The 56,682-nt window shown below is 61.3% G+C and carries 44 protein-coding genes; 22 read left to right on the top strand and 22 right to left on the bottom strand.

Translation table 11 applies throughout. The features are described 5' to 3' along the window. From L8U60_RS08825 to L8U60_RS08815, 3 genes are all read left to right on the top strand, one after another. A partial coding sequence (locus L8U60_RS08825; RefSeq protein ID WP_269966002.1) for a Rib/alpha-like domain-containing protein occupies positions 1 to 1,486 on the top strand: 1,486 nt, incomplete at its 5' end. Positions 1,487 to 1,982: 496 nt separating this feature from the next. Continuing rightward, positions 1,983 to 7,133: a YPDG domain-containing protein gene (locus tag L8U60_RS08820; RefSeq protein ID WP_269966001.1), complete on the top strand. Its 5,151-nt coding sequence runs from the start codon at positions 1,983 to 1,985 to the stop codon at positions 7,131 to 7,133. Positions 7,134 to 7,636: 503 nt separating this feature from the next. Further along, positions 7,637 to 12,280, top strand: a complete 4,644-nt coding sequence (locus L8U60_RS08815) for a YPDG domain-containing protein (RefSeq protein WP_269966000.1) — start codon at positions 7,637 to 7,639, stop codon at positions 12,278 to 12,280. Between the two features lie 380 nt (positions 12,281 to 12,660). Here the strand turns inward: L8U60_RS08815 and L8U60_RS08810 are convergent, their stop codons facing one another. Next, the gene (locus L8U60_RS08810) at positions 12,661 to 14,067 is read right to left on the bottom strand and encodes an FAD-dependent oxidoreductase (RefSeq protein WP_269965999.1); all 1,407 of its coding nucleotides are present in this window, start codon (positions 14,065 to 14,067) and stop codon (positions 12,661 to 12,663) included. A gap of 243 nt (positions 14,068 to 14,310) precedes the next feature. On the opposite strand from L8U60_RS08810, the gene pta reads away from it, so the two are divergent. After that, entirely contained in the window at positions 14,311 to 15,666 is a 1,356-nt protein-coding gene (gene pta / locus L8U60_RS08805) for a phosphate acetyltransferase (protein ID WP_269965998.1), read from the top strand. Between the two features lie 2 nt (positions 15,667 to 15,668). Next, entirely contained in the window at positions 15,669 to 16,862 is a 1,194-nt protein-coding gene (locus L8U60_RS08800) for an acetate kinase (protein WP_269965997.1), read from the top strand. A 47-nt stretch (positions 16,863 to 16,909) separates the two neighbouring features. On the opposite strand, the gene L8U60_RS08795 is transcribed toward L8U60_RS08800, so the two are convergent. The 3 genes from L8U60_RS08795 to L8U60_RS08785 are packed head-to-tail and all read right to left on the bottom strand — an operon-like array spanning position 16,910 to position 22,072. Beyond that, a complete protein-coding gene (locus tag L8U60_RS08795; RefSeq protein WP_269965996.1) occupies positions 16,910 to 19,495 on the bottom strand; it encodes a serine/threonine protein kinase in 2,586 nt (861 codons plus the stop codon). After that, positions 19,488 to 20,525, bottom strand: a complete 1,038-nt coding sequence (locus L8U60_RS08790; protein ID WP_269965995.1) for a glutamate ABC transporter substrate-binding protein — start codon at positions 20,523 to 20,525, stop codon at positions 19,488 to 19,490. Before L8U60_RS08790 ends, L8U60_RS08795 begins: the two co-directional genes overlap by 8 nt. 41 nt (positions 20,526 to 20,566) lie before the next feature. Then, a complete protein-coding gene (locus tag L8U60_RS08785) occupies positions 20,567 to 22,072 on the bottom strand; it encodes a hypothetical protein (protein ID WP_269965994.1) in 1,506 nt (501 codons plus the stop codon). A 66-nt stretch (positions 22,073 to 22,138) separates the two neighbouring features. Between L8U60_RS08785 and L8U60_RS08780 the strand changes: the two genes are divergently transcribed. The 4 genes from L8U60_RS08780 (at position 22,139) to L8U60_RS08765 (ending at position 25,460) form a co-directional block, all read left to right on the top strand. Beyond that, the gene (locus L8U60_RS08780) at positions 22,139 to 22,609 is read left to right on the top strand and encodes an NUDIX domain-containing protein (RefSeq protein WP_269965993.1); all 471 of its coding nucleotides are present in this window, start codon (positions 22,139 to 22,141) and stop codon (positions 22,607 to 22,609) included. Next, a complete protein-coding gene (locus L8U60_RS08775) occupies positions 22,596 to 23,543 on the top strand; it encodes an ABC transporter ATP-binding protein (RefSeq protein WP_269965992.1) in 948 nt (315 codons plus the stop codon). The genes L8U60_RS08780 and L8U60_RS08775 overlap by 14 nt, the downstream gene beginning before the upstream one ends. After that, entirely contained in the window at positions 23,536 to 24,291 is a 756-nt protein-coding gene (locus L8U60_RS08770; protein WP_269965991.1) for an ABC transporter permease, read from the top strand. Before L8U60_RS08775 ends, L8U60_RS08770 begins: the two co-directional genes overlap by 8 nt. 452 nt (positions 24,292 to 24,743) lie before the next feature. Beyond that, positions 24,744 to 25,460, top strand: coding sequence for a hypothetical protein (locus L8U60_RS08765; protein ID WP_269965990.1), 717 nt, complete (start codon positions 24,744 to 24,746; stop codon positions 25,458 to 25,460). 27 nt (positions 25,461 to 25,487) lie between these two features. Here the strand turns inward: L8U60_RS08765 and cls are convergent, their stop codons facing one another. The 4 genes from cls to L8U60_RS08745 are packed head-to-tail and all read right to left on the bottom strand — an operon-like array spanning position 25,488 to position 29,315. Next, positions 25,488 to 26,984, bottom strand: a complete 1,497-nt coding sequence (gene cls, locus L8U60_RS08760) for a cardiolipin synthase (protein ID WP_269965989.1) — start codon at positions 26,982 to 26,984, stop codon at positions 25,488 to 25,490. Further along, entirely contained in the window at positions 26,981 to 27,769 is a 789-nt protein-coding gene (locus L8U60_RS08755; RefSeq protein WP_269965988.1) for an exodeoxyribonuclease III, read from the bottom strand. The genes cls and L8U60_RS08755 overlap by 4 nt, the downstream gene beginning before the upstream one ends. Positions 27,770 to 27,774: 5 nt before the next feature. Beyond that, positions 27,775 to 28,734, bottom strand: a complete 960-nt coding sequence (locus tag L8U60_RS08750; RefSeq protein WP_269966005.1) for an N-acetylglutamate synthase, CG3035 family — start codon at positions 28,732 to 28,734, stop codon at positions 27,775 to 27,777. Between the two features lie 17 nt (positions 28,735 to 28,751). Beyond that, complete coding sequence (locus tag L8U60_RS08745) at positions 28,752 to 29,315, bottom strand: peptide deformylase (RefSeq protein ID WP_269965987.1); 564 nt, start codon at positions 29,313 to 29,315, stop codon at positions 28,752 to 28,754. A gap of 22 nt (positions 29,316 to 29,337) precedes the next feature. Here L8U60_RS08745 and L8U60_RS08740 point away from each other — a divergent pair, with 22 nt between their 5' ends. The 3 genes from L8U60_RS08740 to L8U60_RS08730 all read left to right on the top strand — a co-directional run bounded on the left by L8U60_RS08740 (position 29,338) and on the right by L8U60_RS08730 (position 31,909). Beyond that, a complete protein-coding gene (locus L8U60_RS08740; protein ID WP_269965986.1) occupies positions 29,338 to 29,553 on the top strand; it encodes a DUF3263 domain-containing protein in 216 nt (71 codons plus the stop codon). A gap of 188 nt (positions 29,554 to 29,741) precedes the next feature. Further along, complete coding sequence (locus tag L8U60_RS10855; protein ID WP_269965985.1) at positions 29,742 to 30,722, top strand: LytR C-terminal domain-containing protein; 981 nt, start codon at positions 29,742 to 29,744, stop codon at positions 30,720 to 30,722. A 23-nt stretch (positions 30,723 to 30,745) separates the two neighbouring features. Continuing rightward, positions 30,746 to 31,909, top strand: coding sequence for a glutamate--cysteine ligase (locus L8U60_RS08730; protein ID WP_269966004.1), 1,164 nt, complete (start codon positions 30,746 to 30,748; stop codon positions 31,907 to 31,909). On the opposite strand, the gene L8U60_RS08725 is transcribed toward L8U60_RS08730, so the two are convergent. The 9 genes from L8U60_RS08725 to L8U60_RS08685 form a co-directional block, all read right to left on the bottom strand. Then, on the bottom strand, positions 31,872 to 32,249 hold the full coding sequence (locus tag L8U60_RS08725; protein WP_420840186.1) for a monovalent cation/H(+) antiporter subunit G: 378 nt from the start codon (positions 32,247 to 32,249) through the stop codon (positions 31,872 to 31,874). The two genes, L8U60_RS08730 and L8U60_RS08725, sit on opposite strands and share 38 nt — an antisense overlap. 5 nt (positions 32,250 to 32,254) lie before the next feature. Next, complete coding sequence (locus L8U60_RS08720; RefSeq protein WP_269965983.1) at positions 32,255 to 32,533, bottom strand: monovalent cation/H+ antiporter complex subunit F; 279 nt, start codon at positions 32,531 to 32,533, stop codon at positions 32,255 to 32,257. Then, a complete protein-coding gene (locus L8U60_RS08715; RefSeq protein WP_269965982.1) occupies positions 32,526 to 33,086 on the bottom strand; it encodes a Na+/H+ antiporter subunit E in 561 nt (186 codons plus the stop codon). The genes L8U60_RS08720 and L8U60_RS08715 overlap by 8 nt, the downstream gene beginning before the upstream one ends. After that, positions 33,083 to 34,822, bottom strand: coding sequence for a Na+/H+ antiporter subunit D (locus L8U60_RS08710; protein WP_269966003.1), 1,740 nt, complete (start codon positions 34,820 to 34,822; stop codon positions 33,083 to 33,085). Before L8U60_RS08710 ends, L8U60_RS08715 begins: the two co-directional genes overlap by 4 nt. A gap of 55 nt (positions 34,823 to 34,877) precedes the next feature. After that, entirely contained in the window at positions 34,878 to 35,366 is a 489-nt protein-coding gene (locus L8U60_RS08705) for a Na(+)/H(+) antiporter subunit C (RefSeq protein WP_269965981.1), read from the bottom strand. Next, on the bottom strand, positions 35,366 to 38,290 hold the full coding sequence (locus tag L8U60_RS08700; RefSeq protein WP_269965980.1) for a Na+/H+ antiporter subunit A: 2,925 nt from the start codon (positions 38,288 to 38,290) through the stop codon (positions 35,366 to 35,368). Before L8U60_RS08700 ends, L8U60_RS08705 begins: the two co-directional genes overlap by 1 nt. Positions 38,291 to 38,504: 214 nt before the next feature. Then, positions 38,505 to 39,092, bottom strand: coding sequence for an acetyl-CoA acetyltransferase (locus tag L8U60_RS08695; RefSeq protein ID WP_269965979.1), 588 nt, complete (start codon positions 39,090 to 39,092; stop codon positions 38,505 to 38,507). A gap of 504 nt (positions 39,093 to 39,596) precedes the next feature. Continuing rightward, positions 39,597 to 40,538: an endonuclease domain-containing protein gene (locus L8U60_RS08690; protein WP_269965978.1), complete on the bottom strand. Its 942-nt coding sequence runs from the start codon at positions 40,536 to 40,538 to the stop codon at positions 39,597 to 39,599. A 277-nt stretch (positions 40,539 to 40,815) separates the two neighbouring features. Further along, positions 40,816 to 42,207, bottom strand: coding sequence for a M20/M25/M40 family metallo-hydrolase (locus L8U60_RS08685; protein ID WP_269965977.1), 1,392 nt, complete (start codon positions 42,205 to 42,207; stop codon positions 40,816 to 40,818). Between the two features lie 87 nt (positions 42,208 to 42,294). Between L8U60_RS08685 and L8U60_RS08680 the strand changes: the two genes are divergently transcribed. From L8U60_RS08680 to groL, 3 genes are all read left to right on the top strand, one after another. Next, positions 42,295 to 42,786 carry a hypothetical protein gene (locus L8U60_RS08680; protein WP_269965976.1) on the top strand — a complete coding sequence of 164 codons (492 nt, stop codon included), beginning with the start codon at positions 42,295 to 42,297 and terminating at the stop codon, positions 42,784 to 42,786. Between the two features lie 56 nt (positions 42,787 to 42,842). Then, positions 42,843 to 44,780: an OPT family oligopeptide transporter gene (locus tag L8U60_RS08675; RefSeq protein ID WP_269965975.1), complete on the top strand. Its 1,938-nt coding sequence runs from the start codon at positions 42,843 to 42,845 to the stop codon at positions 44,778 to 44,780. A 206-nt stretch (positions 44,781 to 44,986) separates the two neighbouring features. Further along, complete coding sequence (groL, locus tag L8U60_RS08670; protein WP_269965974.1) at positions 44,987 to 46,621, top strand: chaperonin GroEL; 1,635 nt, start codon at positions 44,987 to 44,989, stop codon at positions 46,619 to 46,621. Positions 46,622 to 46,801: 180 nt separating this feature from the next. Here groL and L8U60_RS08665 read toward each other — a convergent pair whose 3' ends face one another. Further along, on the bottom strand, positions 46,802 to 47,542 hold the full coding sequence (locus tag L8U60_RS08665) for a DUF3800 domain-containing protein (RefSeq protein WP_269965973.1): 741 nt from the start codon (positions 47,540 to 47,542) through the stop codon (positions 46,802 to 46,804). Between the two features lie 536 nt (positions 47,543 to 48,078). Here L8U60_RS08665 and L8U60_RS08660 point away from each other — a divergent pair. From L8U60_RS08660 to L8U60_RS08635, 6 genes are all read left to right on the top strand, one after another. Then, complete coding sequence (locus L8U60_RS08660) at positions 48,079 to 48,312, top strand: hypothetical protein (protein WP_269965972.1); 234 nt, start codon at positions 48,079 to 48,081, stop codon at positions 48,310 to 48,312. A gap of 38 nt (positions 48,313 to 48,350) precedes the next feature. After that, on the top strand, positions 48,351 to 48,503 hold the full coding sequence (locus L8U60_RS08655; RefSeq protein ID WP_269965971.1) for a hypothetical protein: 153 nt from the start codon (positions 48,351 to 48,353) through the stop codon (positions 48,501 to 48,503). A 165-nt stretch (positions 48,504 to 48,668) separates the two neighbouring features. After that, positions 48,669 to 49,562, top strand: coding sequence for a polyphosphate kinase 2 (gene ppk2 / locus L8U60_RS08650; RefSeq protein WP_034662138.1), 894 nt, complete (start codon positions 48,669 to 48,671; stop codon positions 49,560 to 49,562). Positions 49,563 to 49,754: 192 nt separating this feature from the next. After that, positions 49,755 to 51,758, top strand: coding sequence for an HtaA domain-containing protein (locus L8U60_RS08645; RefSeq protein WP_269965970.1), 2,004 nt, complete (start codon positions 49,755 to 49,757; stop codon positions 51,756 to 51,758). 39 nt (positions 51,759 to 51,797) lie between these two features. Next, entirely contained in the window at positions 51,798 to 52,433 is a 636-nt protein-coding gene (locus tag L8U60_RS08640; RefSeq protein WP_269965969.1) for an enoyl-CoA hydratase-related protein, read from the top strand. A 478-nt stretch (positions 52,434 to 52,911) separates the two neighbouring features. Beyond that, entirely contained in the window at positions 52,912 to 53,676 is a 765-nt protein-coding gene (locus L8U60_RS08635) for a hypothetical protein (RefSeq protein ID WP_269965968.1), read from the top strand. Positions 53,677 to 53,750: 74 nt separating this feature from the next. On the opposite strand, the gene L8U60_RS08630 is transcribed toward L8U60_RS08635, so the two are convergent. Next, positions 53,751 to 54,188, bottom strand: a complete 438-nt coding sequence (locus L8U60_RS08630) for a MarR family winged helix-turn-helix transcriptional regulator (protein WP_269965967.1) — start codon at positions 54,186 to 54,188, stop codon at positions 53,751 to 53,753. 57 nt (positions 54,189 to 54,245) lie between these two features. After that, the gene (locus L8U60_RS08625; protein WP_269965966.1) at positions 54,246 to 54,536 is read right to left on the bottom strand and encodes a rhodanese-like domain-containing protein; all 291 of its coding nucleotides are present in this window, start codon (positions 54,534 to 54,536) and stop codon (positions 54,246 to 54,248) included. 29 nt (positions 54,537 to 54,565) lie between these two features. On the opposite strand from L8U60_RS08625, the gene L8U60_RS08620 reads away from it, so the two are divergent. Then, positions 54,566 to 55,339 carry a sortase family protein gene (locus L8U60_RS08620; RefSeq protein WP_269965965.1) on the top strand — a complete coding sequence of 258 codons (774 nt, stop codon included), beginning with the start codon at positions 54,566 to 54,568 and terminating at the stop codon, positions 55,337 to 55,339. 7 nt (positions 55,340 to 55,346) lie between these two features. Here the strand turns inward: L8U60_RS08620 and L8U60_RS08615 are convergent, their stop codons facing one another. Further along, complete coding sequence (locus L8U60_RS08615; RefSeq protein ID WP_269965964.1) at positions 55,347 to 55,907, bottom strand: type II toxin-antitoxin system RelE family toxin; 561 nt, start codon at positions 55,905 to 55,907, stop codon at positions 55,347 to 55,349. A 5-nt stretch (positions 55,908 to 55,912) separates the two neighbouring features. Continuing rightward, positions 55,913 to 56,233, bottom strand: a complete 321-nt coding sequence (locus L8U60_RS08610) for a type II toxin-antitoxin system Phd/YefM family antitoxin (RefSeq protein ID WP_269965963.1) — start codon at positions 56,231 to 56,233, stop codon at positions 55,913 to 55,915. Positions 56,234 to 56,682 lie beyond the last annotated feature (449 nt).

Below are 56,682 nucleotides of genomic sequence, written 5' to 3'. Positions count from 1 at the left end.
CGTTAAGGTTCCTGAGGATGCAACGCCTGGTACCAAGATTGAGGTTCCGGTTGTTGTGACTTACCCGGATGGTTCTACCGATGAGGTGACTGTCACGGTCACTGCTATCGGTGACTACGCCGTGAAGTACGACCCGGCCACGGGCAAGGTTGGCGAGGATATTGTTGCGGAGCCGAAGAACGTCGGTAAGCATGAAGCTCCTGCGGACACCACGTACGCGGCGGGCAAGAAGGAGACCCACGATGGTCTCTGGACGATCAGCGACCCGGCTCAGGACGGCAAGATCACTGCCAAGGTTGACTCCAAGGCACTGAAGGACCGTTACATCTCCGAGCGCGACAAGGCCTTTGGCAAGAAGTGCGAGGACGGCGCTGTGATCACTGAGCAGGATGCGAAGGACTTCCTTAAGAAGTTCGCGCAGCTGTTCAACGCGAAGTCCGCGGTTGATGTCACCTTCACTCCGGAGGACAAGCAGCAGGTTGAGGCAACGTTCACGCTTGTCGACGCCGACGGTAAGCCGCTGGCCGAGAATGAGGACTGGGATGGCGACGGCGTATCCAACGTCGAAGAAATCCAGAACTGCTCCAACCCGTTCGACAAAACTGATGTTGAGAATGCGACTGAGCTGGAGCCGAGCTTCAAGTACCCGGCATGGGATAACGCGACGACGGTTCCGGGCGAGTCCGTGGACATCAACAAGACCCAGGACTCGGGTGACTTCACTCCGGGTACCACGGTCGATGTGACCTCGGGGCCGGGCAAGGCTGAGATCGACGAGAACGGCAAGATCACGGTCACACCGACGCCGGAGGCGAAGGTTGGAGACAAGATTGTCGTTGAGGTCAAGGACCCGAACGGCAAGGTCATCGACACCATTGAGGTGACCATCAACTCCCACGAGTTCTCCAGCCGTAAGGGCTGCACGGAGTCCCTCCTGGGCTTCGGTATCCCGCTGCTGGCTCTCATCCCGCTGGGCATTGCAATGCAGGCTGCTATCCCGGGTCTGCAGAGCTTCCAGGCTCAGGTGAACCAGCAGATTCAGGACATGAACACTGCGCTGCAGCGTCAGATGGGCATCCTGGATCCGAACATGGCACGTGCTGCTGCTGACTTCAATGCTCGTCTGCAGGGTGCTGGCGCTAACCTGGGTCAGGTTCTCGCTGGTCTCGCGGTACTGGCATACGGTGTCGCTGCAATCGTGACCATTGCTACCACCTGTGATCCGAAGAACCCGGAGAAGCGTGACTCCAAGCTCGACTTCTCCAGCGCATTCGGTAAGACCGGCGAAGGTTCCTCCAGTGAGCAGGAAGGCGAGAAGGGGTCCTCGGGTCAGACCGAGGGAAGCTCCCGCCAGACTGACGCTGAGGTTGTCCCGGAGCCGGAGCAGCCGGCACCAGGCGTTGAGGAAAACAACGATGCGCCGCAGGCTGCTGATGCTGATGCAGAGGTTGCTGATGCAGAGGTTGAGGAGAATCCCGCTAACTAATACACCAGTGATCGCTTCCTAGCCTCAGCTGAGAGAGGCTAGGACAACAGAAACCACAGCTGTTCTCTCCCAAAAAGGGGAGGGCAGCTGTGGTTTTTGCATTGTTGAGTAAAAGTGAAATAAACGACGATATAAGTGGAAATAAGGCTTAAGCCTAATAGTTTTCTGATAGTTTCTAAGGAAGTTTTAATTGTATAGATATGCCCCCCCAATATTAGGTGATAGGAGGAATATTCGTATTCTTCCGAGGCCTTTGACCTGCAATTACAATGCAGTGTTGTTGTCAAAATAGTTTTGTAAGTAAGCGCAAAACTAATTTAATTGGAAACAATTAATTGACACTGATACTTTCGTTAATTGTGAGAAAACTTATTGCGCCCGCAGTTCTGACTGAATGACGCCGGCGCATCTCATGTACGGGCTATGCCGTTCCGCTTAACGCCCCATGGTGTGGTCCGCAATTCCATACAACGTTCAATGTCTTTGGAAGGAAAACATGAACATCAAGAACAATGCTCGCCGCCGCGGTACATCCATTGCGGCAGCAGCTCTCTCCGTGGCGCTGGTCGCTCCGGTGGTGCAGCCGGTAATGAACCCGTCTGCTGTGCCTGCTGCGGTTGCTGGTACGCCGGATGAGGCTGGTCAGCCGAATGATGCTGGTAACGGTGTCAAGTACCCAGGCGAGAACGCCGAGGGCGCCTACCAGTCTGTGGTGGATGAGCAGCGTTACACCTTCACCCCGGGGGAGCCGAAGGGTAAGAACGTGATCCAGGCTGACGCGCCGAAGGGGACCAATCAGTCCATTGAGGGCTACGTCATTCACCAGCGCAATGGTGACGTGTCGGTTTACCCGGGTACCCGTGACCCATGGAAGCCAATCCCGATGGCTGGCGTTCGCGTTTACGCTCAGTGGACTGAGAAGGGTGGTGTTACCTCGCCGGTGTACACCGCTGTTACCCGTGAGGATGGTTACTACACCATCAAGATGAAGTCCTTCACTAATGCGAAGGGCGAGGTAGTCAAGTTCGATGCGGACCCGAATGGCCCGCAGTACGAGAAGATCCGTGTGTGGGTGGATAACCCGGATCCGGATAACTTCACCCAGCTGTACGGCTACAACTTCGGCCACATGGGCCCGAACGGCAACACCTACGACACCCCGGGCGGCATGGGCTGGTATGTCGGCTCGGACCGCGTGACCAACGTGCGCTTTGCCTTTGGTGAGAAGACTCACCATGACGTGATGCACCGTGATAAGGCTGATGAGAACCCAGCGGTTGGCAATGGTCCTGGCCAGATCCGCGGACAGCTGTTCTGGCACCTGTACCACACTCAGGGTGCGTTCACCCCGAACCTGCTGAACCTGAAGAACGGTGCTGATGTGCCGGCAACGGGCATGAAGGTTTACGGCTCCTACCTGTCTGACTACGCAGTTGAGCAGATCAACGAGAAGGCTGCGATTGATCTTGGGTTCGACGAGATCCGTGGTCGTGGTTGGACGAACCGTAACGAGACTGCGCTGCAGAACTGGATCAAGCGCAAGATGGCCGAAGAGGGCAAGGACAAGTGGATCGCTGAGACCGCTGAAGCCACCGTCGACAGCAAGGGCGACTACACCCTGCAGTTCAAGGGAACCTTTGGCCGCCGAATGACCAACGGTACCGTTAACCGTGGCTACGACGATAAAGCCCTGCGTTACACCGATCTGGCCCGTGACAACGGCGCTGAGGCTATCTTCCCTGATGGTTCCAAGCACAATGCTTACAGCCTGTACGGTCAGGTCGCGCCTTCAGCTGACTACGGCAGCTGGGTGAAGAATAAGACCGGTCGTGGTGGCAAGAATCTGCCGAAGCACGTGAACTGGGATTGGCTGTTCTTCTCCACGGAGGAGACCAAGGGCCTTGGTCAGTTCACGCCGTTCTACAACAACTCCTTCCTGCACCGCAGCAAGTACGTGTTCAACGGTGACGGCAAGTGGGCAGGTGGCCTTGTCTACGGCGCTGGCGAGCCTTACCTGCTGGCCAACCGTCACGTCATTTACTCCGACTACACCGTCTTTGACGTGCTCGAGTACGACACCCGCGAGAATCCGGCCAAGCCGGGCGCCAAGGTCGAGACTGAAACCGCTGGCCTGCCCACGGATTGGGTTGAAGGCCTGCAGTACCAGATCGAGTGGGTCAACGGTGAGACCGGTGAGGTTGCTAAGACCTGTGACCCTGTGTCCCCGGAGGCAAACGGTACTATCCCGTCCTGCCAGCTCGACACCACCGGTGTTGAGACTACGACTACGTTTACGGCATACCTCTACCCGGTCAACAAGGAAACCAAGGAGCGCGGCCAAGCGATCGCAGCCGACTCCTTCACGGTGCTGGTCGGTTGGCAGCCACATTACGAGGAGACCAAGGCTAAGCCTGGCGAGGAAGCGAAGTCCCAGGCTCCGACTTTCGATAACACGGAGACCGATGACGTTGAGAAGCTCAGCGCTGAAGAGCTGAAGAACCAGGACGCTACCAAGGAAGCGACTAAGTTCGAGCTGCCGAAGGGCTTTGAGGCTCCGGAGGGCTTCGCTAAGGATGCCATCAAGGTTGATCCGAAGACCGGTGAGGTTTCCGTAACCTTCCCTGCGGATGCAGCCAACAAGGACAGCGTTGAGGTGCCGGTGAAGGTCACCTACAAGGACGGCACGACCGCAACTGGTACTGCACGCTTCGTCGTTGAGTCGACCGACCGTCACTCTGACAAGCTTGTGCCGGAGTACACGCCTGGTTCTGGTCAGCCTGGGCAGGATGCCAAGGTTAAGAAGCCGGAGTTCAAGGAAGCCGACGAGAACGGTGAGCCGACGGATAACCCTGCTGAGGAGCCCGCAGGCACCAAGTACGAGCTCGATGGCAACAAGAAGCCGACGTACACCACTGAGGACGGCGAGCAGAAGGAACTGCGTAAGCGTGACGTAAAGGTCAACGAGGATGGCTCCATCACCGTTAAGGTTCCGAAGGATGCTCAGCCGCACACGGACATCACTGTTCCGGTCAAGGTGACCTACCCGGATGGCTCTGTGGACTACACGGATGCCACCGTCACTGTGGGGCTCCCGGACAATGAGAACTTCGAGCCGGAGTACAAGGACGGCACCGGTAAGCCGGGCGAGGACGTCAAGGTTGACAAGCCTGTCTTCAAGGACAGCAACGGCAATGACGTCGACGCACCTGAGGGCACCAAGTTCGAGAAGGGCAAGGATGCTCCTAAGGGTGTGGAGGTCAACGAGGACGGTTCCATCACCGTCCCGGTTCCTAAGGATGCGAAGCCGGGCGACAAGATCACCGTCCCGGTGAAGGTCACCTACCCGGATGGCAGCACCGATGAGGTAGAGGTCTCTGTTACGGTTACGCTTGATGAGCCGAAGGACAACGGCGAGTCTGGTGTTGCAGACGACGTTCAGCCGTCCTGGAAGAACTCCAAGACCCCGGCTGATACTCCGGTTGAGGTCCCGAACACGGGCGAGAAGCTCCCAGAGGGCTCCACGGTCACTGCTGTTTCCGATCAGGGTTGGAAGGTAGAAACCAAGGACGACGGCACGATCACTGTCACGCCGCCGGCTGACGCAAGCACCGGTGAGAAGTCCACGATCTGGGTTACCGTTGACTACCCGGATGGCTCCCAGGACATCGAGCGTTTCACTGTCACCGTCCAGAATGACGATGACAAGGATGGCGACCCGACCAACGATGGCAATGACGCCATCAAGACCACCCCGGATTGGCAGAACTCTGAGACCAAGCCGAACGCGCCGGTTGAGATCCCGAACGAGGGTGACAAGCTGCCGGAGGGCTCCAAGGTTGAGGTCCCGGACACTGTCAAGGACCAGTCGGGCAATGACTGGAAGGTTGAGGTCAAGGATGGTGACAAGGTTGTTGTCACCCCGCCGGAAGGCACGAAGCCGGGTGACAAGGTCACCGTTCCGGTGAAGGTCACCTACCCGGATGGTTCCACCGATGAGGAGACCGTGACGGTCACTGTTGTCGGCGACTACGGCGTCGTCTACGAGGGCGGCAAGGGCCAGGTCGATTCTGACATCAAGGCTGCGCCGAAGACCGAAGACGGCAAGACCGATGCCCCTGAAGGCACGAAGTACACCACCGCTAAGGGTGAGGACGGTAAGCCGAAGCAGGAGACTCACGACGGCCTGTGGACCATTGGTGATCCCGATGAGAAGACTGGTGAAGTGACCGCCAAGGTCACGAAGGACAAGCTGACAAAGCGTTTCGAAGAGGTTCGTAAGAACATCATCGGCGACGAGTGCAAGCCTGGCCAGGTTGACCCGGCACAGGTGGACAAGATCATCGAGACCCTCAAGGCTCAGTTTGAGGCATCCACCACGGTGGACGCTGAGTTCTACCCGGGTGGCAGCAAGCAGGAGAACATTCCTGTGAAGTTCCAGCTTGTCGACGCCGACGGTAAGCCGCTGGCTGAGAGCAACGACTGGGACGGCGACGGCATGGACAACAAGACCGAGATTGAGAACTGCCGCAACCCGTTCGATGGCGAGGACAACAAGCCGACGCCGTTGGATCCGGCAATTCAGCTCCCTGAGTGGGACGACGCCTCGGGCGCACCGGGCTACGAAGTGAACATCCCGAAGAAGGATGACTCTGGCGAGGTTCCGGAGGGCACCGAGGTGACCACTGAGGGTCCTGGTACCGCCACGATCAACGACGATGGCTCCATCACGGTCACCCCGAACGAGGATGCGAAGCCGGGCGACAAGATTGTCGTGAAGGTCACTGACTCCGAGGGCAAGATCGATGATGTCACGGTCACCGTTGTTGATCCGTGGAAGGATGCGTCGACCACTCCGGGGACGGAGACGACCATTAAGAAGGATCCGGACTTCAAGGTGACGGACGGTGCCGAGGCTGTGGTTGAAGGTGGCGACGACAACGGCACTGCCAAGATCAACGACGATGGCTCCATCACCTTCACGCCGGGTAAGGATGCGAAGCCGGGTGACACGATCAAGGTTGTTGTTAAGGACCCGAAGGGCAAGGTCATCGACACCATTGAGGTGACCATCAACTCCCACGAGTTCTCCAGCCGTAAGGGCTGCACCGAGTCCCTGCTGGGCTTCGGTCTGCCGCTGCTGGCTCTGATTCCGCTGGGTATTGCTACCCAGGCTGCTATCCCGGGCCTTCAGGCATTCCAGGCTCAGGTTGACCAGCAGATCCGTGACATGAACACGGCTCTGCAGCGTCAGCTGGGCATCCTGGATCCGAACATGGCTCGTGCTGCTGCTGAGTTTGATGCTCGCCTGAAGGGTGCGGGTGCAAACCTGGGTCAGGTTCTGGCTGGTCTGGCGCTCCTGGGCTACGGCATCGCTGCGATTGCAACGATTGCGTCCGCTTGTGATCCGAGCAACCCGAACAAGCGTGACTCCAAGCTGGACTTCTCCAGCTCCCTGAAGCCGGGTGAGAACGGGTCCTCCAACAAGAAGGAGGGCCAGGAAGGTAAGGAGGGCTCCTCGAAGGAGGGCAGCTCCAAGCCGACCGACGAGCCGACCACCCCGGTTGAGCCGACTGAGGTTACCGAGCCGACTGAAGGCGATGAGCCTTCCGTTCCGGCTGAGGTTGCCGACCCGACTGAAGAGAACTAAAGGTTCCTTCTAGGTTCCCTGCGGTGGGGCGGCGCAAGCCGCCTGGCCGTGTGATTTAGCCGCCGCCCACTTTGTCCCTGAGAAGGGGATGGGGTGGGTGGCGGTTTTTCTATGCCTCAAAATGCTTATCGACGCCTCCCTGTCAAACCCCTTCATCCCTCCTGAACTCGTCCCAGCTACCACCAAGGGGCTCATCGGTTGCGGGGGAAGCCACCAAAATAGGGGGTGTGGCAAAATTCATTCACTTCAATGTCTATACCTCTCATCTGCGGTTTGTTTCCGATGTGACTAATGGGGTGGGCGTCGAGAAGCATTTTGGAGCTTTGGGGGTGGAGACATTTTCTTGACGCTGATAGTTTCTATAGTAATGAGAAACATTGTGGTTAGCGAAATGGAACCTGTGTTTTGCTGACGCATCTCATGCATGGACCATGCCGTCCCGCTTAATGCTCGTGGTATGGCCCGGAATTTCATACAACGTTCACTGTCTCTGGAAGGAAAACATGAACATTAAGAACATCGCCCGCCGCCGCGGCACATCCATCGCGGCTGCGGCGCTTTCCGTGGCGCTGGTCGCGCCATTTGCGCAGCCGGTTGTGAACCCGGCGGCTGTGCCGGCAGCGGTTGCTGGTACGCCGGACCAGGCTGGCCAGCCGAATGACGCAGGTAATGGCGTCAAGTACCCGGGCAAGAATGCTGACGGTGTCTACCAGTCTGTGGTGGATGAGCAGCGCTACACCTTCACCCCTGGGCCACCAATGGAGGGTGCGATCGAGTCGGGCGCCCCGCAGGGCACCAACGAGTCGATCGAGGGTTACATCATTCACCAGCGCGATGGTGATTTCAATGTCCATCCGGGCACCCCTGATCCGTGGCAGCCGATTCCGATGGAAGGTGTCCGCGTCTACGCTCAGTGGACTGAGAAGGGTGGTGTGACCTCGCCGGTGTACACCGCTGTCACTCGCGCAGATGGCCGTTACACCATCAATATGAAGCCCTTCAATAACGCCAAGGGCGAGGTTGTGAAGTTCGATGCGGACCCGAATGGTCCGCAGTACGAGAAGATCCGTGTGTGGGCAGACAACCCGGATCCGGAGAACTTCACGCAGCTGTACGGCTACCGGTTTGGTGGCCTCGGCCCTGAAGAGGCGACTTATGACACGATTCACACCATGGGCTGGCTCGTTGGGCCCGACCGCGTGACTAATGTGCGTTTCGCGTTCGGTGAGAAGATCCGCCATGATGTGATGCACCGTGATGATGCTGCTCAGAACCCCGTGGTTGGCAATGGTCCTGGCCAGATCAGGGGTCACCTTTTCTGGCACTTGTGGTACTCCCAGGGTGCGTTCACTCCGAACCTGTTGAACAAGTTCGATGGCGCCGATGTGCCGGCAACGGGTATGAAGGTTTACGGCTCCTATCTGTCTGACTACGCGGTCAACCAGATCAAGGAAAAGGCTGCGAATGATCTTGGGTTTAAGGAGATCCGTGGCAGCGGTTGGACCAACCGTAACGAGGTTGCGCTGCAGAACTGGATCAAGCGCAAGATGGCCGAAGAGGGCAAGGATAAGTGGATTGCCGAGACCGCTGAAGCTACCGTCGGTAGCGATGGCTTCTACAACCTCCAGTTCAAGGGCACCTTTGGCCGCCGAGTGACCATCGGTGCAGAAGTTGACCGTGGTTATGATGACGGCGCGCTGATCTACACCGACCTTGCTCGTGACAACGGTGCTGAGGTGATCTTCCCAGACAAGTCGAAGCACAACGCTTACAGCTTGTTTGGTCAGGTTGCTCCTACTGCTGACTACGGTAGCTGGGAGAAGAACAGGACGGGCCGTGGCGGGGATAACCTGCCGAAGCACGTGAACTGGGATTGGCTGTTCTTCTCCACCGAGGAGACTGAGGGGTTTGGCCAGTTCACGCCGTTCTACAACAACTCCTTCCTGCCGCGTGACCAGTACACGTTCAACGGTGAGGGCAAGTGGGCTGGTGGCTTTGTTCTCGGTGCAGGTGAGCCGTACCTCCTGGAGAACCGTCACATTGTGTACTCGGACTACACCGTTTTTGATGTGCTCGAGTACGACACCCACAAGAACCCGGCCAAGCCGGGTGACAAGGCTGATACCAAGACGGGTGGCTTGCCGATCACGTGGGCTGAGGGTCTGCAGTACCAGATCGAGTGGGTAGACGGTAACACCGGCAAGGTTGTGAAGACCTGTGCTCCTGAGTCTCCAAAGGCACCCGGCACCATCGAGTCCTGCCAGTTGGATACTGGTGACAAGGAGATCTTCCCGGATGGCATCAAGTCCACGACGACGTTTACCGCGTACCTGTACCCGGTCAACAAGGAGACTGGGGCGCGAGGCAGCGCGATTGCCGCTGATGCATTCACGGTTTTGGTCGGCTGGCAGCCACTCTATGAAAAGACTGAGGCTAAAGAGATCGGTAAGCCCGCGAAGTCGAAGGCTCCGACTTTCGACAACACGGCGACCACTGACACCGAGAAGCTCACGGCTGATGAGTTGACGAAACAGGATCCGAAGAAGAAGCCGACGAAGTTCGAGCTCGCGGAGGGCTTTACGGCTCCCGAGGGTTACACCGTCGAGGTTGACGCGGCTACGGGTGAGGTCTCTGTTACCTTCCCGAAGGATGCTCCGACGAAGGCTAGCCTTGACGTGCCGGTGAAGGTCACCTACGAGGACAAGACGGTCGCTACGGCTACTGCTCCGTTCGTTCTGACCGCTAAGCGCGATGCTGACAAGGTTGAGCCGAAGTACGAGGACACTCTTGTTGATCCGAACAAGGAGAACACGTCCACGCCGACGTTCTTCGAGCAGGATGAGCACGGTGAACCGACTGATAAGAAGGTTGAGATTCCGCCGAACTCCAAGTTCTCCATTCCGGATGACTTCAAGGCTCCGGATGGCTACACCGTCAACATCGACAAGAACACCGGTGTGATCACCGTGACCGTCGATAAGGACAAGCTCAACAAGGACACTGTCGAAGACTTCGATGTTCCGGTCAACGTTGAGTACCCGGATGGTTCCGGTGATAAGACGAAGGCAAACTTCAAGCTGGACACCGATGGTGACGGCACGCCTGATGTCGAGGACCCGGATGATGACGGTGACGGCACGCCGGATACCGAGGAGATCGAGAAGGACACCAACCCGAAGGTTCCGAACCAGAACGGTCAGTTTGAGCCGAAGTACGAGGACAAGACCGTCCTCCCGGGTGGCAAGGCTGAGTCAACTCCGGACTTCTATGAGCAGGGCAAGGACGGCAAGCCGACTGACAAGAAGGTTGAGATTCCGGAGAAGTCCAAGTTCTCTATTCCGGGTGACTTCAAGGCTCCGGAAGGCTACACCGCCACCGTCGACCCGAACACCGGTGTTGTCACCGTGACTACCGATAAGGACAAGATCACGGATCAAACGCCTAAGACGATTGAAGTTCCGGTCGTTGTCAAGTACCCGGATAACTCTGAGGACAACACGACTGCGAAGTTCAACCTTGGCAAGCACCCTGAGTGGGAGGACGGTAAGACGACTCCGAATGCTCCTGTGACGATTCCGAAGACGGATGGTTCTGGTGATGTTCCGGAAGGCGCCACGGTTGAGGTTGAAGGTGGCGATGATAACGGCACCGCCAAGATCAACGAGGATGGCTCCATCACTGTCACCCCGGGTGAGAATGCGAAGCCTGGTGACAAGATCACGGTGATTGTCAAGGACAAGGACGGCAACGAGATCGACAGGATTGTTGTCGAGATCGTGGATGGTCCGCAGTGGGAAGACACGAAGACCACTCCGGATGCTCCTGTGACTATTCCGAAGACGGATGATTCTGGTGAGGTTCCGGAAGGCGCCACGGTTGAGGTTGAAGGTGGCGATGATAACGGCACCGCCAAGATTAACGAGGATGGCTCCATCACTGTGACTCCGGGTGAGAACGCTAAGCCTGGTGACAAGATCACGGTGATTGTCAAGGACAAGGACGGCAACGAACTTGACAAGGTTGTTGTCGAGATCGTGGATGTCCCGCAGTGGGAGGACGGTAAGACGACTCCGGATGCTCCTGTGACGATTCCGAAGACGGATGGTTCTGGTGAGGTTCCGGAGGGCGCCACGGTTGAGGTTGAAGGTCCTGGCACCGCCAAGATCAACGATGATGGTTCCATCACTGTCACCCCGGGTGAGAACGCCAAGCCTGGTGACAAGATCACGGTGACCGTCAAGGACAAGGACGGCAACGAACTTGACAAGGTTGTTGTCGAGATCGTTGATCCGTGGAAGGACAAGGAAACCTATCCGAAGGAGTCCGTCACGGTTCCTAAGGAAGATGGCTTCACGGTTCCGGAAGACTCCACGGTTGAGGTTGAAGGTCCGGGCACCGCTGAGCTTCTTCCGAACGGTGACATCAAGGTGACACCGAATGACGATGCCGAGGTCGGTAACGAGATCAAGGTGACCGTCAAGGACAAGGACGGCAATAAGGTCGATGACTTCACTGTGAAGATCGTCGAGAAGCCGATCAGCTCTTCGCAGCGCAAGGGCTGCACCGAGTCCCTGCTGGGCTTCGGTCTGCCGCTGCTGGCTCTGATCCCGCTGGGCATCGCTGCACAGGCCGCAATCCCGGGTCTGCAGGCATTCCAGGCACAGCTTGATCAGCAGGTCCGTGACATGAACACGGCGCTGCAGCGTCAGCTGGGCATCCTGGATCCGAACCTGGCTCGTGCTGCTGCTGAGTTCGACGCTCGCCTGAAGGGTGCGGGTGCAAACCTGGGTCAGGTGCTGGCTGGTCTCGCCGCCCTGGCGTACGGTATCGCTGCGATTGCAACGATTGCTACCAAGTGTGGCCCGTCGAACAAGGACCTCGTTGAGGGTGACAATGGTCTGTCCTCCTCCATCGGCAAGATCGGTGAGGGTTCTTCCGGCAAGCAGGAGGGCGAGAACGGATCCTCCATCAAGCCGGGTGAGAACGGTTCCTCCGATAAGAAGGAAGGCGAGGACGACAAGGGCGGATCCTCGAAGGAGGGTAGCTCCAAGCCGTCCGAAGAGGCACCTGCTCCGGAGCAGCCGGGTACCGGTTCTGAGGACCAGTCCGGTGATCAGGATGCTTCTTCTGAAGAGGGCAACAACTAAGGGTTCCTTCTAGGTTCCCTGCGGTGAGGTGGCGTAAGCCGCTTGGCCGTGTGATTTAGCCGCCGCTCATTCTGTCCCTGAAAAGGGGATGGGGTGGGCGGCGGTTTTTCTGTGCCTGCCTGGCGTCTGTTTGGGGGTGTCGCTGGGGGCGGGAGAAGTCACACTAGTAACACCTAAGTTTGCCAAATAGGCCTAAAAAGGCTGTTTTCGTCGCGAAAAACGGGAGTTTGGCAAACTTATGTGGTGTGGGTGGTGCAGCTGGTGTGAATGATGTGGGCAGTGCCGCGGCGGATTGAGCGCTACTGAAAGCAGAAACTCCCGGGTACCAGTTCAAACCGTGGCGGGCCCGGGAGCTCGTGGGGGAGTGGGGTTTTGGCGCTTTACTCCGGGTGGGAGGCGTTGACCATGTCGTCCCACTCGACGATCTTCTTGCGTTCGCGGCCTTCGGCCTCGCCAAGGGCGCGTTCGGCGGCGTCGAGGTTGTGCCAGCCGTCCCAGGTGGTCACCTTGATGCCCTTGTCGGCGAGCAGGTCGAGGATGGCCTGGTCGTTGCGGTGAGCGGTGGGGGTGAGGCGGCCGGAGGTGAAGTCCTCCAGCAGCATGGTGGTGGTGTCCTTCGCATCGGATTTGGTGTTGCCAATAAGTCCGATAGGTCCACGCTTAATCCAGCCGGTGGCGTACAGACCGGGGACGATGTCGCCGCCGAATTCGGTGAGCACGTGGCCTTCGTCGTTGGGGATGACGGCACGGAGGTCGTCGAAAGGCACACCCTTGACAGCGTCAGAGCGGTAGCCGACGGCGCGGTACACCGCCTGGACATCCCAGGTGGTGGTCTTGCCGGTCAGGGTCACGCCGCCCTTGCCGTCCAGTTCGGTGCGTTCGGTGACAAAGCCGGTGACCTTGCCGTTGTCGTCGCCGAGAATCTCCACCGGGGACTCGAAGAAGTGGATGAACAGCTTGTGCGGGGCGCCCTTCGGGTCGCGCATCGCGTAGCCTTCGAGGGTCTGGCAGACGAGGTCGACGCTTTTTGCTTCGCGACGAGCCTGCTCCGACGCCTCGTCATAATCAATATCCTCCGGATCCACGATGACCTCAATGGTGTCCGAGTGGTCCAGCTCCTTGAGCTCCAGCGGGGAGAACTTCGCCTGGGCGGGGCCACGGCGGCCGAAGACGTGGATCTCCTTGGCAGCGGATGCGTTCAGGTTGTCGTAGACGTTGTCGGGGATCTCCGTCACCTTGAGCTCATCCGCGGTCTTAGCCAGCACGCGGGCGATGTCCAGGGCGACGTTGCCCACGCCGACGATGGCGATCTTCTCCGCCGTGAGGTCCCAGTTGCGCTCAAAGTTCGGGTTGCCGTCGTAGAAGCCTACGAACTCGCCGGCACCAAAGTGGCCGTCTAGGTCCGCGCCCGGGACATTCAGGTCGCGGTCAGCCACAGCGCCGGTGGCAAAGACTACTGCGTCGTAGTACTCCTGCAGCTCCTCCACCGTGATGTCATTGCCCACATCCACGTTGCCCAGCAGGCGGATCTCCGGCTTATCCATCACGTTGTGCAGGGATTTAATAATGCCTTTGATGCGCGGGTGGTCCGGCGCCACGCCGTAGCGGATCAGGCCGAAGGGGGCCGGCATGCGCTCAAACAGGTCCACGCGGACCTCGGTGCCGTTCTTGGCCAGGTCGGATTTGACCAGAAGGTCAGAAGCGTAAATGCCGGCGGGGCCGGAGCCGACGACGGCAACGCGGAGGGAATCGGTCTGGGCGGAGGGTGCAGTGTTGTCTGTGGTCATCTTTTTCCTGTGCATCCTTGTTTTATCGGAGATAAGGATAGTTTCTTGTGCTATCGGACATCATAGCGCCTCAGGCAAATAAGTCTAGACTAAGCAGTCTATTAAATTCGCACCGAGTGGTCTTCAGGGGACGGGGGTCCCATATGGGTGGGGTGAGTGAAAAAGCACACAGTAAACCCCCAGCGTGGTCCCCCATACACAGTTAGACTGGGAGCACTGCCTTTGTGACATGAAAGGAAACGCATGGCTAACAAGTCCGTCCTGATCACCACAGTCGGCCGGACCTTCGATGGCATTGACATTGAGGGGCTCGCTGCGGAGACCAACCTGAACCTCGTCAAGCTCGCTGATCAGGAGGCGGACGTCGCCGCCATCGTGGCAGCTGAACTGCTCACCGGGGACACGCTGGTGCAGGGCTCCGGGGATTACAACTTTGACGCTGATGCGGCATCCGCCCTCGGTATCCCCCTCCTTATCGTCAGTGCTTGCCCCGTTGCGGCGGAGCGCGCCGAGGCGCGTATCGCGCAGCTGGGGGCGACGGTGGCGGGGGTTGCAGAGAGCGTCGATAAGCACACCCTTGCGCAGGCGCTGGAGACGGAGACTGAGCCCATCATGTCCGCCGCTGTTTTTGAACACTGGCTCCTCACCCGCGCGAAGGCGGACCGCAAACACATCGTCCTGCCGGAGGGTGAGGACGATCGCATTCTGCAGGCCGCGCACCAGCTGCTCGCGCAGGGCGTCGCTGACATCACCATCCTTGGCGTGGCGGAGGACATCCAGCGCCGCGCGGACAGCCTGGGCCTCAACCTGGCCGGCGTGAACATCATTGACCACCTGAACTCGGACCTGCTGGAGGAGTTCGCCGCGGACTTCGCAGAACTGCGCAAGTCCAAGGGTATCACCCTGGATGAGGCGAGGGAGACCATGAAGGACATCTCCTACTTCGCCACAATGATGGTGCACAAGGGTCTGGCAGACGGCATGGTCTCCGGAGCTGCGAACACGACGGCGCACACGATTAAGCCGTCCTTCCAGATCATCAAAACCGTGCCGGGCGCATCCGTGGTGTCCTCCATCTTCCTCATGGTCATGCGTGGCCGCCTGTGGGCCTTCGGTGACTGTGCGGTGAACCCGAACCCGACGGCGGAGCAGATCGGTGAGATCGCTGCCGTATCCGCCAAGACCGCAGCCCAGTTCGGCATTGACCCGAAGGTGGCCATCCTGTCCTACTCCACCGGCACCTCCGGCTCCGGCCCGGACGTGGACCGCGCGGTCGAGGCAACGGCGAAGGCGCGCGAGCTGGATTCGTCCCTCGCTGTGGATGGCCCGCTGCAATTTGACGCCGCGTGCGACCCGGGTGTGGGCAAGAAGAAGGCCCCCGATTCCCCGGTGGCTGGTGAGGCCAACGTCTTCATCTTCCCTGACCTTGAAGCAGGCAATGCCGGCTACAAGATCGCGCAGCGCACCGCCGACGCGTTGGCAGTGGGCCCGATCCTGCAGGGTCTGAACAAACCCGTCAACGACCTGTCGCGTGGTGCGACGGTCCCCGACATTGTTAACACGGTGGCTATCACGGCTATCCAGGCACAAGGAGAATAAACATGTCTTACGTCCTCGTTCTCAACTCCGGTTCCTCCTCGATCAAATTCCAGATCGTGGACCCCGAAGCCTCCGCCTCGGACACCCCGTTCGTGTCCGGCCTGGTGGAGCAGATCGGTGAGCCGAAGGGCAACATCCGCATCCAGATCGAAGGCCGCGAAGTGGGCTCCACCATGCCCATCCGTGACCACCGCGGCGGCCTGCAGCTGGCCATCGCCATGTTGGACGCCAACGGCGTTGGCCCGACGCAGATGCACATCATCGCCGTCGGTCACCGCGTCGTGCACGGTGGTCAGACATTCGGCGAGCCCGTGCTTATCGACGACTCCGTTGTCGACCAAATCCGCCAACTCATCCCCCTCGCCCCGTTGCACAACCCGGCGAACATCGACGGCATCGACGTTGCCCGCGCACTCCTGCCGGACATCCCACACGTCGCCGTGTTCGATACCGGCTTCTTCGGCGACCTGCCGGACGGTGCCGCCCACTACGCGATTGATGAAGACCTGGCGCGGGAGCACCAGATCCGCCGCTACGGCTTCCACGGCACCTCCCACGAGTTCGTGTCCTCCCAGGTGCCGGGCCTGATTGGCAAGGCGCCGGAGGAGACCAACCAGATCGTCCTCCACATCGGCAACGGTGCTTCCGTCTCCGCCGTGCGCGGCGGTAAGCCGGTGGACACCTCCATGGGCCTCACCCCGCTCGAAGGCCTGGTCATGGGCACCCGTTCCGGTGACATCGACCCGGGCGTGATCTTCCACCTCTACCGCACCGCCGGCATGAGCATCGACGACATCGATGACCTGCTCAACCGCCGCTCCGGCCTCAAGGGCCTGGCCGGTGCGAACGACTTCCGTGAGATCAACGCCCGCATCGCCGACGGCGACAAGAAGGCCAAGCTGGCCTACGACGTCTACGTCCACCGCCTCCGCCGCTACATCGGCGCCTACATGATCGGCCTGGGACGCGTCGACGCCATCACCTTCACCGCCGGTGTCGGCGAGAACGCCGCCCAGGTGCGTGCCGATGCCCTGGCCAACCTCGAAGGCTTTGGCATCAAGCTCGACCCGGCCAAGAACGAGGAAGGCTCCGGAGCCCGCATCATCTCCACGGACGACTCCGCCACCAAGGTGCTGGTCGTGCCGACGAATGAGGAGCTGGCCATCGCCCAGAAGTCCGCAGCCATCGCGGGCTAGGGGCCTTCTTCTCCTCTTCTATCCCTTTTAGGTCGCCGTAAGGCGGCCTAAAACCAGGTGGCCGGGCGGACTTTGTTCGCCGTGTCCACCAGGGCGTAGCGGTGCTTGGCGTACGGCGCTCGGCGGGCTTGCTGCCTGAGTGTGATGGCAAGCCCGCGGCGCAGGCCTTTCACCGTGAAGTCGAATTCGAAGAGCTGCGTCTTGGAGCTGGCTGACTCAAGGTCGTTGTCCATGAGGTAGGTCAGCCCCGCGCGCAGCACCGCGACCTTGATCTGCAGCAGGCGCGGCTCATTGGTGGGGATCTCCTCCAGCCGGCGCGCGGCGCGGCGGATGCGGGATTCCGTCAACGTATCCCCAACCAGGTACAAAATGCTGGTCAGCTTAGCCATGCGGTGGTGGCGGGACTGTTGCGGCACCTTATCCAACGCAGCCACCGCCATTTCCACCTCACGCTCAAACATCAGCTGACGCGCCAGGCCAAAAGCAGACGACACCGTCGTGGAATTCGCCGCCCACACCAGTGCGTACAGGCGCATGGCGTTGAGCCGTAGCGTCGGCGGATCCATCGTGACGTGGCTCCACGTCGGGCTGAGCACCCCGTCCTTTTCCAAGCGGCGGAAGTAGGAATTGGGGAGCTCGCCAAGATCGGTGCGGATGGAGGCGAGGTGGCGGGGGAGGGTGTCGTCAATAAGCTCTTGCTGCTGGTGCCCGCTTTCTTGCAACATGAGCTCATCCACCGCGGCGAGCGCGAGTTTCGGTGCGGCCTCGCCCGGCACGATGTTTAAGACCTGCGCGAAGTCCTTCTGCGCGGCCACGAAATCGCCGCGGACCAGCTCGGTGAGCGCGCGGTACCAATGGAAACGCCAGTTGTTGCGCAGGCGATCGTCGAACTGGCTGAGCCAGTGGCGCGCCTGCGTGGTCAGGCCGAGGTCCAGCATCGCGCGCACGACGCCGAAGGGGATCTCCGCGGAATGCTCGTACTCCGGGGTCTGCATCGCCTGGCGGAGGGACTCAAGGGCTTCCTGCGGCTCGGCGTACGACGTACCCGAGAGCAAACCCGCGCCCACATCCGACCGGTCAATCAGTGGTGTGGGCAGGGCTGATAGGACTTCCTGCGGCGTGATTTCAACTGTCCTATCAATTCCGTCAATGAGCTGGTCCGTGCGGAACACCAAGTGCTTTGTGCCAAACGTGGTACGTTGCGGCGAAAACAGCGAGTGCTGCGCCGGGTGCGCAATCCCATCGCGGATAGCAATGACCTCACGTAGCACGCCCAGCAGCTGAATCTCCAGCTCATCCACGGACTGGAAGCGCTTTGCCGGATCCGGGTCGCAGCACCGCGCGAGCAAGCGATACAGGGAGATGTAGCGGCGCAAAGTCTTCGACGTACTCGGCGTGGGCAGCTCATGCGTGAACACCCCATCCACCTTCGGCAGATCCAGGATCAGCGCGGCGAGCGTGCGGCCGACCGTGTAGATGTCACTAGCTATCGACGGCCCCTCCCGCGCCACCTCCGGCGCCTGATACCCCTTCGTGCCATAGATATAGCCGTACGCCCCGATGCCGCTGACCGCGCCCAGGTCAATGAGCTTCACCTGGTCTTCGGTGACAATGATGTTGTCCGGCTTCAGGTCGTTGTACACCACCCCGCGGCTGTGCAGGTACCCCAGCGCGGGCAGGACCTCCAGGATGTACGCGATAGCCAGGTCTATCGGGAGCAGGTGGTTGCGCTGTGCGTTACGACGCTCGCGCAACGACGGCCCGCCCACAAACTCCATCACAATAAAGCCCTCGTCCACCCGGGGATCATCGATGAAGTTGAAAATCTTCACGATGCCGGGGTGCGTAATATCCGCCAAAAACTCCCGCTCCGCGGCCGCAGCCGCCGTCTCATCGGCGCTCTTCTCCGCCTGCAGGCCCTTGAGCACCACCACGCGGCCGGCCACATGGTGGTCCTGCGCCAGGTAGATCCACCCCATGCCGCCGTGTGCGATGACACCTTTGATTTCGTACTGGCCAGCCACCACATCGCCCTGCTGCAGTTGCGGCGCCGGAATACCCTTCTTCACCACCGCCTCGGTGGGGTCCTTCAGCTCCTCTTTCGGCTCGGACGGCGCAATCCACGGCAGCTCCACCATGCCGTCCGCCACCGACCGCGCCTGGCGCTTCGCGCCGCGCAGCTTCTTGAACTTCTCCAGCGCCTCGCGCCGCGAGCGTTCCGACGTACTCGCCTGTAACTCCGCCATCTGCTCCGGCGTCAACCCCGCCAGCGTGCCGGCGGTGCTGTCTGTACCGCTTGAGCCTCCAGTGCTGTGCTCAGCCGCCTGAGTGAACTCAGCGAACTCAGTGAATTCCGGGGGAGTGGCCTGCGTCGCCTGGGTGGCTTGAGTTGTTTCTGGGGTGTCGCGCAGGGCGTCGAGGTCTTTGAGGAGGTCGGCGATGTCACCGGTGCCGTCGTAAAGCGTATCGGCGTCGAACTCTTCTTCTTCATCCGCGAAGGGGTCGAAGAGGACGGCTTCGGTTGCTTCGTGGCTCTCGGCCTCCTCGTTGCTGTGGAGGTGTTCCGTGACCTGGTCGATGTCCCGGTCCGGCACCCACGTGCCGTCGGTGGCGCCCGGATCAGCGTTAGTCATTGTTCTCCTCCCGGTAGATCGGCTGCGGCGCGGTACGCGGCGCGATGTGCGGGCCAAGCCAGCGCTTAAACATCGCGTCCCACGTGCCGTCCGTGCGCACGCGGTTGAGCGTGGAATTCACCTGACGAGTCAGCCCGTCATACCCCTTCGGAATCCCCACCGCGTAATGCTGCGTGGCAAACGGCTCGCCCGCCACCGTGGTCAGCGGATCCTGCGCGGCAAAGCCCGCCAGAATCGTCTCATCGCCCACGAGCAGCCCCGCCTGATATTGCTGCAGCGCCATCAGACAATCCGTCCACGTGCGCGTGCGCAGCAGCTCATGCTGCGGGAAATTCTCCCGCGCAATATTCACGGTGTTGGACCCGGTGGCGACACAAATGCGCTCATCAGACAGGTCCTGCGCCCCATCAAGGTGGGAGCTCGTGGGCACGAGCATGCGTACCGACGAATCCAGGTACGGCACCGAGAAATCCACCTCCGCCGCCCGCTCCTTGGTAATGGACATCGTCCTAATCACAATGTCCACCTGGCCTGACACGAGGGCTTCCGTGCGTTTGGAGGAGTCCACAAAGCGGAAATCAACCCTATCGGGAAACCTGAATATGTCCCGGGCGATCTCCCGGGCCAAGTCCACCTCAAAACCCTTGAGTTCACCCGTCGCGTTATCGCGGAAACTCAACAAATATTGGGACTGGTCCACGCCCACGATGATGCGGCCACGCTTATAAATATCCGGGACCCGCTTTTCCGGCGACTCCCTGTCCGGGCGTAGCGAGCCCGGCCAATCATAGGCCTCTACCTCGGCATCCGGTGTCTGTCCTGGTGCATCCACCACTGCACCCGCGGGCAGTGGGAGGTCCTGCAACGCCGGTGGTTCGGACTGATCTCCGATCCCCGGCTGCACCGGGGTGACAGAGCAGCCCGCCAGCGTTCCCGCCACGACCGCAAGCACCGCAGCGCCCTTTACCGCCGCTGCCCGCGGACTCACTTTCACCCCCGCTTTTACCCCCGCGAATTCAGGTTTCGTCATAGGCTTCCGCGCACAGTGCTCCGGTAGTTTCATCCGTTTCATCACAGGTACTCCTGAATCCTCGGGCGGACGCCGATCCACGCCATGAGGAAAGCCAGAATCGTCAGCACCATGACGCCGGGGGCGACGCTATCGGAGGCTTTCAAACTGTTCGTGATGTGCGAACGCAGATCTGTTCGTGACTGGGAGATGAGGTCCGCCAAGCCTTTGTCGAGGGTGTGGAAGGAGGTGGCGGCGGAGGGGGAGGCGTCGACAAGCTCTTGCGATGCGGCGATGTCCACCGCATGCTCGTAATCGCCTTGCTGCAGCGCCGTCATCATGCGGGAGTGGGAGACGCGCCAGTCGGTGAGCGCGCGGCGCGTCGTGGCCACGAGCTCTTCATCCGCGCTCGGCGGGAGGGTGTCCAGTGCGCGGGTGACCTCGTCGGCCGTATCGCCCATCTCGGTGGCGGAGCGGTCGCCCATGCGGCGGGTGAGCAGCGTCAACGTTTCCGTCGTGCGGGTTTCCTGCGCGGTGATGCGGGCGCTGGTCAGCTGCTCAAACTGGTGGCTCGCGGCCTCGAACCCGTGCGTGCCCGCAATCCACGCGGCCGAGTTCGCGCTGATGACCCACACTGTTGCCGCGAGCATGAGCGCCGTGGAGACGAGGAAGCCGCGGTTGAGGCGGCGGCGGAACATCCGCCACAGCACCCATTGCGTGAACACCAGCGCGGCGATGCCCGCCAACAGGCCGGACAACGGCACGAACTGGGGCAGGGTGAGGCGACGCATCTCATCATCCACCTGGTCGCGGGTGATGTTGAGCAGGCGTTCTGCCTTGGCCAGCATCGTCTCGCGCATGAGGGTGGAAGCCTGCGTCATGTAGGCCACACCCAGCGGATTGCCCACGCGTTGGTTTGCTTGTGCGCGCTCCATCAGGCCGGTGTACTGCGGCAACATGCGCTGGATGTCGCGGACGAGCTCCTGCACCTCCGCCGAATGCTCCGCGTGTGCCCCGGCCACCGCGCTGCCGCGCACAACTTCGTCGGCGGCGATGACGGCTTTATCAATGGTGGCCACGTACCGGCGGTGGGATTCCGCCGTCTGCAGCCCCGGCTGCACGAAGGAGGTGGTGGCCAGCGTGTCGGCCTGGCTCAAGCTCGTATATAAGGTGTGCGCCGAATTGCTGGTGGGCTCGGTGGCGCTCAGCAGGGTCTCTAGGGCGTTTTCGCGGGACTGGCCGGATTGGCTCATCGCATAGCCGCTGGCCAGCAGCATGACACTGAGCAAAACCATGAGTGCCAGCAGGCGTCCCACACTGGTGGTGAGGAAGCTCCACGCATTCCCCATCCACCGGCCGGTGCCACCGAGGGAGTCATAGAACTTGTCCCGCAACCCCCTCAGTCCGGTGCGCGGCGGCGCCTCCTCCAGGGAATCCAGCCACGCATCCTCATGCTCCTGGAGGTCCACCACCGGCTGGGACTTCCGCGGACTGAACCGCGGCAATTTCACACGAGAGCCACCTCCCGTGCGTCCCCTGGCCTCACCGGCCGCCTCCATGCGCGCCATTCCCTCAGACTACAGGGCACATGTGACAGGTGGGGCTAAACACCACTGCCGGGTAGGGTGGCGCTTATGGAAGGCGACGGTAACGGTTGGGTCGAAGGCCCACACGGCAAACAAGTCTGGGGCAAGCACGGTGCGGCCGGCCTCTTCCTCCGCGCCGGGAACACGGTGCTCCTGCAGCACCGCGCGCACTGGGTCGCCGATGGCGGCACGTGGGCTTTGCCCGGCGGTGCCCGCGACTCGCACGAGACAGTCGAGGAAGCAGCCCTGCGCGAAACGGTCGAGGAGTGCGGCATCGACACTTCGCTCGTGATTATCGACGACGCCGTCATCACCGCCGGCACACCCCCCGGCTGGACCTACACCACCGTGCTCGCCCGCACCACCACCGGCGAGCCGATCCCGCTGGAGCCCAATGCCGAATCTATGGAATTACGTTGGGTTCCGCTGGAAGAACTTAGGGGGTTTGAGTTGCATGGGGGGTTTGAGGCGTCGTTAAGCATGCTTCTGTGGCACGCTGAAAAGCATGATCGAAGTTAAGAACCTGACGAAGGTGTATGGCTCCGTCCGCGCGGTGGACGACCTCACCTTCACGGTCGAACCCGGCGTGGTCACCGGCTTCCTTGGGCCCAACGGCGCAGGTAAATCGACCACGATGCGCATGATTCTCGGCCTTGATGCGCCCACTTCAGGCACCGCGCTTATCGACGGCGCCCCCTACCGCTCCCTCCCCAACCCCCTGTCCAAGGTTGGTGCGCTGCTGGATGCGAAGGCGGTGCACCCGAATCGCAGCGCGCGCAACGCCCTGCTGTGGCAGGCGCAGGCCTCTGGGATTGAGGCGTCGCGTGTGGATGCGGTGCTGGACCTCGTCGGCCTGACGTCTGTGGCCGGCAAGAAAGTCGGTGGGTTTTCGCTGGGTATGGGCCAGCGCCTGGGCATTGCCGCTGCCATGCTGGGGGATCCGGAGTACCTGATTCTCGACGAGCCCGTCAACGGCCTCGACCCCGAAGGCATCCGCTGGGTCCGCGAACTGCTCCGCCGTTTCGCCGCGGAGGGGCGCACCGTGCTCGTGTCCTCCCACCTGCTGGCGGAGATGGCGCAGACCGCTGACCGGCTGGTGGTTATTGGGCAGGGGCGCCTTGTGGCGTCGGGTTCGGTCCATGACTTCATCAAGGAAAACTCTGCGCTGACCACTGTGGTGCGCACCCCCCACCTCGCCGAATTTAGCGCTGCCTTGACGGCGGAGGGCATTACTTTTGTGCCGTCGACGGACGCCGAAGGCCGCCCTGTCCTTGAGGTGCCGTCCCAGTCTTCCGACGACATCGGCGCCCTCGCCTTCTCCACCGGCGTCATGCTCAGCGAGCTCACCGAACGCCGCGCCTCCCTCGAAGACGCCTACATCCGCCGCACCGAAGGCGCCGTCCAGTACGCGTCCACCGGTTTCCCCGTTCCAGGAGGTCAGCCCAATGCTTAACGTGATTACCTCGGAGTGGACCAAACTCCGCACCACGGCCTCCTTCTGGTGGACCTCTGGCCTTGCCATCGTGCTCAGCGTCGGCTGGACCCTGTTCATGGCGGCCCTGGACAACCCTGAGCTGCCCAGCTACGGCGGTGCCATGGTCGTGGCTGGCTTCCTCAGCTTCGGCATGCTGTGCCTCATGATCCAGGCGATCATGGTGGTCACCACCGAATACCGGTATAAAGTCAGCGCCACCAACATGACGCTGACACCCCAGCGCTGGAAAGTCGCAGTGGGCAAGCTCATCGTCTACGGCGGCTACGCCGCAGCCTTGTCCTTCCTGATCTTGGCCGTGAGCTTCGTGCTTGGGGACCTCATCGCCTCCAACCCCATCAACTGGGCCTCCAACCCCTACTCCCGTCGCGCCCTGTGGGCCATCCCGTTGGCCACCTTTGTTTCTGTTCTGCTCGTGCAGGGGCTGGGCTGGATCGTGCGCCAAACCGCCGGTGCTCTGGTTGCCTACCTGGGTTGGCAGTTTGCCGTGGAACCGTTGATCGCGTTCCTCCCCAAAGTTGGCCAGAACATCCAGGCCTACGCGCCGTTCAAGAACCTGCAGCACTTCACCTCCAATATCCCCAACCCCGGGCCGCAGCCAGGGGTGGGTGCCCAGATTGAGCTGTGGCAGTCCCTCGTCCTCTTCGGCGTGTGGGCGGTGGTGCTGTATGGCATCGGGGTGCTGCTGCTGGAGAAGCGCGACGTGTAAAACACACAAGCCCCACCAGTGACACCTAAGTTTGCCAAACTCACGATTTTGGGCCTGAAATCGGCTGTTTTCGGGCAGTTTGGCAAACTTAGGTGAAACGCGTGGGGCAGAAGTGAAAACGCGCAAAGCCCAGCGGGCGACAGGGGTGGGGCAAGCCTGACAAGGGCGGCGGCGGAAGCCCGCCAAAGCTCAGCAAAGCCCCACAACAGCCGAACAGTCGAGGAATGTCCACCAGAGTGGACAATTTTCCCTTGAGAATCACCGCGCAGCCCCGCGACAATAAACGCATGCACCCAGAGTTGCCTTATTTGAATTCTTTGCTGGTGGTGGTGGGAAGGAGGGTGCCGAGGGGCGTCGAGAAGCAAATTGAGCGCGGCGAGCTGATTAAGGTGGCCAGCCGGCGCTTTGTGCGGCGGAAAGACATGATGGTGCTGCGGCGATATCAGCGGCAGATGCTGATGACGTTGGCGGCGGCGCAGTCGGTGAACAGCTCGTATCTGGTGGGGGGTTCGGCAGCACGGGTGCTCGGGATGTGGACGGTGGACGCAGCGCAGTGGATCACGCTGGCGACGCGGTCGGGTGGTGTTCCGCCGCGGACGAAGTGGCCGGCGGGCTGCGTGTATCGGAAGGAGCCGCCGCCGGAGAAGGTGGTGCAGATCTTGGGGGCTGCGGCGGTGGACCCGGTGAGCGCGTGGCTGCAGATCGCGTGCACGGAGGGTTTCCGGGCCGGGCTGGTGGCGGCGGATTGGTTGCTGGTGAACAAGCACAAGCGCTCGGAGCTGGAGACTCGCCTCGACGAGGTGGGCATGCGGAAGGGGATCGAGCACGCGCGGCGGAGCCTGCGCGAGGCGGTGGATTGTTCGGATGCTCCGGGGGAGAGCTACGCGCGGGCGCTGCTCATCGAGGAGGGCATCGGACCGCTGAGGCCGCAAGCGAAGGTGGTGCCGCCGTACGCGATCGATCTGCTCGTTCGCGGGTGCGTCGCGGTGGAGATCGACGGTGAGCTCAAATACGACGAGGATCCCGAGGAAGCGATTCGCCAGGAGCGTCGGCGCGAGAAGCTCATCCTGAACAGGGGTTTTCAGGTTGTGCGCTACTCCTCCACGCAGGTGTTCGCGCAGCCCAGGACGTTCATTGCGGATGTGCGTCGCGCGCTCGAGCGTGCTTAAAAAGCTTAAAAATGCTTATCGACGCCCCTACTGCACCGCCGACGTCAGCTTCATCACGTTATCGATGTACCGGCGCGTCCACGGGCGCTTCTTCCACTCCTCGAGGGTGAGTTGGTGGGAGACGGAGAGGTAGGAGGAGGCGAGATCGCAAAGCTCGGTGATGAGGGGACCCTCGAGGATGAATAGACTGTTCTCGTAGTTGAGGGAGAAGGACCGCATGTCCATGTTGGAGGAGCCCATGATGGCGATCTCGTTGCGTGCAGAGCCAGACGCAGCGCCAGGGCGCGTCCACACCGCTGGGTCCGCAATGGCGAACTTGGTGTGCAGCACATACGGGGCGGGGAACTGCCAGATGTGCACGCCGGCTTCGAGGAGTTGCTGGTAGTAGGCGGATTGCGCGTGGTGGACCATGAACTGGTCGGCCTTCTCACCAACGAGGAGGTCTACGCGCACACCCCGGTAGCAGGCGGTGGTGATGGCTTCCAGCATGGAGTCATCAGGCACGAAGTAGGGGGAGCACAGCACCAGGCGTTCGCGGGCGTGGTGGATGAGGGTGTTGAACATCCTCAGGTTCGGCTCTGTTGTGTAGCCGGGGCCAGAGGGGATGAGTTGGAGGACGTTTTGGTCGTGGTCGGTGGTGTCGTCGTCGAAAGGCGCGCGGATGTCCAGGATCTCCCCGGCCTCGGTGTACCAGTCCACGGCGAACATGGTTTCCAGGGAGGCGACGATCGGCCCGGTGAGTTCCACGAATGCGTCGACCCATTGGCGGGCTTTCCGCACGTGGTTGGGCATGAGGTAGGAGCGGTCGATGAGGTTGAAGGAGCCCATGAAAGCGACGCTGTCGTCGATGATGAGCAGCTTGCGGTGGTTACGCAGGTCGGGTCGACGGAAGGTACCGCGGAGGGGTTGAAGCGGCAGCATGAGGTGCCAGTCAATGCCGGCGGCGGTCATGCGCTTCTTAAATTTACGGAAGCCGGGGTATTTCTGGGACCCGATGTGGTCCAGCAGCACCCGCACCGGGACCCCGCGGGCGACGGCACGCTCCATCGCCTCCCACACCGGCGCGGTGGTGGAGTCCCAGGCCATGGCGTAGATCTCCACGTGAACGTGGTGCTGAGCATCGTCGATGGCAGCGGCCAGGCGCCGCATCGTGCCCTGATAGTCCGTCCACACGGCCTTGACGTGCCCGTCCAGCGCCGGAAAACCAGTGAGCGTCCGGTTCAGGTGCGCCATGGACGCCACCTCATCCGTCACGGACGCACCGGCGGGATAGTCGGGGAAGTCCTCGTGCACGTCATCGAGCAGCTCATTCGCCTCCCGCTGGATGCGGTGGCGGCGCCGCGACAGGAACGTGGACCCCAGGAAGAAGTACAGCGGCAACCCCAAAAACGGGATGAGCAGAATGACCAGCAGCCACGCGTTCGCGGACGACGGTTTCCGGTTCTCCGGAATCACACCGATCACGGCGAATTTGATGGTGTAGTCAATCACCATCAGGGCGAGTTGGAGGGCGGAGAGGCTCATCGGACTTCGTCGATAAGCAGGGCGCTGAGGTCGTAATCCGCGATGACCGGCGCGTGATCGGAGGCCTTCTCGCCGGCGCGCTCTTCGAGGTCGACCCACGCGCGGGCGGGCAGCTGCGGCGAGGCGAGCTGGAAATCGATGAGCATGCCCTCACCGCGCAGGAATCGCGCGCCCTTGTAATCGAAGTAGGAGTACGGTTCCTCGTGCCTGACCTGCGTCAACCCGAACTCCACGACCCGCTGAAACGCCGCGCGCTCGGGCTCCGTCACGTGCGTCTTGCCCTCAAAAAACGCGCGCTCCCACACATCTTTGTCCGTGGGCGCAATGTTGAAATCGCCGCACAAAACCTGCATTTTTTGCTTATCGACGACCTCCCCCAACCTCCACAAAAACTCCAACTTGTAGTCATAGTGGGGATCCGCAATCTCCCGGCCATTGGGAACGTAGAGGCTCCAGATCTCCACCCCGTTGCACGTGGCGCCAACGGCGCGGGCCTCGCGGTTCTGGGGTTTGGTGGGGTCCTTGTCAAAGCCGGGCTGGTTGGGGAAGTGGTCCTTGACATTCTCCAGGCCAACCCGGGAGATGAGTGCCACGCCGTTCCACTGGTGGTAACCCACGTGCGCGACATCGTAGCCCGCGGCCTCAAACGCCGAATACGGGAATTTGTCGTCTGAGCACTTCGTTTCCTGCATGGCCAGCACGTCAATGTCATTGCGCTCCAGGAATGCGACAGCGCGGTCGACGCGCGTGCGCACCGAGTTGATATTCCACGTGGCAATTCGCATGGGCACTAGCCTAGATCACAGCGCGCGTACCGGTGTCGGTGGTGCTCCACGAATCCGAGTTTGGTGTACAGCCCGATGCCGGCGTCGTTGCTGGCCAGCACTTGGAGGTAGGCGTCCGTGGCACCGTGGCTTTGGCCCCAGGCGAGCATCTCCGCGCCCAGCTGCGTGCCCAGTCCTCGACGCCGGAACTCCGGCGCGACCTCGACGGCGGAGTAGCCGAGCCACACCCGCCCATCGTCGGACCCCGTGATCGTGCCGCGGGTCACCGCCACGGTCTCGCCCTGGTGGGTGAGGCGGCCGAAACCGAGCGTGCCCTCAATCTCATCGGCAAGCTCCGCCAGCGCTTCGGGCGGCAGGGGTTGGCCGCGGAAGTGGTACATGGCCAGCCAATCTGCGTCGGGGCGGGGGTCGATGCGGAACTCAAACTCTGACGGCGCCGGAGCCGGCTCGGGCAGGTCTGACAGCGAGCGCGTCATCACCACAATCTCCGGACCCAACGACCACTCCGGCCTGCCCTCAATGGCCCGCAGCGCCGGCGCACCAATCCGCTCCGGGATCAGCAGCTGCGCCGGCAGACCCCGCTCCCGGTAAAACTCCACAATCTGGTCCAGCGGCACCGGACGCAAACCGCCCGAATGACCAATCGGGGTTGCGGAGTTGGAGCGTTCGGCGATGTCGGAGCCGGCGCGGGTGAGCCAGTCGTCGAAAAGCATGCGCGATTGGCCTGGAAACGCGCGCGCATAGGCGGTCTCAACAGCGCGAATATCTGAATTGCGGACGCGGCGCGGGCTCATGCGGCGCACGACAAGCGGGTCGTCGATGCGAATTGCCTCCGCCTCGGACGGCAACCCGCCCACCTTCTGCGGGCGCACCACCAGCGGATCGAGCGACACCACGTGCCCGATCACATCCGTCAAATGCGAACCCGCACGGCGACGCACCACCACCCGGTCGCCCGGCTTCATCGGTTCTTGGCGGAACACTAGTGACCAAACGGGTCCGGATCCGTACCCGGCAACCACGTATTCCCCGCGTGGTCCCAGCCATTGCGCTTCACCGCGCGCTTCGCCTCGCGCTTGTAGCGGCCGGTGAGCACGTCGAGGTACACAAACCCGTCCAGGTGGCCGACCTCATGCTGCAGGCAACGCGCGAAAAAGCCCGTGCCCTCCACCTCGACCTCGTTGCCGTTCTCATCCAGGCCCGTGACCTTGGCCCACTCCGCGCGGGCCGTGGGGAAAGACTCGCCCGGGACGGAGAGGCAGCCCTCCTCATCATCGTCGCTGGGCATCGTCTTTGGGATCTCACTGGTCTCCAGCACCGGGTTAATCACCGTGCCTCGACGCATCGTGTCCCCATCCGGGCAGTGGTACACAAACAGGCGTTTATTCACACCGATCTGGTTAGCCGCCAGACCCACGCCGTGCGCGGCATCCATGGTCTCGTGCATGTCCTCGATCAGCTGCTTGAGCTCCTCAATCGGCTCCGTTACCGGCTCCGTCGGGGTGTGCAGTACCGGGTCGCCGTAAATCACAATGGGTCGGATCATGGGGCCAGTATAAGGTGGGAGCGTGGAGCCAAACGACCTGACCATCCTCGACTTCGCCGCCCGCGCACCCCGCAGCCTCGGCGCGCGGGAGGAAGCCATCCGTGTTGAGCTCGGCATGTCGCCCTTCAGGTATTACCAAAAGCTCAATTCGCTTATCGACGACCCCTCCGCCCTCTCCGCCCGCCCCCAACTCGTCCGCCGCCTCCAGCGCATCCGTGACCAGCGGGCCTTGGGGTAGGGGGTTTGAGGGTCGGGGTCGATATTTCTCACGCCCCACGAGGTTGTGGGTCCGTATTCGCCCAGGTCGCGTTCGGGCCGGTGTGAGATTTCTCGGATGGGTACTTTGAGAGCTTGTGGGGCGGGGAAAGTGGGCCTTCCGGCGCGTCGCTCGGGACCTGTCGCCCGAGCCACATTAGGGTGACGGTTGTGACTAATGTGAACCCTGGTAATGGCAACCGTGTCAAGGGCGCTGACCGCGCCCGCGATCTGTACGAGGAGCCAACCGACGGCTCCTCCGACGAGGCCTTTGAGGAGTTCTACGACGAACCCGCAGCTGGCCGCCACCGCCGCGTGGAACGCGTGGAAGACGTGGAGTTCGAGGACGTCGACGGCTACGCCGACGAACCCTACGACTACGCCTCTGAGCTGGAAGAAGAGGACAGCCGTGGCGGAGTTCTCGCTGCCGGCGCCATGGGGGCGAGCATCGCGGAGAGTGACGGGGACGATGGTGATGGTGCCGGTGCCGGTGCCGTGTCCAGCAGCGCAGCGACCGGTAGTGGCGCAGCGCTGGCCGGCGGTGCAGCCGCGGTGAGTGGTGTGCCGAAGAGGGGGTTGGCGATGATCCTCATCGCCGTGGCCATCCTTCTTGGCCTCTGGGGCGTGTACGCCATGACGAAGTCCGGCGACGGCGAGGGCAGCGGCGACAAGGCTGCGCAGGAGCAACAGGCTCAGGAGCAGGACCAGAACCAGAACCAGAACCAGAACCAGCAGCCAGACGCGAACCGCGACCCGAACAGCGGCGCCCCGGCTGACCCGGCGGACCAGAACAACCCGGACGCAGCGGACCAGAACAACCCGGCGAGCAACAACGAGCCGATGACGGCGGAGAATGAGACAGTGAACGTCTTCAACAACTCCACGGTCCCGAACCTGGCAGCGGACGTGTCCGGCACGCTGAAGGACCAGGGCACGCGTATCGGTGAGGTGGGTAATATTACCGAGGAGCAGGCAATTCTGCAGGAGAACACGGTGTTCTTCGACCCGGCAACCCCGGGGGCGGAAGAGCGGGCGAGGGTGCTGGCGGAGAGAGTGGGGGGCGTCGCGAAGCCTAATGATGCAACCGTGCCTGAAAATGCGGCGAAGCCTGGCTCTTTGACCTTGGTTCTCACGGGCCCGGTCGGCCTGTAGGAGGAATGATAGTGAACCAACACATGGACCCGTTCCGTGATTTCAACCGTTCGGCGGGTCCGACGTTGGGCGTGGAGTGGGAGATCGCGCTCGTTGACCCGCTGAGCAGGGACTTGGTGCCGTTCGCGGCGGACGTGATCGACCAGGTGGAGAAGCGTTGGCCCGGCACGCACCTGGAGAAGGAGTTTCTGAAGAACACCATCGAGCTTGTCACCCCCGTGTGCCAGAACACGGGCGAGGCGATGGCGTATCTGGCGGAGACGAAGGACAAGATCCAGCAGGTCGCGGACGATATGGGCCTGCAGCTGTGGGCGGGCGGCGGCCACCCGTTCGCGGATTTCCGCACGCAGCCGGTGGGGGATAAGCCGACGTACAAGGAGATCATCAACCGCACGCAGTACTGGGGGCAGCAGATGCTCCTGTGGGGTACGCACGTGCACGTGGGCATCCGGCATGAGGATCGGGTGTGGCCGATCATCAACGCGATCATGACGAAGTACCCGCACCTGCTGGCCATCAGCGCATCCAGCCCGGCGTGGGAGGGCCTGGACACGGGGTACGCGTCGAATCGCACGATGCTCTACCAGCAGCTTCCCACCGCGGGTATGCCGTACCAGTTCGGCAGCTGGCAGGAGTGGGTCGATTTCATGCGCGACCAAACCATCTCCGGTGTCACGTCACACACGGGCTCCATGCATTTCGACGTCCGCCCCGCAGCCAAATGGGGCACCATCGAAGTGCGCATTTCCGACGCCGCCACGAACCTGCGCGAGCTCGCCGGTATCGTGGCCCTCACGCATTGCCTCGTCGTGCTTTTCGACGACATGCTCGACCAAGGCCTCCCCCTCCCCACCCTCCAGCCCTGGCATGTGGCGGAGAATAAGTGGCGGGGTGCCCGCTATGGGTTGGACGCGGAAATCATTACCAGCCGCGACACTGATGAGCGCCTAGTCACGGATGACCTGCGCGACCTGGTGGAGCAGTTGCAGCCGATCGCGGAGCGGTTGGGGTGCGTGGAGGAGTTGGGCATCGTCAACGAAATCATCGACGGTGGTGCCGCCTACCAGCGCCAACGCGCCGTGTTTGAGACCACGGGGGATTGGCGTGGTGCGGTGGATCAGGCGGTGGAGGAGTTGCGCGCCGGGAGGCCTACAGCTGCTTGTGAAGATCGCCCGGGTGTTCGTTGATCGCGATGTCCTCTTCGTCGCCGTAGAGCCCCTCGCGGCGGGAGATTCGGCCGAGGCGCTGCGCGGTGACCGGGTTGGTCATGAGGGCGAAGAGGACGAGCAGGAATAGCATGCCGACGTCGCCGCGTTGGCCGACGTCGAAATGCTCGTCCCCGATGAGGCGGAAGATCACGCCCACGATGACCATGATGAGGCCCACGGTCTGCGGCTTTGTCACCGCGTGAATGCGCGCGAGGGTGCTGCGGAAGCGGTTGATGCCCACGGAGGCGAAGAACACCTGGAGGGCACCGGCGACGATGAAGATGAGGGAGATAACGTCGGTGATAAATCCAAGATTCAGCATGGTTACAGTGCACCGTCCCTCTTGCGGAATCGGGCGACGGACAGCGAGCCGATGAAGCCCAGCATGGCCACCACGAACATGGCACTGACCACGGTGGTGTCGAGTGTCCAGCAGATGTAGGTGGCCAGGGCGCATTGGATGGAGGCGACGATGCCGTCCATCGCGATCACGCGGTCAAGCGAGTTCGGCCCGATGATCAGGCGCCACGTGGTGACAAAGAATCCGGCTACGAGCAGGATCGCAGCGAACGCGAGCACGGTGTTATAAATCGCGTTATCCATGTTTGGGGGCCTTTCGCTTCTCAAAAATCTCAATTAATGAGCGTTCCAGTTGCTGCACATCAGCTAATGCCTTTTCGACGTCCTTCTGCGTCCCCGCCGACAACACATGAATTGTCCACATGCGATTAGCCAGGTCAATATCCGTCACACACCCACCGGGCTGGAGGTTGTAGGCGCAGGTGGCAAAGTACAGTGCCAGCTCCGAATCCAGACGCATGGGCACCTTGAAGATGGCGCTGCGCGGTGGGTCCGCTGGCCGGATGGCCAGCCAGGACACGTGGATGGCGGCGACGATGAGCTGCCCCAGCCAGCGGAGGATAAAGATGAACAGCTTGGGCAGGTCCACCTTGATGCCGCTGGTGGGCAGCTTCGGCAGGGGCAGTAGCATCGTGATGATCAGGCCGAGAGCGAGCCCAGCGAAGACATTCGCCCAGGTGAGTTCACCCATGAGCAGGATCCACATGGCCGCCAGCCAGAAGATGAACCACGGGCGGAAGCGGTCAGCGAGGTTGCGGCCGAAGCGCCGCTTGGGAATGTATCGGGTGGGGCTCATCGGGTGGCCTCCTCACTGGTCGTCTCGCCGGCGGTCTTCTCCGCCGGCGGCGGGACGGGGACGGTGCTCACGCCGGTACTCGGTTGCTCGATGGGGGTGAGGCGGTTGGGGAGGGAATCGGAGTCGTCGTTAAGCGATCCTTGCTCGAGCGTCCGGGAGGGGTTCGACCAGTCTGTGCCCAGGACCGCGGTGCGGTAGAGGTTGGTGTCGAAGGAGGAGTCCGCAGCGCGGCCGGTGATCGCGGCGATGGGGCCGGCGAGGAACGTGATGGACACGGATGCCGCGACGAGCGTGGCCGTGGAGGCGAGCATTCCCGCAGGCACGCGGCCGGCGTCCTGGCTCTCTTCGAGGGAGACCGTGTCGGAGATGTCGCCGAGCGGGCTGACGCGGACCGCCACGACATCGCCTTCTGGTGCGTCCTTGCGGTCGCGGAGGAAGGCCTTGGACCACACGATCATCATGGCGTACAGCGTGAGCAGCGACGTGACCACGGCGCCGATGATGAGCACCCAGGACAGCCACGAGCCTTCCTCGGCGCCGGCCTGGATGAGCAGGACCTTGCCGATGAAGCCCGAGAACGGCGGGATACCACCCAGGTTGAGAGCCGGGATCATGTACAAAAGCGCGATCACCGGGGCGGTGTAGAGCAGCGAGCCGAGACGGCGCAGCTGGGAGGAACCCATCTGGCGCTCGATGAGACTGACCACGAGGAACAGAGACGTCTGCACCAGAATGTGGTGGACCGCGTAGAAGATCGCGCCGCTTAAACCTTGCGGGGTGCCCAGGGCGATGCCGAAAATCATGTAGCCGATGTGGCTGACCAGGGTGAAGGACAACAGACGTTTGATGTCGTTTTGGGCGAGCGCGCCCATGATGCCAATGACCATGGTGGCCAGCGCCACCCACATGAGGAGGGTGTTTAAGGAGCCATCCGGGAACACCGTCATCTTCACCCGGATGATGGAGTACACGCCCACCTTGGTCAACAGGCCCGCGAACACGGCGGTGACCAGTGACGCGGCGGTGGGGTAGGAGTCCGGCAGCCACGCATCCAGCGGGAACACCGCCGCCTTGATGCCAAAGGCCACGAGCAGGGTGGCAAAGATGGCGGTGCGGGTGCCGTCCGGGATCTCCTCAAACCGGATGCCCGCCTGAGCCATGTTCACCGTGCCCACGGAGGCGTACACCAGGCCGAGCGCGAACAGGAAGACCATGGACGAGGCCATGGACACCATCACGTAACTGATGCCCGCGCGCACACGCTGCGGAGACGCGCCCATGGTGAGCAGGATGTAGGAGGCCACCAGGAAGATCTCAAAGCCGACGTACAGGTTGAACAAGTCTCCCGCCAGGAAGGACAGGTTCACACCCATGGACAGCAGCATGTACACCGGCAGGAACACCTCAACCGGGTCATTCTCATTGCCGTCCCGGATACCCTGGCTGATGGCAAACCACATCACGCACAGCAGCACGATGGCGGAGACAAACAGCATGATGCCGGACAATCGGTCCGCCACAAACGTGATGCCAATGGGGGCATCCCAGCCACCCATCTGGAGCGTTTGGATGCCGGAGATGTCCGCCACCAAAATCATCGACGCCGCGACAACCGCCAGAACCAAGAAAGTAATAGAGGCGATGTTGCGCTGCAGCCCACGGCGGCCACCCGCCAACAAGATCAGCCCGGCCGCCAGCGCCGGAATGAGGACCGGCAGCGGGATGAGGTACGGCATGTAGGGGAGGAGGAAGTCCACGTACTGCTCAAAGAGCGTGGGAGCACTCGCCAGGTTATTCACCGTCGACCTCCTTTACGGGGCTCTCAAAGGAACGCGGGCCGAAGGTGTCACCGCTGCTGCGCATGCGGCCGGTTTCTGGGTCATCCGACGCATCCGCGTCCGGCGCCGCCGCAGCAATGGCTGGACGGGCCGCAATGGCCTGGTCCTCCGCGTCGTGCTCAATCACATCGTCCGTACGGTAGCGGTACTGCCTGTACAGAAGCGCCAGGATGAAGGACACCAGCGCCATTGAAATCACAATGGCGGTGAGGATCATGCCCTGGGCGAGCGCGTCCGCGGACTGCTCGGCCGCAACGGAATCACGGTTCAGAATCGGCGGGGCACCGGCCTCGCCGCCTGACTGCAGCAGCAGCAAGTTCGCGCCATTGCCGATGAGCATGACACCCAGCAGCATGCGCGTCATCGCGCGGTCTAACATCAGGTACACGCCGGTGGCAATCAGCACACCGGATGCGATGAGGAGGAATAGGTTCGCTTCCATTACTTAGCTGCCTCCCGTGCTTTTCTGCGCTCTTCGTTCTTCCGCTGCAGTGCCCGTGCACGGTCGCGTGCGCGCTGCTTGCGTTCCTCTTCCTCGCGGTCGATTTGGGCACCAAGGGAGGTCAGGATGTGCATGGTGGTGCCGACGACGATGGTGTACACGCCAGCGTCGAAAAGCAGGGCCGATGGAATGGTGACCGCGCCGATGAGCGGCAACACCGGCTCGATGTATCCGCTGGTCAGCGGCGGGTAACCGAGGAACATCGGGATCACCGCGGCCGCGGCGGAGAGCAGCAAGCCCACGCCGAGCAGTTTCGACGGATCCACCGGCAGCGCCTCCTCCAGCTCCTCGCGGCCGCCGGCGAGGTAGCGCAACGTCAGCGCAAGCCCCATGACCAGGCCGCCGGCGAAACCGCCGCCCGGTGCGTTGTGGCCGGAGAAGAAGAAGTAGGCGGACAGCAACACCATCGCCGGGAAGAGCAGGCGGGTGACCACATCCACCATGATGGAGCGGTTCTGCGCCTTCTCGCCCTCCACGCCGGCGGCGAGCCAGCGCGGGCGGTGCGTAGACAGCGTCGGGCGGCGCGAGTCACGCGTGAAGGATTCGGTGCGGTAAATCAGGCTGGCCACGCCCGTTGCGGCGATGACCAAAACGGAGATCTCGCCGAGAGTATCCGCCGCACGCAAGTCCACCAGCAGTACGTTCACAGTGTTCCGGCCGTGACCGATGTCGTAAGCCAGATCCGGCATGAACCGGGAGATCGGCTCGGCGATGCGTGCGGACATCGCCGCGATAGCCACCACCACGACGGACAGGCCCGTGCCCACCGACAGCCAGGCGCGCATACGGTTGTCCGCCTCCTTGACGTCTACCTCCGTGGGCATCTTGCGCAGCACCAGCATGAACACGACCATCACCAGCGTTTCCACCAGCACCTGCGTCAGCGCCAGATCCGGCGCGCCGTGCAGCGCGAAGATGACGGCGGAGCCATAGCCCGTCAGGCCAACCAGGATGACGATGGACAGACGGTTCCGAATCACCGTCGCCGCGATCGCACTACTGATAATCACCAGCACCGTCATGCCCTGCCAGGGGTTATCCCATAGCTTCATGTGAACATCCGCGGACTCGCCAAGCACCAGCGACGCCAGCGGCACCACCAGCAGCACACTGAAAATCACGGCCAGGTTGATGGTCAAAGAACCGCGCTGCGTCGAAGCCGTCAAGCGTAACGACGCTTTCCTCAACACCCGCAGCATCCCATCCCACAGGTCATCCGCATCCCCCAGCGCCGGACGGTCAAACTGGATCTTCTTCAGCAGCTCACGCTGCCAGAACACCAGCGCACCAGTAGCGATGATCACCGCACTCAGCACCAACGGAATAGTAATGCCGTGCCACAGCGCCAGATCCTGGTGCTCGCCTTGTGGGAAGCGCACGTGCAGGTACTGGTTGAAAATCGTCGACAGCGGCTTCGGTACCAGGCCAAACACAATGGTCAACAGCACCAGCAGGCCCGGTGGCGCCCACTGGAGGAAGCCGATGGGTTTCTTGTGGGAGACGGCGGGGGAGGTGCCGTCGAAAAGCTCGATGCATACGTCTTTGTCGTGCTTGCGTGCGAAGGCGCCCCACAGGAAGTACAGCGAGTACGCCATTGTGAGGATGGAGCCCGCGACGAAACCGACGAGCAGCATATTGCGCGGCATGCCCACGAGCAATTCCTCGTTCAGCGTGGTTTCGAGCACGGCTTCCTTGGCCACGAAACCCCACAGCGGCGGGATGCCCGCCATCGATGCCGCCGCGAGCGTGGCCAGCCCCGCGACCAGCGGTTCCTTGCGCCCGAGTCCCGATAGTTCGCGGATGTCGCGCGTGCCGGTGGTGTGGTCGATCGCGCCGACAATCATGAACAGCGCCGCTTTGAACAGCGAATGCGCGAACACGAGCGCAAGCCCCGCGAGCATCGCCTCGCGCGAACCAATGCCCACCACCGCAGTCATAAACCCAAGCTGCGACACCGTGCCATACGCCAGAATCAGCTTCAGATCGCGCTGCTTCAGCGCCATCCAGCCACCCAGCAGCATCGTGAACACGCCCGCCGGAAGCACAACAACATGCCACATGCTTATCGACGAAAAGTCCGGCGCCAACCTCCCCACCACATACACACCGGCCTTCACCATGGCAGCGGAGTGCAGGTAGGCCGAGACGGGGGTGGGGGCCGCCATCGCACCGGGCAGCCAGAAGTGGAACGGTGCCTGCGCCGACTTCGTCAGCGCGCCGAGCAGGATGAGGAGCACCGCGGCGGTGATCCCCGGGATGTCTGCCAAGTTGGTCAGACCCGGGATCTCTGAGAACTTCCACACATTCGTCTGCGTGCCAAACAGGATGATGCCCACCAGCATGGCCAACCCACCAAACGTGGTGACCAGCAGCGCTTGCGTCGCTGCCCTTCTCGAAGACGCCCGCTCCCCGTAATACGACACCAGCAGGAAAGACAGCACCGAGGTGATCTCCCAGAAGATGTACATCATCAAGATGTTGTCCGAGATCACCAGCCCGTACATCACCGTGGCAAACATGGTGAGCTCCGCCGCGAAGATACTCAAACGCCGCGGATTCGAGTCAAAATAGCCCCAGCAATACAGCAACACCAGGGCACCAATGCCTAGGATGATCAGCCCAAACAGCCCCGCAAAGGCGTCGAGCCGGAACTCAATATTCAGGTGCATCCCCGGCATCCACACATACGTGGCCAGGATCTCGCCCCCGCTATGGAACGTCCCCGCCACGAAGTGGTACATCAACCAGAAAAACCCCGCCGCCGGCACCACAGCCAACAAACCAAAAGCGGGCCTGCCCAGCGTACGAACTAGGACTGGCGCCGCCGCCGTTGCGGCAATGAGCGCGAGGAGCAGGGTGATCACGGTGTCACGGCCCTCCCGAGAAAATCGGTCAATCGGTCAAGGATGCTGCAGCTAACAAACACACCCTGCCAACTTGGGAAACACGTGAAACCAAATCAAAAGGCGCGTCTTGAAGGCGCGGCCAACTTCAGACAGTCTACAGATTTCTTTCCGGCAGCGTCGTGGCTAGTGTCACGGCTTCGCTTTCGGCTGAGCCTCTGGCTGAGCTTCTGGCTTAGCCGTAGATGCGCTGCGCACCCGACGCCATCGCGGAAGCAATGGAGATCTCGCTGGTCGTGCCAAAGCCAACGGCCCAGGCGGTGTTGCGCTCGTTGATCTGGTGAGCAACCTTGATAGCGGTAAACGTTGCCTCGAAGATCTCAAACTGGTGGAACTCGAGGATCTCAACGTACCGATCCTCCTCCGCCAACATCGCCGAGAACGCGTGCGCCGGACCAGAAGCGGTAACCTCACGGTGCTCCGTCTGAGGCGGGAACGTCTTGGACGTGCGGGTGACATCCGCAGCGTAGGTGGTGTAGCACCAGTTCTCGCGGGTGGCGGTGATGTCGGAGAACTTCACCGTCGGCGTCGGTGCGTAGGTGGCGGTGAACAGGGACCAGGACATGCCCATGGCCTCTTCGCGCAGCTCACGTGGCAGACGACGCGGCGTCTCATAACGGAGCTGGAACGGATCCAAGGCCTCACGCTGCTGGGGTGCCTGCTGGGGCGCCGGGATAGCCGCGGTTTCCGGGGTGGTGTTGAAGCCGTTGAAGCGAGTCTGGGTGGTCTGAGCCTGGGTGGTCTGAGTCTCGGTGTAAGACACGAGTATGTCCTTCTACGTTTGCGGTTTGTGCTGGGGGTGTACCGACTCGCTAGTACTGGGTGGCTAAGGACCACTACCCCACACCGCAGGGAGTCGGTTACTCCGCGTTGGGGTCGGTGGCCTTAATTACCACCGCTAGCGCTAGCGGCGCTAGGGCTCGTAGAAGAATCTGCTTTTGCATGACTGTGACAGTAGCCCACTTGCCAGGTGATGCGCAACACACTGGGGGCAACTTTTTCTGATGTTTTTGTCCGTTCTCGGCGTTGCTGCAGTTCAGGGCGCCAAGACTTGTCTCAAAAATGGCACACCCGATCCCACTATGTGGAACATCTTGGGGGTGTGGTCTCGCTCCGTGGTGCGTCTCCGCTGCGTCAGCCGTCCCACAGCGCCCCTAAACTCAGACCCCAATACTTACACCCCGAGTTTCGTCGATTTTGTCCGGTTATCGGGCTGGAGATATCGGGGTTCTGCTGAAAAAGGGGGGACGGGGCCCAGGCAGTCCGACTACCAGAGGGGATCGCTTGGGCGCGCAGGGGTGAAGATGGGTCCACGGGTTTGGGAACGCTTATAAGCATCGATGACGCGCTGGACGCAATCTTGTTCGTTGAAGAGGATCTCTAAGGTGAAGAAGCGGATGACTTCGTAGCCCTGCTCGCGCAACCAGTTCTCGCGGTGGAGCTGTTTCATCACGGCATCGTGAGGTTTGTCTTCGAACTTCATGGCGCCGTCGACCTCGATGACGAGCTGGTCCCACAGCAGGTCAACACGCACGCGGTGGCCGATCCACATCTGTGGGCGCGCCGTGATTCCGTTCTCGGTGAGGATCATGCGGAATAGTGACTCATAGGGTGACTCCGAAAGCGAGATACTCATCGCGAGCGCCTCACGCGCTACAGCGATGCCCCTCTTTCCTGCCAACCGCGCGATTGTCGCCGCGATCTGTTCCTTTTTGTCCTGCACGTTGGTGTGGGTATCGCCCTCCAGCCAACTGTCCAGCGCCGCAACACCGTGGCGCAGACCATGCAGACGAGCGATATCGACGATCGTTCTTTCCGTTGTTGTTGCCCGCACGATGCTAGAACCGGTTCCGTCGCTGGCCTGAAACGTGTTGTAGTCCATGGCAGGGACGGTCATGTGGCGGTACATGACATGGGGCGGCCACTGCTTCGTTGCAGGTGGCTTGCCGGAGGTGTGTGCGAGTTCGACCACTTCTTCCCGCAGGGGTAGAACCCAGTGTTCTAGAAAACGGGCGGCGGAACGTCCGACAAGGATCGCTTTGTATGTGGCCGTTCCCGCTGAGTAACACCTGAGGTACTCTTGCTGGTAGCGCTTGAGCTGGTTCCAGTCCTCGGCTGCGATGAATTTTGTGGCTGAGAGTTTCACGCACTCCTGGTGCTGTGCCTGTCCGCGTGACAGGAGTAAGTTGCGCAGCTCAGTATTCTTCATTGGTCCCCCCTGTGGTCCCCTTATGGTTGCGCTCCCCCGAGCGACCTTGGTGGAGACGTTAGCAAAGCTAAGCCGTGCCGGCAGCCGATTCGCGCGCGCTGCGCCGATGTAGTCGTGCTCCTACGACTCTCCTCATCTCTCCCCGCCGGCACAGACCCCAATACCTACAACCCGAGTTTCGGCAATTTTGGCTAGATATCGGGCTGGAGGTATCGGGTTCTGTGAATGCGAGCCCGGGCCCCGGGCCCCGGGCCTCGGGCCCAGCCCTGCCCCAGCCCTACAGCGACGCCACCCGCTGCAGGAACTTGGCCTCCGCGACGGCGACGCGTTCGATCTCGTAGGGGTGAACGGACTCGTCGACAGAGTGGATGCCAGCGTTGTTGTCCTCCACGCCGTACATGGCAATGGCGGCGTCGGGGAAGTGCTCCTGCAGGGTCGCGGTCAGCGGGATGGAGCCACCGGAACCGACCGTGACCAGGTCAGTCGAGGCGGAGACGGCGGGGTCAGAGCCGGCGGCTTCCTGGTAGGCCTCCTGCAGGCACTCGCCGAGGAGGGCGATGGCGGGGCGGGAGGGGTCGGTGGAAAAGCCGTGGTTGATGTCGAAGATCTCTACGTTCACCTTGGCACCCCACGGGGTGTGGGCGATGAGGTGCTGCTTCAGGGCTTCAGCGGCAGCGGCCGGGTCCATGCCAGCGGGAACGCGCAGGTTGAGTTGGGCTTCGGCGCGGGGGACGATGGCGTTGACGGCCTCGCTGACCGGGGTGGAGGTAAACCCGATGATGGTCACGGCGGGGCGCGCCCAGACCATGTCGGCGGCGTTCTCGCTCGGAGCAGCGGACTCAATATCACCCATCAGCGACACCCCATCGAGGACGCCGGCATCGCTGCGGAAGGCAGCGGCGTCGTAGGGCTGACCAGGCCAGGTGGCGGTCAGGGCGTCGCCGAGGCCGTCGATGGTGGTGCGGCCGGAAGCGTCGCGAAGCGAATCGAGCGTGCGGATCAACGCGGCGACTGGGTCGGGGGCGGGGCCGCCGAAGGTGCCGGAGTGGATGGCACCGCGGAGGGTCTCCACCGTGACCTTGAGTTGGGCGCCGCCGCGCAGGGCGGTGGTCAGAGTCGGGGTGCCCACGGCGACGTTGCCGGAGTCGGCGATGAGGATGATGTCGGCCTCGAAAAGGCCAGGCTTGTCCTGAATGAGCTTCTCCAGCCCACCGCCGCCGAGTTCCTCCGAGCCTTCGACGAGGACGATGAGGTTGGAGCTGGGGCCGCCGGCGGCGTCGATAAGCCTTAGAGCTTCGAGGTGCATGGCCACGTTGCCTTTGCAGTCGGCGGCGCCGCGCCCGTACCAGCGGCCGTCGCGCTCGGTGAGAGTGAAGGGGTCAGCGGTCCACGCGGCGGGGTCACCGGCGGGTACGACGTCGTAGTGGGAGTAGAGGAGGACGGTGGGGGCGCCGTCGCTCACGTGGCGGCGGCCAATGATCGCGTCAGCCTTATCGACGGTCGCGTGCCTCTCCACCTCCAACCCCCTCTCCGCGAGCGCCGCGGCTACCCAATCAGCGGCGGCCGCGTGCTGATCCGCCAAGTCAGGGACGGAGTGCGGGGAATTAAAGGACACGAGTGCAGAAAGATCGTTGAAGATTCGTTCGCGGTTCGGTTCAAAAGTGCTCATGAGCACGAACGTACCACCGCAGCGAACTGCTGGTTGGGTGGCTAGGATCGGGCCTACTCAAAGGACCTCAACCCAGAGGAGGCCGCGATGCTGGAGGATTTCCAGGAGATTTTTACGGACCTGTTCTCGGATTTGTTTGAGAACAAGTTCGCCCTCGTGCTGTTCGGGTTTTTCGCGCTGTCGATTGTGTGGTCGGTGGTGCGCAACATCTTCGACAAAGTGGTGAAGCGCGAGTACGGGCACGTGGTGGCGGTGGATATTTCGGTGCGTAGGCGCCCGCTGTCCAATAATGGGGACTCGGATCCGATGCACACGCGGATGCTCGTGCGCATGCCGTCGGGGGAGGAGTTGCTCACGCGTTGGGGTGACTCGACGGGGAGCCTGGGAAACGGCATCAGGAAGCAGGTTTTCCAGGGCACCTGGGTCAACCTGTATGCCCCGAAGATCAATGTGCCGCCAGAACAGCAGAAAGCGGCCATCGAGCAGATGAAGGCGAAGTTCTACCGCTTCGAACTCCCGCATCCCACGTCCGTGGTGGTGAAGCGCCGGAAGAGTGGCAGGTTTGATCTGGATTTCTAAGACAGGAGTAAAATCCCTGCCAACTGACTCTCACAAAGGCCTTAGAAAGGTTTGACATGGATAACAGGACGCAACTACGCGAGCTGACGTTGCGCGGCATCATCATTGGTGGCCTGATCACGCTCGTGTTCACAGCTGCGAACGTCTACCTGGGCCTCAAGGTGGGTCTAACGTTTGCCACGTCCATTCCGGCGGCTGTCATCTCGATGGCGGTACTGCGTAAGTTTGCTGGGCACAATGTGAAGGAGAACAACATTGTGCAAACGATCGCGTCGGCAGCTGGCACGCTGTCCGCGATCATTTTCGTTTTGCCGGGCCTGGTCATGATCGGCTACTGGCAGGGCTTCCCGTTCTGGACCACCATGCTGGTGTGTGCGCTCGGTGGCATCCTCGGCGTGATGTTCTCGGTGCCGTTGCGTCGTGCGCTGGTCACGGGTTCGGATCTGCCGTACCCGGAGGGTGTTGCCGCGGCGGAGGTTCTCCGCGTGGGCGATGGTGATCCGCACAATGAGGAGAATGTGAAGGGTCTGCGCACGATCGTCGTGGGCGGTGTCGTTTCCGCAGCGTACGGTCTGCTCGCCGCGATGAAGGCGGCTGCGAGCGAAGTCGCGGGCGTGTTCAAGTTCGGCCCCGGTGCCACGATGATCGGCGGCTCGCTCTCCCTCGCGCTCATCGGCGTGGGCCACCTCGTGGGCATGACGGTGGGTATTGCCATGCTCGTGGGTGTTGTCATTTCCTTCTTCGTTCTGCTTCCTTGGCGCACTTCTGCGCTTATCGACGGCTCCGCCGACCTCGCCGACATCGTCTCCACCACCTTCTCCTCTGAGATCCGCTTCATCGGTGTGGGCACCATGGCGGTGGCTGCACTGTGGACTCTGATCAAGATCGCCGGCCCGGTGGTGAAGGGTGTCAGTGCTTCTCTGGCCAGCTCTCGCAAGCGCGCCGCTGGCAACGAGGTGGATGTGACGGAGCGGGACATCCCGTTCCCGATCGTTCTGGGCACGATCTTGGTGTCCATGCTGCCCATCGGTTTCTTGCTGTGGGATTTCCAGCAGGGCACTGACATCCATGAGCATGCGGTGAGCCTGACCATTATTTCGGTCCTGTTTATCCTCATTGTCGGCTTGGTCATCGCCTCCGTGTGTGGTTACATGGCCGGCCTGATTGGTGCGTCCAACTCGCCGATTTCCTCGGTGGGCATCATCGCGGTGATTACCTCCGCGCTGCTCATTGCCGCGTTCATGGCGGGCACGGATGCGAGTGCGTCCTCGCTGGTGGCTTACACCTTGTTTACGGCCGCGATTGTCTTCGGCATCGCCACGATTTCTAATGACAACCTGCAGGACCTCAAGACCGGCCAGCTCGTCGACGCTACCCCGTGGAAGCAGCAGGTCGCCCTGGTCATCGGTGTCATCTTCGGTTCCTTGGTTATCCCGCCGGTGCTGCAGCTCATGCTCACCGCGTTCGGCTTCCAGGGCATGGAGGGTGCCGGCGCGGATGCGTTGGCGGCACCGCAGGCGGTCCTGATGTCGTCGGTAGCAACGGGCATTTTCGATGACTCCCTGGATTGGAACCTCATCTTCCTCGGCGCCGCCATCGGCATCACCGTGATCATCATTGATGAGATCCTGGGTGTGACCACGAAGAAGAAGTACGCGCTGCCGCCGCTGGCAGTGGGTATGGGTATGTACCTGCCGGTGTCTGTCACCGTGATGGTGCCGCTCGGTGCGATCCTCGGTTACTTCTACAACCGCTGGGCATCCGGCCAGCGTAACCCGGAGTCCGCGGTCCGCATGGGCACGCTTGGCGCTACCGGCCTCATCGTGGGTGAGTCCCTCTTCGGTGTGGTCAACGCCGGCATCATTGCTGCTTCGCAGGGTGAAAGCCCGCTCGAGATTTTCGAGGGCGGCACCTGGTCCACCGTCCTCGGCGTCGTCCTCTTTATCGCCGCGATTGCCTTCATCTATAGGCGTACCGCGCAGTCGGCGAAGTAGTACCCGTCACGCGCTACCTTGCACTCGCGGTCTTTGACTGCTAAAAAAGGCTTTAGCACTCCAGCCAAGTGAGTGCTAAAAAGTTCATTTCGAGCGGGTGAGGTTGGTAGCGCTCACCATCCGTGCCGTCGCGGGCGCCTGCTTGGACCTTTTAGACGTGAGAGTGGCGTCGCCTTTCCTATATATAAGAGGAGCAACAAACTCACATGGCAAAGATGATCGCATTCGATGAGGAAGCACGCCGCAGCCTTGAGCAGGGTCTGAACACCCTGGCCAACGCTGTGAAGGTGACCCTGGGTCCGAAGGGCCGCAACGTGGTCCTGGAGAAGTCCTGGGGCGCGCCGGCGATCACTAACGATGGTGTGACCATCGCTAAGGATATTGAGCTGGAAGATCCGTACGAGAAGATCGGTGCGGAGCTCGTTAAAGAGGTAGCGAAGAAGACTGATGACGTTGCCGGTGACGGCACCACCACCGCTACCGTCCTCGCCCAGGCTCTCGTGCGTGAGGGCTTGCGCAACGTGGCTGCTGGCTCCAACCCGATGGGCATCAAGCGCGGCATCCAGGCTGCGACGGACAAGGTGTCCCAGATTCTTCTGGAGACCGCGAAGGAAGTAGAGACCGAGGAGGAGATCGCCTCCACCGCTGGTATTTCTGCGTCTGACCCGGACATCGGTAAGAAGATCGCCGAGGCAATGTACGCCGTGGGCAACGGCTCCGTGAACAAGGAGTCCGTCATTACCGTTGAGGAGTCCAACACCTTCGGCGTTGATCTTGAGGTCACCGAGGGTATGCGCTTTGACAAGGGCTACATCTCCGCCTACTTCGCCACCGACATGGAGCGCGGCGAGGCTGTCCTGGAGGACCCGTACATCCTGCTGGTTTCCGGCAAGATTTCCAACGTCAAGGACCTCCTCCAGGTTCTGGAGCAGGTCATGCAGTCCGGCAAGCCGCTGCTGATCATCGCCGAGGATGTTGAGGGTGAGGCTCTGTCCACCCTCGTGGTGAACAAGATCCGTGGCACCTTCAAGTCTGTTGCGGTGAAGGCGCCGGGCTTCGGTGATCGTCGTAAAGCAATGCTTCAGGACATCGCGATCCTCACTGGCGGCCAGGTCATCTCTGAAGAGGTCGGCCTGAGCCTGGACACCGCTGACCTGTCCCTGCTGGGTCAGGCCCGCAAGGTTGTGATCACGAAGGAAGACACCACCATCGTCCAGGGCGCTGGCGACCAGGCTCAGATCGAGGGCCGCGTCAAGCAGATCCGCGCTGAGATTGAGAACTCTGATTCGGACTACGACCGCGAGAAGCTCCAGGAGCGCCTGGCCAAGCTCGCCGGCGGTGTCGCTGTGATCAAGGTTGGCGCTGCTACCGAGGTCGAGCTCAAGGAGCGCAAGCTGCGCATCGAGGACGCCGTCCGTAACGCCAAGGCTGCTGTTGAGGAAGGCATCGTCGCCGGCGGTGGCGTGGCCCTCCTGCAGGCCGCTAAGTCCCTCGAGGACAACCTTGGACTCGAGGGTGATGAGGCTACCGGTGTCAAGATCGTCCGCGAAGCCATCACCGCCCCGCTCAAGCAGATCGCCCTCAACGCTGGCCTGGAGCCGGGTGTCGTCGCCGACAAGGTGGCTAACCTGCCTACCGGCCAGGGCCTCAACGCCGCTACCGGTGAGTACGTGGACATGATGGCCGCCGGCATCAACGACCCGGCCAAGGTCACCCGTTCCGCACTCCAGAACGCCGCCTCCATCGCCGCGCTCTTCCTCACCACCGAGGCAGTCGTGGCCCAGAAGCCGGAGCCCGCAGCCCCGGCCATGGACCCGGAGGCCATGGGCGGCATGATGTAAGCACTTATCGCTTACCGACGAACCGGCCCCCGCGCACTTAACCATCCCCGCGCGGCGGCCGGTTTCGGCGTTTCTGGGGGAGATTAATAAAAGAGTGGTCCCCCATCCCGCGTAGGAGATGGAGGACCACTCACGTATGTAGGCGCAAACACTATGCGCGTTCCGGTACTGCGAAGTTAATCACAGCCGACCTTCGGGGTGGTGGGTAACCAGCCCAATTCCCTTGGGGCTTCTTAGTTTATACCGCCTTTTAGCGTGGAACCCATCAATTTCAAGCGCGCGCCTTAAGCGGGCAGCAACCCGAGCTTTGGGGGTTCTGCGTTCGCCTATGTCGGGTTGACCGTGGCGGCGCTCGTAGGCGATCGAGCTTGCGATCAAATCAGCGAGTTGCAGAAAGTCACTTGCCCGAGAATCCAAGTCATACGCTTCTGCTACGCATCGCCCGCCGCGGCGTCTATTAACTTCATCCCGGACGGTTTGTGCGAGAGTAACGTTCTTTGGCGTCTGGACTAGATCGAGGAAAACATTGACAACCTCTCCCTTGTTGATGTTGCCCATCGTTAAGAGTGTCGCCATGGTGGCCTGTTGCTTCCATGTTTCTTCGTTCGGCTGAAAGGCTGAAACAGAGTCATAAACCGATCCGCCTACACGAACATCGGCGGCGGCCAGTGTCTCGACAACATCAGAATAAAACTCCACGGAGTTCTTCCTGATGTCGGCGAAATGGATCTCCTGGAAGTGCTGATGCTTTTGTCTCAGGTGTCGAATGTCGCGCTCCAAAGGTTGGTGGTCACGGACTTTAAGAAATCCGATGACAAAGAATCCACCAGAGGAATTCCGCGTCCCAGATTCATCGATGTAGATCGAAGACACGGGAACGCGATCTGGCAAGTGGAAAACCTTAGATAGGCGCTTAGTCATACGCACAAGATACTGTCTCTAGGTGACACGCCTTCCGTTCCTCTGTTAAGCGTCGCCGACTGCCCACGCGTAGTTGACGGAGACTATCCATGTTTCGGCGTTTCTGGGGGAGTGCGTGGACATAAGGGCTGGGCTAGGGCAGTGGTCAACGCTTTATCGCCGCCATTCCGCGAGTTCCTTTATGCCCCCGGAATGGGGTAGTTGATAAACCTCAGGAAAAGAAAAACTCCGAGGAAATTGCACTATCGAGCCCCGGTTCGCGGGTGTTACGCAATTCAGCAACTCGATTTCTCTCATTAACCTGCAAGGTATTAAAACCGCAGGTAGACCAGCTGAAGTGGATTTACTTCACTTTTCGTTCAACTTCTTAATTTTGCTTAAGCTTTAAACTGCTGGACGCGGCAACTATTTGGCGTGTTTGCAGGTGGTTGGATCTATGGCATTATTACTTCCCGTGACGCCCATCGGGGTGTCTTAACCCCCGGAAATATGAACCGGCTTAAACCCCGGTTCTCTAGATCAAGGAGATTCTTCACATGAACGTGAAAGACATCATCTGGCACCTCGAAAACTTCATCAACACCAACAAGGGTTGGAACGGCTTCCTCGGTGGCCTGACCGAGTTCTTCGCTCAGTGGAAGGACTACCTGAAGTGGGTCCAGGAGAAGCCGGGCCAGGGTGACGGTGGCTTCGCTAAGGGTGCTGGCACGCTGAAGGACCTGTTCGCCGGCTCCTCTTCCAAGCCTGCGCCGGAACAGCCAGCTAACTAATTCAGCCACCTACTAACTCACCTATAAGGAGTCAAAAAATGAACGAAAAGATGTCTTTCGCAGACTTTATCGGCAATTCCTCCACCTTCTCCGGTGGCCTCAACCAGATCATCGAGACCACCTTCGGCTTCATCATGCCGCTGGTGAAGTCCGCTGAGGGCCTCGTCACGCTGCTGAAGCTCCTCCCGTAATAGGAGCCCAGCTTTGCTAGATCACTAGCAAGCATATGAATCCCGTCGCTTTGTGCGGCGGGATTTTTCATTTGGGGGAGAGTTGCAGACTTTAGGGGTAGTAAAACTGTAGACCTTGCACCGGCAGTGGGGCGTGGGAGGCGATGCGCGACTACACTGGTAGGCATGGCCAACGATGACGATATGCCGATGATCGACCTCACCCAGACCGAGGGCTACTACGTCGACGATTCTGATGAAGATGACCCGGTGCTGCTGCAGGCAGACGGTACCCCGATTGAAACCTGGCGTGAGAACTACCCGTATGACGAGCGCATGACGCGCGATGAATACGAAAAGACGAAGCGCGCGCTGCAAATTGAGCTGCTGAAGTGGCAGAACTGGACCAAGGACACGGGCCAGCGCCACATCATTATCTTTGAAGGCCGCGATGCTGCCGGTAAGGGTGGCACCATCAAACGCTTCAATGAGCACCTCAACCCGCGTGGTGCGCGCACGGTGGCACTGGAGAAGCCGTCGCCGCGTGAGTCCACCTCCTGGTACTTCCAGCGCTACATCGAGCACTTCCCGGCGGGCGGCGAGATCGTCTTCTTCGACCGCTCCTGGTACAACCGCTCCGGCGTGGAGCGCGTCATGGGCTTCTGTACTGAATCCCAGCACGCAGAGTTCCTGCGTGAGGTGCCCATGTTGGAGAACATGATCCTCGGTTCCGGTATCTCCTTGACCAAGTTCTGGTTCTCCGTGACCAAGAAGGAGCAGCGCACCCGCTTTGCTATCCGTCAGGTGGACCCGGTGCGTCAGTGGAAGCTGTCGCCGATGGACCTCGCCTCCCTGGATAAGTGGGATGACTACACCCGCGCGAAGGAAGAGCAGTTCCGCTACACGGACACGGATGAGTCCCCGTGGATCACCATTAAGTCCAACGACAAGAAGCGCGCCCGCCTGAATGCGATGCGCTATATCCTGTCCAAGTTCGAGTACACCAACAAGGATCACAGCGTGGTCGGCGAGCCCGATCCGTTGATTGTGAAGCGTGGCCGCGACCAGATCGGCGACTAACTTCTAGCTTTCAGGGGCCAAGCACGTGAGTGTTTGGCCCTTTTTCATGCGCTTTTCATGTGCTTATCGACGGGTGCGGGGTAATCCGGGGGTGCGCACCGGCCGAAAGGTCTAGTCATTTTTGACGATAAAGCTAAGGGTGGGCTAATTTCATCTCCGCAAATTAGGTAACCCTAACTTCAGGAGGTTGATGTGAAGAAAGTTCGTGGCGCTGTCATTGCGGCGTCAGTCGCTGCAAGCGTGATGGTTGTGCCGGGTATGCCGGTGGCGCTGGCAGCGGAAAACGGTGCACTGCTGTGGGGCATCAGGGCCTCGTTCAACAACTACGTCGGTGGGCCGGTGCTCGTGGGGGAGGGGGCTACTGAGGATAAGTCCACAAGCGCACAGCGTTTCTCCTTCCCCCTCGAGAATGTGAACTTCGACCGCGACGAAGTGCGCCTCGAAGCCCAATTCAAAGGCACCGTGAAGTACAAGCAGTACTGCCAAGGAAACGAGGACAAACTCAAGGCGAACTGCGACCTGGACCTCACCTTCAGCAATCCGAAGGTCGTGCTTGACGACGACAAAGACTCCTACATCGAAGCCACCGTCAACTCCCGCCAGTACCTGACCGGCACCTATTACAACGGCGGCGGCAAGCCAGTACGCGTGGTCAACCTGTACCCGCAGTCCGGCACCTTCCGCAACGCGGACGGCACCATCAACTGGTCCGAGATTCCGGCGACGCTGACTGAGCAGGGTAACATGATGATGTCCGAGTTCTACAACGTCGGCGAAGGCATGGACCCCGTCGACTTCAGCTATCAGGGCGACGGTGCGGACATCACTGACCCGAATGCCCTGCGTGCCCACCCGACGTCCTGGGACTCCCCGGTGCCGTACGACAGTGCCGTCACCCGAATCTTCGATCTGGGCAAGAACGTCCTCGCCTCCGCTGCTGGCAAGGGCATCTACCTGCTCAGCGAAGACCTAAGGCAGCTCGCCGCCTTCGAAACCAACGCCTCCAAGCGCGGCACCGGTGCCTACGATGCCAAGACCTCTACCTTCTACTACGCCGAAGAAGGCTCCAAGGAGCTCAAGGCGCTGCCGATCACCGAGGACGGATTCGGTGAAGCCAAGACCGTGTACGAGGCGAACGGCGAGATCCTCGCCACCGGCGCGCACCCGAAGACCGGCAAGGTCGTGGCTATCGCGCAAGACGCCAAGGCTCCCGGTCAGGTCGAGCCCTTCGCGCAGCTTATCACCGTGAGTGGCGGTGAAGCTGAGGCCCGAGCGCTGCCGACTTCGGAAGGCCTGTACAAGCCGGTATCCAAGGAGCTCACCGAGGTTGAACAAGGCCTGCACGCCTACTCGGACAGCGCGTACCGCTCCTCCTTCGACCTCAACAACATCCGCGAACTCATGCCGATGGATGACGGCACCTTCGTCTACGCATCCCGCGCCGACATCACGTTCGCGGACGGGGGATCGAGCTACAAGAACATGCTGATCTCCATCGACCCGACCGCTAAAGGCGCCGACGTAGCCAAGGTCATGCCGGGCTCCTACACGCCGACGCACAAGCAGCTGGACGCCGTGACCACCAACGGTTCGCGCATCATCCGAGCCAACGCCTTCGGCGACATCCAGTCGCTCGTTTATGCCGACCGTGACATCAAGCAGAAGACCAAGGTCGGCTTCATGGAGGGATACAAGGGCTGGGGTCTCGGCGGGTTCGAGGCTGACGGCACGCCCGTGGTCATCAACGGCCAGACTGGAAAACTCGTTTGGTTCGACCCCGAGACCTTCGAGGTAAAGCGTGAAGCTGCGGTCCCGAACGGCCGTGAGGTGTCCAACCTGCACCACGGCGACCTCATCGTCCGCGAGAAAGGGCTTTACTACACCCCGACCGTCGACGAGTCCCGCGGCGACTACATCGAGCACTACAGCCTCCGCATGCTGCACAAGGGTGATTACACCCCGCCGACCCCGTCGCGCCCGCGCCCGCCGAAGCCGGGAGAGACTGAGCAGCCCGAGCAGCCGAACGAGCCAAACCAGCCCGACCGGCCGGAAGATCCCAAGAAGCCTGAGGGTTCGACTCTCCCTGGGAAGACGATCGGCGCCATCATCGGTGGTCTTGTTGGTGGCCTGGCCGTTCTTGCCGCGCTGTTCCACGTCTTCGGTGGGCCGCTGATGAAGCAGCTCGGTCTGCGCTAAACGCTGGTGCGCGCGCGGGCCAGCGTTTACGATCGAAGAATGTCCGTAGCCATCACCTGGCCCGCAGAGGGCATCGCGCAGCTCACCATCGACCGCGACGCAAAACGCAACGCACTCAGCAGCTCACTGCTCAGAGAGCTTATCGACGCCCTCTCCCACCCCTCCTTCACCTCCTCCACCCCCTCCTCCAGCCCTTCCGCCAGCCCTTCCGCCATCCTCCTCACCGGCGCTGGCTCCTGCTTCAGTGCCGGTGCAGATCTCTCGGAGGGAAATCCCGAGGACATTTATCCCGCGCTGGTTGAACTCATCTCGCAGATCCGCACCCTCCCCATTGCCGTCGTTGCTTACATCAACGGCCCAGCCATTGGCGCCGGCGCAATGCTCGCCTCCGCCTGCGATATCCGCGTCGTTGCCCCGTCCGCTTACTTCGCGATCCCCGTCGCCCGCATGGGCGTCACAGTGGATAAGGATCTCGCCGATTCCATGACTGCCCTCCTCGGCGGCGCCCGCGCCCGGACCATGCTCATGACCGGCGCCTCCTTGCCTGCCACCGACGCCGTTTCCTCCGGCTTCGCCGCCGCCGAAGGAACCCTCGACGACGCTCTCACCATCGCCATCACCTGTGCCGCCGGCAACCCAGCAACAATCACCTCAATCAAGGACTCCTTCGCCTAGTTTCCCTGCTAAGCGAGCCTTTTCTCGCCTCGCCGCGCTGCCTCGCCTCGGGCTGATCGCTCTCCGCGCATATATGGGTGTTTTGGCGTGCGGACAATTCTGTCCGCTTGTGATCCGTTAGGCCTTTGGCCAGCCTGTTTGACCTGAAAACGAGCGGACGCACAGTGCGTCCGCTTCTATGTGCAGCTTCTCTGCAGGTCGCAGCCTTTACCTCTCTGTAGTGGACAAATTTGTCCGCAGCTCAATTTGACCTATATCTCTCCGGAAGGTCTCTTCTATCTCTCCGGAATGTCTCCTCCGGATGCCTCCACTGAGCTGAAATTTGAAAAAACGCAATTGTTACGCATGTGACTGTTGTGAATTAAGTGAAGAAGGTCTATTGTTGAAGTGACCCTGAAGTAGTGGTTGAGACTTTTGAGTCTGAGCCATGTTGCTTCAGTATCTTTTTCTTCCCCAAGCCCCCATAGGAGATTGATTAATGAAGCGCTTCAACAAGACCGCTATCGCTCTTGCCACCGCTGGTGCACTGACTTTCGCTGTTGCTCCGTCTGCCTTCGCTCAGGACGAGCAGCCAGCACCTGTGGTTGGCGAGAACTCCCACCTCAATCCCGTGGCCGAGGGTACTGAGGGCCAGCCAGGTACCGAAGGCCAGACGGGCGCCGAAGAGAACCAGCCCGCTACTGAGGAGAACGCTCCTGTCCAGGGGAAGGTTGAGCTCAAGGAAGGCGACGTTGTTAAGGATGCCGAGGGCAATGTGCAGGCGAAGTACCAGCCAGGCTTCTTCATCTTTGATGCAAACGGCGTGAATGTGACCCAGCTCCGTACTAATAAGCCGATTGATGGCTACGAGTCCAACGTGAAGCCGGTTGAGAAGGACGATGAGGCTGCTGCGATTGCTGCTGCTACCGCACTCGCAACGCTGCCGCTGCTGACGATTGGTGGCATTGTGTACAGCGTCGTGAAGAATGCCCAGGGCAACCCGGTGCTCGTGCCGGCAGACCGCGCCGACAAGACCCCGACCGCTGAGGACGAGGCCAAGACCACCGAGATCCTGGCTAAGCACGGCAACGAGATCGCTGCTCAGGCTGCGGAGAACAGCGCAGCGCAGAACAACGCTGCCACCGACCGTGGTGTTGGTGCAGCGACCGGTAACAACGCTATCGCTAAGGGCCTGATTGGCCTGGTGATTGCATCCATCATGGGTGCAGCGGTGTTCATGTACGGCCGCCGTCAGCTGGTTTAATCCAGTTAGAACGCAACCGCCTGCTCTCGCCCCGGAAAATTCGGGGAGGGGAGTGGGCGGTTTCGCGTTGGGGATTAGTCCGTTTCCATGATGGCGCGGGTGAGTTTGCGGAGGTGCTTGAGTTGTTTGGTGGTGGCGTCGTCAAACGCTCTGTCCTCGGCCTTCTCCACGAGGACGGCGAGTTCACCCTGCACCTTCTTCCCCTTCTTGGTGGGGGTGACTAGCTGGCGGCGACGATCCTTCGGGTCGCGCTCGCGGGTGACCCAGCCTTGCTTCTCTAGGGAATCGATGAGGCGGACCATGTCGGAAGCGTCGACGCCGAGGAGCTCCGACAGCTGTGTCTGGCTCGCTGCGTGATAGAGGGTGCAGGTGAGCACCCAGAACTCACGCATGGTGGTGCCGCGGGTGGCGAGGGTGGTCTCAACCTCGTCCTTCGTTGCGCGGCGGACCCGTTCAATCTGGAACGACGGGGACTGGAGCAGCGCAGCGGGAAGGTCGAGAGATTTAGACATAACCCCAATTTAGCAGTAGTGGGGCATGCCCACGGTTGGTATTGCCCGACGGCTGGCCTACTCCGTGGGCAGGCCGGCCTCGACCCACGCCTGGGTGCCGCCGGCAACGTTGATGATGGTGCCGTCGTGCACCTCAGAGAGGTACTGCGTCGCCTCGGCGGAACGCCCGCCGGCCTGGCAAATTACGTACACATCCTGGGAAAAGTCGATCTTGTCCGTCAGAGCGGCAAGGTTGGACAGGGGGAGGTTCACGGCGCCGGCGGCGTGGGTGGTGGAGAACTCGTCGGGCTCGCGGACGTCGATAAGCTGTGCATCGTTGGGAACATCTGTGACCTGTACTGAACGCATGGCGACATTCTAGATGTAAAGTTTGCTTCATGTCAGGACAGTCCCGAGGGCGCAAGCCGCGCGTGCAGGTGGCGCCACCGCCCGCGGAAAGGCGTTTCAAACCGCAGCCGGCGCACGTGTACAAGCGGCGCCGCTGGAGCGCATTTTGGGTCTTGGTTGTCCTGGTTGTCCTGTTCATTCGCTTCTTCGTGCCCAGCGAGCACGACCGCGAAATGAAAGCGCGGCAAGAATTCGCGTACTCCGCACCCGCCTCTGCACCCACCGCCGAGACCGGCGCTTCCGTGGAGAAATCGCGGCCGCTTGAGATGATCATCCCGACCATCGGCGTGCGCGCGAACTTCGAAGACGGGGTGTGTCGCCTGAAGAACGGCGCGATCGACCCGGCTTCCCTCGGCGACGCCTGCATCTTCACCGCCGACAACAAGCCCTACTCGCTGCCCGGCTCCGCATCCGAAGACATCGTGGTCATCGCAGGTCACGCGGCTGCGGGTGTGCCCGCCGTCTTCGACAAGCTTTACGACGCCTCCTCCCAAACCCACACCATCTCCCCCGGCGACCCCCTCTACCTACGCACCGAAGCCTCCGGCGACACCTGGCTGAAATACCAGGCCACCGACCTCCACGAACCCGAGAAGGAAGGCCTCTCCCAGTCCGCCGACATCTGGGGCACCGGCCCCATGCCTGGCCGGCTCCTGACCATCACCTGCATCCAGCCCGCCAACCCGTTCCAGGACTCCGTCCGCAACGCGGTGATCGGGTGGCAGTACCAGGGGGTTGTCTCCGCCGACGAGGTGCGCGGGTAGCTCCGGGCTAGCCGCGTGACCAGTACTCGGCGAGTAGCCGCTGCGCCTCGTCTTGGGTCAGGGCGCTTAGTTCGTCGCAGCTAAGCTGCAGGTTGGCGCGCAGAGCTTCGACCAGCCAGCCAGGAAGTTGCGTGGTTGACTTTGGTTCTTCGTTGGGGGCGAGGTCGAAGTAGCGTTTGCCGAGCCTTTTCAGGACAGCGGCGAGCTCATGGGCAGCCGGATGCCCAACGGATGTAGCGCGCTCGAGGCGGGCATTCATTTCTTTGTAGATTTCGCTGTCAGCTCGGGCGCCAGCTGCCCAGACTTCAGCGATGACGAGTACGGGAGTCTGGTCCAGATCCCTCGTTTCACGCCAGATGATTCGGTAATCACGGTTGCCTACCACGAGTTTCCTGAACCCGACTAAGGAACCTAAAAGTGGTTCGCCAGCTTTGGGGGAGCGCTCCAGAAGAAGCATTTTCTTCAACACTGCACGGACTATCTGCGGGTCTTTGCGTTTCAGGCGCAGGAGATCGTCGACCGCATCATCAGTAAGGCGAACTCGTGCAACAGCTTCTCGGCCTGTCATCGCAATCAGATGGAATCGCCGGGTTTTTCGAGAGCCGTCTCCAAGTTGAGCTCGGCTTCTAGCTCAGTGCGGTTGAAGCCTAGATCTGCAATGGCATCATCCAGCTCTGTCCGTTTTCCTGTGTCGGTGATGAATCGCGAGAGAGCAAGAAGTGAGTCTGCGAGATCGTCGCGGTCCTTGCGTAGCGACTCAATCTCCTGGGCCGAAACAATCTCAGCGACGATACGCCCTTGGCGTGAGAGGCTGACTGAGGGGCCCGCTTCTGCTGACCGAACGAGGCCTGAGATGCCTCGGCGGTTGGCTTCGGTGATTGAGAGTGCTTCCATGACGCTCACTCTACTTAGAAATCTAAGTAGATGGAAGGGGTTGAAGTGTCAACGCTCTCTGGGGTGTGAAAAAGCGAGGTTAAGTACCCCCAGTGACTTATATCACATAGAAGAAGAAAAACTATTAGGACATTTGTAATGGAAACTTATATGGGCAGGTTGCAGTCACCTTCTTGCCTGGTGGATCTTGACACTGGGGCGCGGGGGGGGTAGCAGCGGCATCAAGGGGGTAGTCATTGAATCTACACTATTTGTTGCGCGGGGGTATCTAGTAACACCGTGGTGACTATCCAGTAACGCAATGGTGAGTATCGAGTAACGCTTTAGGAGAAGATTCTTCTGACCGCGTGGCAAAAGGACACGCGGCATCATCAGAGGAGTCCGATCGTGACTGATTACCGGGCCGTGATGGACCTAGTCTTACAAGGCTGGTCCGTCCGCCAAATCTG

This window comes from Corynebacterium meitnerae (genome assembly GCF_027570075.1).
GTDB classification, from domain to species: Bacteria; Actinomycetota; Actinomycetes; order Mycobacteriales; family Mycobacteriaceae; genus Corynebacterium; species Corynebacterium meitnerae.
This window is presented reverse-complemented; position numbering and strand designations above follow the sequence as displayed.

Bases quoted from the DNA above. Each gene is read 5' to 3' on its own strand.
- L8U60_RS08815 (WP_269966000.1), top strand. From the start codon at position 7,637: ATGAACATTAAGAACATCGCCCGCCGCCGCGGCACATCCATCGCGGCT.
- L8U60_RS08730 (WP_269966004.1), top strand. From the start codon at position 30,746: ATGGACCCGTTCCGTGATTTCAACCGTTCGGCGGGTCCGACGTTGGGC.
- L8U60_RS08755 (WP_269965988.1), bottom strand. From the start codon at position 27,769: ATGCGAATTGCCACGTGGAATATCAACTCGGTGCGCACGCGCGTCGAC.
- L8U60_RS08750 (WP_269966005.1), bottom strand. From the start codon at position 28,734: ATGAAGCCGGGCGACCGGGTGGTGGTGCGTCGCCGTGCGGGTTCGCAT.
- L8U60_RS08615 (WP_269965964.1), bottom strand. From the start codon at position 55,907: ATGACAGGCCGAGAAGCTGTTGCACGAGTTCGCCTTACTGATGATGCG.
- L8U60_RS08785 (WP_269965994.1), bottom strand. From the start codon at position 22,072: ATGGCGCGCATGGAGGCGGCCGGTGAGGCCAGGGGACGCACGGGAGGT.
- L8U60_RS08770 (WP_269965991.1), top strand. From the start codon at position 23,536: ATGCTTAACGTGATTACCTCGGAGTGGACCAAACTCCGCACCACGGCC.
- groL (WP_269965974.1), top strand. From the start codon at position 44,987: ATGGCAAAGATGATCGCATTCGATGAGGAAGCACGCCGCAGCCTTGAG.
- L8U60_RS08795 (WP_269965996.1), bottom strand. From the start codon at position 19,495: ATGACTAACGCTGATCCGGGCGCCACCGACGGCACGTGGGTGCCGGAC.
- L8U60_RS08705 (WP_269965981.1), bottom strand. From the start codon at position 35,366: ATGGAAGCGAACCTATTCCTCCTCATCGCATCCGGTGTGCTGATTGCC.
- L8U60_RS08790 (WP_269965995.1), bottom strand. From the start codon at position 20,525: ATGACGAAACCTGAATTCGCGGGGGTAAAAGCGGGGGTGAAAGTGAGT.
- L8U60_RS08810 (WP_269965999.1), bottom strand. From the start codon at position 14,067: ATGACCACAGACAACACTGCACCCTCCGCCCAGACCGATTCCCTCCGC.
- L8U60_RS08780 (WP_269965993.1), top strand. From the start codon at position 22,139: ATGGAAGGCGACGGTAACGGTTGGGTCGAAGGCCCACACGGCAAACAA.
- L8U60_RS08800 (WP_269965997.1), top strand. From the start codon at position 15,669: ATGTCTTACGTCCTCGTTCTCAACTCCGGTTCCTCCTCGATCAAATTC.
- L8U60_RS08710 (WP_269966003.1), bottom strand. From the start codon at position 34,822: ATGCCGTACCTCATCCCGCTGCCGGTCCTCATTCCGGCGCTGGCGGCC.
- L8U60_RS08720 (WP_269965983.1), bottom strand. From the start codon at position 32,533: ATGGATAACGCGATTTATAACACCGTGCTCGCGTTCGCTGCGATCCTG.
- cls (WP_269965989.1), bottom strand. From the start codon at position 26,984: ATGAGCCTCTCCGCCCTCCAACTCGCCCTGATGGTGATTGACTACACC.
- L8U60_RS08765 (WP_269965990.1), top strand. From the start codon at position 24,744: ATGCTGATGACGTTGGCGGCGGCGCAGTCGGTGAACAGCTCGTATCTG.
- pta (WP_269965998.1), top strand. From the start codon at position 14,311: ATGGCTAACAAGTCCGTCCTGATCACCACAGTCGGCCGGACCTTCGAT.
- L8U60_RS08635 (WP_269965968.1), top strand. From the start codon at position 52,912: ATGAAGCGCTTCAACAAGACCGCTATCGCTCTTGCCACCGCTGGTGCA.
- L8U60_RS08660 (WP_269965972.1), top strand. From the start codon at position 48,079: ATGAACGTGAAAGACATCATCTGGCACCTCGAAAACTTCATCAACACC.
- L8U60_RS08820 (WP_269966001.1), top strand. From the start codon at position 1,983: ATGAACATCAAGAACAATGCTCGCCGCCGCGGTACATCCATTGCGGCA.
- L8U60_RS08620 (WP_269965965.1), top strand. From the start codon at position 54,566: ATGTCAGGACAGTCCCGAGGGCGCAAGCCGCGCGTGCAGGTGGCGCCA.
- L8U60_RS08665 (WP_269965973.1), bottom strand. From the start codon at position 47,542: ATGACTAAGCGCCTATCTAAGGTTTTCCACTTGCCAGATCGCGTTCCC.
- L8U60_RS08655 (WP_269965971.1), top strand. From the start codon at position 48,351: ATGAACGAAAAGATGTCTTTCGCAGACTTTATCGGCAATTCCTCCACC.
- L8U60_RS08640 (WP_269965969.1), top strand. From the start codon at position 51,798: ATGTCCGTAGCCATCACCTGGCCCGCAGAGGGCATCGCGCAGCTCACC.
- L8U60_RS08610 (WP_269965963.1), bottom strand. From the start codon at position 56,233: ATGGAAGCACTCTCAATCACCGAAGCCAACCGCCGAGGCATCTCAGGC.
- L8U60_RS08690 (WP_269965978.1), bottom strand. From the start codon at position 40,538: ATGAAGAATACTGAGCTGCGCAACTTACTCCTGTCACGCGGACAGGCA.
- ppk2 (WP_034662138.1), top strand. From the start codon at position 48,669: ATGGCCAACGATGACGATATGCCGATGATCGACCTCACCCAGACCGAG.
- L8U60_RS08715 (WP_269965982.1), bottom strand. From the start codon at position 33,086: ATGAGCCCCACCCGATACATTCCCAAGCGGCGCTTCGGCCGCAACCTC.
- L8U60_RS08745 (WP_269965987.1), bottom strand. From the start codon at position 29,315: ATGATCCGACCCATTGTGATTTACGGCGACCCGGTACTGCACACCCCG.
- L8U60_RS08630 (WP_269965967.1), bottom strand. From the start codon at position 54,188: ATGTCTAAATCTCTCGACCTTCCCGCTGCGCTGCTCCAGTCCCCGTCG.
- L8U60_RS08625 (WP_269965966.1), bottom strand. From the start codon at position 54,536: ATGCGTTCAGTACAGGTCACAGATGTTCCCAACGATGCACAGCTTATC.
- L8U60_RS08680 (WP_269965976.1), top strand. From the start codon at position 42,295: ATGCTGGAGGATTTCCAGGAGATTTTTACGGACCTGTTCTCGGATTTG.
- L8U60_RS08675 (WP_269965975.1), top strand. From the start codon at position 42,843: ATGGATAACAGGACGCAACTACGCGAGCTGACGTTGCGCGGCATCATC.
- L8U60_RS08775 (WP_269965992.1), top strand. From the start codon at position 22,596: ATGATCGAAGTTAAGAACCTGACGAAGGTGTATGGCTCCGTCCGCGCG.
- L8U60_RS08685 (WP_269965977.1), bottom strand. From the start codon at position 42,207: ATGAGCACTTTTGAACCGAACCGCGAACGAATCTTCAACGATCTTTCT.